Genomic DNA, 40,912 nt, shown 5'->3' on the forward strand with positions numbered 1-40,912 from the left:
AGCGCGCTCGGTCTCACGGCCGGGTTCGCGGTCGCTGTGGTGGTCGCTCATGGCGGTGCCCCCCTCTCACTTCCGGTAGAGGGCGTCGATCCGGTCCGCGCAGGCGGCGGCCACGGCATGCCGCTTGATCTTCAGCGACGGGGTCAGCAGGCCGTTGTCCTCGGTGAACTCCCCCTCGACCAGGGTGAAGCGGCGGATCGACTCCGCCCGGGAGACCGCCTCGTTGGCGTAGTCCACGGCGCCCTGGACGTCGGCGAGGAGTCCGGGGTCCTTCTCCAGTTCGGCGAAGGGGGTGTCGAGGGGGCGCTTGCGCACCGACAGCCAGTGCTCCAGGGCGTCGGGGTCGAGGGTGATCAGCGCCGCCACGTAGGGCCGGTTGTCTCCGACGACCATGCACTGACCGATCGGCGGCCGGCTGCGCAGCCGGTCCTCCAGCACGGCCGGGGAGACGTTCTTGCCGCCGGAGGTGACGATGATGTCCTTCTTGCGGCCGGTGATGGTGAGGTAGCCCTCCTCGTCCAGGAAGCCGACGTCTCCGGTGGCGAACCAGCCGTCCCGCAGGGACCGGGCGGTGGCCTGCGGGTTGTTCCAGTAGGAGGCGAAGACGACACTGCCCCTGATCAGCACCTCGCCGTCGTCGGCGATGCGTACGGCGGTGCCGGGGACGGGCTGCCCGACCTTTCCCGGGCGCGGGTCCAGGGGCGGGACGAGGGTGGCGGCGGCGGTGGTCTCGGTGAGGCCGTAGCCCTCGTAGACGATGATGCCGCAGGCGGCGAAGAAGAGGTTGAGGCGGCGGTCCAGGGGGGAGCCGCCGCTGATGGCGTAGTGGAGCCTGCCGCCGAGCTCCTTGCGGACGCGCCGGTAGACCAGCAGGTCGTACAGGCCCCGGGCGAGGGAGAGTTTGAGGCCGGGGCCGGTCCCGGCACCGCGGAAGGCGTCCATGAAGGCCTCGCCGTAGCGCACGGCGATGCGGTCGGCCCGCTCGAAGGAGGAGCCGCGGCCGATCCTCTCCGCCGTGGCGCGCCCGGTGTCGTGGATCTTCTCGAAGAGGTAGGGCACGCCGACGAGGAAGGTGGGTCGGAACCGCTTGAGTTCGGGCCGCAGTTCGTCGGGCTTGATGCTGGGCCAGTGGCCGATCTCGATGCGCGCCTGGAGGCAGGCGATCTGGATGGTGCGGCCCAGGATGTGCGCCAGGGGCAGGAAGAGCAGGGTGGAGGCCTCCTTGCCGGTGGCCGCCTCGAAGACCGGGTGCAGCAGTTGCACGGTGTTGTACGCCTCGGCCTGGAGGTTGCCGTGGGTCAGCACACAGCCCTTGGGGCGGCCGGTGGTGCCGGAGGTGTAGCAGATGGTGGCGACGGTGTCGGAGGTCAGGCCGGCACGGCGTTCGGTCACCTTCTCGTCGCCCACCTCCCTTCCCAGGCCGGACAGTTGGTCGACGGCCCCGGCCTCGATCCGCCAGGTGCGCGGCGGTTCGGGGACGGAGACGGCGGCGGCCGCGGCGGTGACGGCGTTCTCCTCGGTCTCCACGACCAGGAAGCGGGCGCCGGAGTCGCGCAGGATCCACTCGATCTGGTCGGCCGAGGAGGTGGGGTAGACCGGTACGGTCTGTCCGCCGGCCGCCCAGATCGCGAAGTCGAACAGCTCCCACTCGTAGCGGGTGCGGGACATCAGCGCGACCCGGTCGCCGGTCTGGAGTCCGGCGGCGATCAGCCCCTTGGCGACCGCGTTCACCTCGCGGGCGAAGGCCGCGGCGGTGACCGGGGTCCACCGGCCGGCCTCACGGCGGCGCAGCACCACCGCGTCGGGGTCCTGTTCGGCGCGGGTGAAGGGGATGTCGGCGGTGGTGCCCGGGCCGGCGGGCGGCGGGGTGCGCCAGGAGGAGCGCGCCTCGCGGACGGCGCCGTCCTCCAAGGTCAGCTCCACCTTCACGCGGTCGGCGAGTTCGCTGTGCTGCTTCGCCCTCTTCAGGTCCTTGCGTACGCCCATGGTCGGCTCCTGTTCGCGGCGTGGGGAGGACTGCACTGGCCGGTGGGGGGTGGGTGGGAGTGGTGTGGAACGGCTTCGGTCCGGGGACCGGGGGCGGGTCGGGAGCGGGGCCGGTCCGGCCCAGTGCCGTCGGGCTCGGCGCCGGGCCGGGGAGGGAGTGGGGAAAGGGGCGGGCCCGTACGGGCGCCGGCTCGTACGGGCGCCGGCTCGTACGGGCCCGGCGGTCAGCGTTCGAGGATCGCGGTCACGCCCTGTCCGCCCGCGGCGCAGATCGATATCAGGCCGCGTACGGTCGGCTCCCCTCCGTCCCCGGGCCCGCCGCGTTCGGCGGCCTTCTCGTGGAGCAGCTTGGCGAGGGTGCCCACGATCCGGCCGCCGGTGGCGGCGAAGGGGTGTCCGGCGGCGAGGGAGGAGCCGGCGACGTTGAGCCGGTCGCGGTCGACGGTGCCCAGCGGGCCGGGCAGGCCCAGGCGGCGGACGCAGAAGTCCTCGTCCTCCCAGGCGGCGAGGGTGGCCAGGACCTGGGAGGCGAACGCCTCGTGGATCTCGTACAGATCGAGGTCGCCCAGCTTCAGCCCGGCGCTCTGGAGCAGCTTCGGCACGGCGTACGCCGGAGCCATGAGCAGCCCGTCGGAGCCGCCTGCGAAGTCGACGGCGGCGGCGCGGGAGTGGGTGAGGTGGGCCAGCACCGGCAGGCCACGCTCGGCGGCCCACTCCTCGCTCGCCAGCAGCACGGTGGAGGCGCCGTCGGACAGCGGGGTGGAGTTGCCGGCGGTCATGGTGGCCCCCTCGCCCTCGCCGAACACCGGCTTGAGGCGGGCGAGTTTCTCCGGCGTGCTGTCCGGGCGCAGGTTCTGGTCCCGCTCCAGGCCCCGGAAGGGGGTGACCAGGTCGTCGAGGAAGCCGCGCTCGTAGGCGGCGGCCAGACGCCGGTGACTGGTGGCGGCCAGGGCGTCCTGGTCGGCGCGGGCTATGCCCCACTCGGCGGCGGTGCGGGCGGCGTGCTCGCCCATCGACAGGCCGGTGCGCGGCTCGGCGTTGCGGGGGACGTCGGGGACGGCGTGCCCGGGGCGCAGACCGGCCAGGGCGCCCAGGCGCTGGTGCAGGGAGCGGGCCCGGCGGGCCTTGAGTAGCAGTTTCCGCAGGTCGTCGTTGACGCCCAGCGGTGCGTCGCTGGCGGTGTCCACACCGCCGGCGACCCCGCACTCGATCTGCCCCAGGGCGATCTTGTTGGCCACGAGGATGACGGTCTCCAGGCCCGTTCCGCAGGCCTGCTGGACGTCGTAGGCGGGGGTGCGGTGGTCCAGCGTGCTGCCGAGGACGACCTCCCGGGCGAGGTTGAAGTCCCGGCTGTGCTTGAGGACCGCTCCCGCGGCGAACTCCCCCAGCACCTCGCCGCGCAGGCCGTGGCGCTCGATCAGGCCGGCCAGGGCGGCGGAGAGCATCTCCTGGTTGGAGGCGGTGGCGTAGGGCCCGTCCGCCCGGGCGAAGGGGATGCGGTTGCTGCCGACGATCGCGACGCGGCGGACGGCCGTTGCCATGGCCACCACTCCTTGTGGTAGGAAACCCCTCTACTTACTTCGGAGTAAACTTACTCATGCGTAAGGAGAAATCAATGGTGGATCGCTACCAGAAACTGACGGCCTCCGGGCCCGGGGCGCTCCTGGCCCGTCGACTGGGGCTGCCGCGCCCGGAGATCCTGGAGCGCCACCGTCCGGGCCGCCCCGTCCTGTCCGGCCCGGTGGTCGTGGACGGCGCCGGGGGCGGCAGGCTGACCGGGCCGCTGCGCGAGCTGGTGGCCGCGCTGCCGGGCGCTTCCGGCGGCTCCTCCGGTTCGCAGGACGCCCCCGCCGCACTGGTCTTCGACGCCACCGGCATCGACGGCAGCGGCGGGCTGCGCGCACTGCACGACTTCTTCCACCCGCGGATCCGCTCGCTGGCCCCCTGCGGCCGGGTGGTGGTCCTGGGCACCCCGCCCGAGGCGGCCGGCGGGGTGCGGCAGGCCGCCGCCCAGCGGGCGCTGGAGGGCTTCGTGCGCTCGGTCGGCAAGGAGCTGCGGCGCGGGGCGACCGCGCACCTGCTGCTCGTCGCGCCCGGGGCGGAGGACGCGGTGGAGTCCACGCTGCGCTTCGCGCTCTCGGCCCGTTCCGCCTACGTCTCCGGCCAGGTGCTGCGGATCGGGGAACCGGTCGCGGGAGGTGCCGCGCCCGCCGACTGGGAGCGCCCGCTGGACGGCAGGACGGCCGTGGTCACCGGAGCGGCGCGCGGCATCGGGGCGGTGGTGGCGAGGACCCTGGCCCGGGACGGGGCGACGGTGGTCTGCCTGGACGTGCCCGGCCAGGGCGGGGAGCTGCGCGAGCTGGCCGGGAGGATCGGCGGGGACGCGCTGGAGCTGGACATCACCGCCGACGGGGCCGCCGACGACCTGGCGGAGCACCTGGGCGAGAGCCGCGGCGGCGTGGACGTCGTGGTGCACAACGCTGGCATCACCCGCGACAAGACCCTGGGCCGGATGGACGCCGCGAAGTGGGACTCGGTGATCGCGGTCAACCTCACCGCGGTGGAGCACCTGACCGAACGCCTGCTGGAGCCCCGGGAATCCGGGGAGCCGGTGCTGCGCGAGGGCGGCCGGATCGTGTGCACCTCCTCCATCAGCGGCATCGCGGGCAACGTCGGGCAGACCAACTACGCGGCGAGCAAGGCCGGTCTGATCGGGCTGGTGCAGGCCCTCGCCCCGGCCGTGGCCGGACGCGGCGTCACCGTCAACGCGGTGGCCCCGGGCTTCATCGAGACGAGGATGACGGCGGCGGTGCCCCTGTTCGTGAGGGAGGCGGGCCGCCGCATGAACAGCATGAAGCAGGGCGGGCAGCCCGTCGACGTGGCCGAGGCCGTCGCCTATCTCGCCTCGCCCGGCAGCGGCGGGGTCAGTGGCCAGGTGCTGCGGGTGTGCGGCCAGTCCCTGCTGGGAGCGTGAGGGGGCGTGGAGGACGTGAAGGGCACGGAGGGTGCCGGAGGCGCGGGGGGCGCCGGTCACGGGGAGCCGGAGACGCTGGAGTTGCCGTCCGCCCCGGGCACGGCCGGGCTGTACGTCCGCGCGGTGCTGCCCAGGTCCGGCGGTACGCGGGGCCGTCCGCTGCCGGCGCGGCGGCTGGTGCTGCGCGATGTCGCGGCCGACCCGGAGCGGCTGCGCCGCTACGCCGAGGTCTGCGGCTTCGCCGGCGCCGCCCGGCTGCCCGTGACCTACCCGCACATCGTCGCCTTCCCGCTGGCGATGTCGCTGATGACCCGGCGGGACTTCCCGCTGCCGCTGCTCGGGCTGGTGCACATCGCCAACCGGATCGACCGGCACAGGCCGGTCGAGGCCGGGGAGCGGCTCACCTACCGGGTGTGGGCCGGGGATCTGCGGCCGCACCCGAAGGGGACCGCCTTCGACGTGACGGCCGAGGCCGACGACGGCGCCCGCACGGTGTGGCGGTCGGTCAGCACGTATCTGCGCCGGGGGCGCGCGGCGGCCGGTCCCCCGCCGGGCGCAGGGGCCCGCTCCGGCAAGGCCGCGTCCGGCGGTGCGGGCACTCCGGGCGGGCCGGGCGGGCCGCTGCTGGAGGAGCGCTGGGAGGTGCCCGGCCCGGCGGGACGCGCGTACGCCGCCGTCTCCGGCGACCGCAACCCGATCCATCTGCACCCGCTCACCGCGAGGCTGTTCGGCTTCCCGCGCGCCATCGCGCACGGCATGTGGACCAAGGCCCGCTGCCTGGCGGCACTGGAGGAGCATCTGCCCGGCGCCTGCCGGCTGGACGTCTCCTTCCGGGCCCCGGTCCCGCTGCCCTCGGCGGTGCGCTTCCGTGCCACGGGCCCGGCCGCGTCCGCCGGCACCGGTGTGCTGTGGGACTTCGGGCTGCGCGGTGACGGCGGCACGGGGCGCGAGCACCTGCGCGGCGAGGTCTCAGCCCTGGACTGAGCGATCCGGGTCCGCCGGCGCCCGCGGCGCCCCGGACGTTCCCGGTGTCCCGGCGGACGCGGCCGGGCCCGGGACGCCGGAATCCGCCGGGGGCGCCCAGACCTCCCCGGCCAGTACGTTGCGCATGCCCACCCACACCATGTTCATCAGGCGCCGGGTGACCCGCTCGGGGGACTCCCCGGGGTGGCGCTCCATCCAGTCGGTGAGCGAGTCCGCCGCCCCCACCAGCGCGTGGGCCACGAAGTCGGCCTCCTCGTCGGCGACCGGGACCGGCCCGGGTGCCTCGCCGATCCCGTCCCGGACCAGGCCCGCGACCTCGGCCATGACCGCGCGGCGGGCCTGCGCGACCTCGGCGGTGATGGCCTCGCTGAGCTGCGACGCCTGGCGGTGGAGGACGACCCAGCTGTCGCGGTGCTCGGCCACGAAGGCGAAGAACGCCGACAGCCCCGCCCACAGCCGCAGTTCCGGGGTGCGCACATCGCGCGCCGCGCCCTGGAAGGCCGCCACCAGCCGCTCGGCCTCGCGGCGCAGGCAGGCCAGGAACAGGCCCTCCTTGGAGTCGAGGTAGAGGTAGACCATCGGCTTGGAGATGCCCGCCAGTTCGGCGATCTCGTCCACCGAGGCGGGGTGGTATCCGCGCCTGGCGAAGACCTGGACCGCCACGTCGATGATCTGCTGTTCCCGGATTCTCCGGGGCACCCGTCGCCTGCGTTCGCCGCTCACCCTTGCCAGCCTACCTACCCCGCCGTAATCTTACTCACCAGTAAATTTACTCTTGAGTAAGAAGAGTGAAGGGGAACCCCATGACCAACGGCGTCAGCCGGGAGCCGGCCGACCTCGCCGCCCTCGACTTCACCACCGTCTCCCCCGAGGAGTTCGCGCGGATCGTCAAGGGCCTGTCCAACAAGGAGATCGACGGGATCATGCGCGGCGAACTGCGAATGCGCGTGCTGGGTGAGGTCTTCCGGCGCATGGAGCGGCAGTTCCGTCCCGAGCGGGCCGGATCACTGGACGCCGTGATCCGCTGGAAGGTCACCGGGGAGAGTGAGGTCGTCCGCGAGATCGCCATCGCCGGCGGCACCTGCACCGTCCGCGAGAGTCGCGGCGAGACCGACCCGCGCGTGACACTGACCATGGGCGACGCCGAGTTCCTCAGGCTCGTCTCCGGCAACGCCAGCCCCGTGACGATGTTCATGACGCGCAGGCTGAAGCTGGCCGGCGACATCGGCCTGGCCTCCGGCCTGACCCGCTACTTCGACATCCCCAAGGCCTGAGGAGCGGACGCGGACCATGAGCGGTTTCTGCCTCGACCTCACCGAGGAGCAGAGCGACCTGCGCGAGTGGGTGCACGGCTTCGCCGCAGACGTCGTGCGCCCGGCCGCCTCCGAGTGGGACGAGCGGGAGGAGACTCCCTGGCCCGTCATACGGGAGGCGGCGAGGATCGGCCTGTACGGCTTCGAGTCCCTGGCCGACATGTACGGCGACCCCTCGGGCCTGTCCCTCCAGATCGCCAACGAGGAGCTGTTCTGGGGCGACGCCGGCATCGGCATGGCCCTGTTCGGCACCTCGCTGGCGGTGGCGGGCATCTTCTCCGCAGGCACCCCCGACCAGCTCGCCGAATGGGTTCCGCAGTGCTTCGGCGACGAGGACGACCCCAAGGTGGCGGCCTTCTGCGTCTCCGAGCCCGAGGCCGGCTCCGACGTCTCGGCCATGCGCACCCGCGCCCGGTACGACGAGGCGAGGGACGAGTGGGTGATCAGCGGCCAGAAGGCCTGGATCACCAACGGCGGCATCGCCAACGTGCACGTGGTGGTGGCCTCGGTGGAGCCGGAGCTCGGCGCGCGCGGCCAGGCGGCGTTCATCGTCCCGCCCGGCACACCCGGCCTGGAGGGCGGCCGCAAGATCAGGAAGCTGGGCCTGCGGGCGTCGCACACCGCCGACGTCTTCCTGGACGAGGTGCGGGTGCCGGGCCACTGCCTGCTGGGCGGCGGGGAGAAGCTGGAGGCGCGCCTGGCCCGCGCCCGCGAGGGCGGACGGGCCAAGGGGCAGGCCGCCATGGCGACCTTCGAGGTGAGCCGGCCCACCGTGGGCGCGCAGGCGCTCGGCATCGCGCGCGCCGCCTACGAGTACGCCCTGGAGTACGCGGGCGGCCGCGTCGCCTTCGGCCGCCCCGTCGTCGAGAACCAGGCCGTCGCCTTCGCCCTGGCCGACCTGCGGACCGAGATCGAGGCCGTCCGCCTGCTGATCTGGCAGGCGGCCTGGATGGCCCGCAACAACCGCGCCTTCGACGCGGCCCAGGGCTCGATGTCCAAACTGCGCGCCGGTGAACTGGCCGTCGCCGCCTCCGAGAAGGCCGTACAGGTCCTCGGCGGCGCCGGGTACAGCCGGGAGCATCCGGTGGAGCGGATGTACCGGGACGCCAAGATCTACACCATCTTCGAGGGCACCAGCGAGATCCAGCGCCTGGTGATCGCCCGCGCGGTCTCCGGCCGCCACATCCGCTGACCCGGTCCCCCCGCCTCTCCACCGCATCGTCCGTCCGCATTCCCGTTCACCCGGGACGCGGATGGACGCGTTCCGTTCCGCGGCCCCAACTCGCCTTTCCCACAGGTCTCTTGTGACTCATGTCACTCCGCGGCTAGACTCCCGCCCGCTGCGATTCGCACACGTTTTCTTCGCATGTCGACCATCGGATCCAACCTTCACGGACACCACGTGGAGATCGAGTGGAGGGACTGCGCGTGGAAAGAGCACCGGCATCACGGAAGACGAGCGTTTTATCCACGTTGATCCGTTTGGGCGCACTGCTTTCCGTACTGCTCTCCGCACGGCTCTCCGCGTCGCTTCCCGCCCCGCTTCCCGCGCCGCGCCCCCGGTCCGGCCGGTGAGGCGGACCACGCCCGCCGGCCCGGAGGCCGGCGGCCACCGGGCTTCCGCCCCGCGCCGCGACGTACGGCTGCTGTGGTGGGCCAACAGCACCGACGCCCTGGGCACCCAGATCTCCGGCCTCGCCCTCCCCCTGCTCCTGCTGGGCCTGGGGTACTCCCCCGTACTCGTCGGAGCCGTCGCGGGGGCCTCCACCGCACTGGGGCTGCTGCTGGGCCCGTTCGCCGCCGTGCCCGCCGACCGGGGCGCCCGCCGCCGCGTGATGATCCTCTGCGCCGCGGTGTCCGCCGCCGCGCTGGGGTCGCTCGCCGCGGCCCTGGCCCTGGGCTCGCTCCATCCGGCGCACCTGTTCGCCGCGGTCCTCGTCGAGCGCGTCGCGACCGCCTGCCAGGAGGCGGCGGCCCGCGGCGCCGTGGCCCTGGTCTGCCCCGCGGACGACCATCCGAGGGTGGTCTCGCGGCTCCAGGCCGGCGAGCAGGGCGCCCTGGTGCTGGGACCGCTGCTGGGCGGACTGCTCTACCAGGCCGGCCGGTGGCTGCCGTTCCTGGCGGACGCCCTGTCCTACCTCGTCGCCGCGCTGTGTGTGCGCGGCATGCGCTCGGACCTCGCCCCGGCGGGGAGGGCCGGACGGGACGAGCGCCCTTCACGGGCCCGTTGGGCGGCCTTCGCCTCCGAGGCGGGTGCGGGTCTCGCCCTGGTCCTGCGCTCCCCCGTACTGCGCCTGGTGCTGGTGTGGACGGCCGCAGCCGGCGGACTGCTGGTCGCGCTCCACTACACGGTCGTCTTCGCCCTCCAGGACGGCGGGCGGGGCCCGGCCGCCGTGGGGCTGGTGTTCTCCGTCGCGGGCGCCGCGGGCCTCGCCGGGGCACTGGCCGCACCCGCCGTGGTCCGGCGGCTGACCGCGCCGCGGACGCTGGTGGCGGTCTCCTGGCTGGTGGTGGCGCCCGCCGCCGCACTGGCGGCCGTAAGCGGCCCATGGTCGTACGGGCCGCTGTTCGGCGTCGTCTCCCTGCTGGTCCCGGCCGCCGTGGTGGTACTCCAGACCCGGGCGCTGCGGGTGACTCCGCCCGAGTTGCAGGCCCGCACGGGGACGGCGCTGGCCACCGCGGCGGGCATCGCCGCGGCGGTGGCGCCGCCGGCCGCCGGGGCAGCCGTGGACCGGGCCGGGCCCGCGCCGACGATCGCGGGGTGCGCGGTACTGCTGGCCGTGCTCGCCGCGGGCACCACGCTGGCGGTGGCCCGCGGCGTCCTGTCCGCACCCCTGCCCGGGCCGGCCGCGACAGTGAAGGAGGCGCTGTGAACACGGCCTCCTCCGCGCCGGACGCGGACCGTCCCGCACCCGGCTACCGCGTCTACCGGCCGGTGCTGCCGGAGGTCTGCCCCCGTGACCCGGCGCTGATGGTGCTCACCGGCGACGCCGGCGGCCGCTGCGAGGTCTTCGCCCTCGACACCCGCACCGGCCGCACCCGGCAGGTCACCGACCGCCCTCGCGGCACCCTGCACTGCGCCATCGACGCCGACGCCGCCGTCTGGTGGTTCGACGAGGACGAGACCGGGCGCGGCCGCTGGCTCCACCAGGACTTCCACGGCGGTCCCGTACGGCCCGGCCTGACCGGTCTGCCCGCCGGGACCCCGCGCGGGCTGGCCGTCGGCGCCGGCGCAACGGTCGCCGTCGGACTCGGCGACGGAAACGGTCTGACCGTCCACCTCGGCCGGCGCGGCGGCCCGGGCCGGCCGGTTCTGCGGACGGAGGGGCACGCGGTCCTGTGCGGGCTCTCCCCGGACGGCCGGCTGCTGGCCGTCACCCGCTCGGCCTCCTCCGAGCGGGCCGTCAGTGTCCACACCGCATCCGGCGGGACGGTGGCGGAGCTGTCCGGCCGGGGCGGCGGACTGTGGGCACTGGGTTTCGCCCCCACCGCCCCCGCCTCCCCCGGCGGTGGTGAAGACGGCGGGGCGGAGCTGCTGCTGGTGCGGCAGGACGGCGACCGCTACCGGACCGCCACCTGGCGCACCGGAGACGGAGTGCGCCCGCACCCGTGGTGCGCCTTCGACACCGAGATCACCGCCCGCTGGCACCCCCGGGGGCGCCGGTTCCTGGTGCGCCAGGACCGCCACGGCCGCAGCCTGCTGTTCACCGCCGACCTGGACCGGCAGGCCCTGACCCCCGTGCCGGTGCCCCGCGGCAGTGTCCTGGACGCCGTGCCCCGGCCGGACGGGGACGTGCACTACCTGTGGACCGACACCGCCACCCCGCCGCACGCCCGTTCCGCCTCCGGCGCCCCGCCTCCGGCCGCGGAGGCACCCGCCGTCCGGGTGCCCGGACGGCACACCGAACTGTGGACGCCCGGGCCGGACGGGGAGGTCCACACCCTGCTCAGTCTCCCCGAGCGCCCCGCCGTCCGTCCGCCGCTGGTGATGCTCGTCCACGGCGGCCCCGCCGACCACGACCGGGACGCCTACGACCCGACCGTGCACTCGCTGGTCGCCTCCGGCTTCGCCGTGGCCCGGGTCAACTACCGCGGCTCCACCGGCTACGGGCCCCGCTGGCGCACGGCGTACGGCCAGGGGGTGGGCCTGACCCAGGTCGCCGACCTCGTCTCCGTCCGGGCCGACGTACTGGCGCGCGGGCTGGCAGACCCCGGCGCGGTGGGCCTGTGGGGCACCTCCTGGGGCGGCTATCTCGTCCTGCTGGCGCTGGGCACCCGGCCCGGCCTGTGGCACGCGGGGGTGGCCGTCAAACCGCTGGCCGACTGCGCCACCGCCCACCGCACCGGTACGCCGGCCCTGCGCGCCCTGGACGAGGCGCTGTTCGGGGGCACCCCCGAGCAGGTGCCCGGGCTCTACGCACGCAGCTCCCCCGTCCACTACGCGCACCGGGTGCGGGCGCCGCTGCTGATGGCCGCGGCCCTCCACGACGTCAAGTGCCCGCCGGAGCAGGTGCGCACGTATCTGGCGGCGCTGCGCGCCTCGGGGGTGCGTCACGAGGAGATGTGGCTGGACTCCGGCCACGACGGCTACCTCGGCGGCGACCACGTCGCCGTGCTGCGCGGGGCCCTGGGCTTTCTGGACCGGGAGCTGCGCGGCGCCGGCCGGGCGACCGGCCGCGATCACGACTCCCCGCCCCGGCCGGGGCGGGGGCAGGGCCGGCCGCCGGCACCGGCGGCCGGGGACCGAGTGGACCACGAGAGGAGGTAGCCATGCAGAAGGACGTCATCAACAACGACCCGCTCGCGGGCGACGAGGAGAACCGCAAGCCCTCCGTCGGCATCACCGTCACCATCCCGTTCCGCAACGCGGAGGACACCGAGGAGGAGTGACTCCTCACCGCCCGGCCCGGCCCTCGACGCCGGGCCGGGCGGCCACCTGCCCTCGCCGCCGCCCGCCCCCGGCCACATCTTCCGTACCGAGGAGTCCGCCATGCGCGTCCTGCTGGTCAACATGCCCTGGTCACCGATCGATCTGCCGTCCCTGGCGCTCGGCATCCTCAAGCGCAGCGTGGACGAGCGGGTTCCCGGCGGCCGGGCCGAGGTGCTGCACGCCAACCTGGAGTTCACCGACTGGATCACCCGCCGCATGGAGTTCACCGGGGACGACTACGAGTACTACGCCCTTTCCTCCTACTTCATGGGATGCGGCGACTGGGTGTTCTCCTCCGCGCTCTACGACGACCCCGAGTGGCGGACCGAGGAGTTCACCGCCGTGATGAGCGGAAAGCTGCGCCCCTCCCGTCTGCGGCTGACACGGGAGCTGCACCGGATCGCGCCGGAGTTCGTCCGGGAGACCGCCGAGCGGATCGTGGCGTACGAACCGGACGTGGTCGGCTTCACCTCCACCTTCCAGCAGAACACCGCCGCGCTGGCCGCCGCCCGGCAGGTCAAGCTGCTGGCCCCGCACATCGTGACCGTCATGGGCGGCGCCAACTGCGACGCCGAGCAGGGCGCCGCCGTCCACCGCAACTTCACCTTCGTGGACCACGTGGTGCGCGGCGAGGGCGAGGTGGCCTTCCCCCGGCTGCTGACGGCACTGGCCGAGGGCGCCGAGGGCGCCGGCCTGTCGGACATACCGGGGCTGTGCCACCGTGGGGCGGACAAGGCCGCCACCGTCAACCCGATGAGCACCTCCCCGATGCCCCCGTCCGCCATCCTGCCGCCCGACTACACCGGCTACTTCGAGCGGCTGGCCGCCTCCGTGGCCCGCAACTGGGTGGAGCCCAAGCTCGTCGTCGAGGGGGCCCGCGGCTGCTGGTGGGGCGAGAAGCACCACTGCACCTTCTGCGGGCTGAACGGCTCGTTCATGCAGTTCCGCAGCAAGAGCCCGGAGGTCTTCCACGACGAGATCATGGAACTGGCCCGCCGGCACCGGGTGCTGGACATGTACGTCGTCGACAACATCCTCGACATGGGCTACCTCAACACGGTGCTGCCCCGCATCATCGACAGCGGGTACGACCTGCGGCTGCACATCGAGATCAAGGCGAACATGCGCCGCTCCCAGCTGCGCACCCTCGCGGACGCGGGCCTGATCTACGTCCAGCCGGGCATCGAGAGCCTCAACAGCCGTGTGCTGGGGCTGATGGACAAGGGGGTCAGCGGCTGCCAGAACGTCCGGATGCTGCGGGACGGCGCCGAGACCGGCCTGTCGGTCTCCTGGAACTACCTCCACGGCTTCCCCGGCGAGACGGCCGCCGACTACGAGGGGGTCATCGCCCAGATACCGGCGCTGGAACATCTCAACCCACCGGTCGACCTGTCCGCCCGCATCGCCATCGAGCGTTTCAGCCCGTACTTCACCCGCCCCGAGCTCGGCTTCTCCGGCCTGCGCGCCGAGGAGCACTACCGCTTCACCTACGACCTGCCCGAGGAGGAGCTGTACGACCTGGCCTATGTGTTCGAGGCCCCGGCGCGCGGCATTGGGGAGGAGACCGTGAAGTCGCTCAACGAGGCGCTGGCCGCCTGGAAGAAGGCCCATGCCGACAGCAGGCTCACCCACGCCGACCTGGGGGACCGGATCGTGCTGGTCAGCCGCCGGAGGCTGTTCGACTGGGGTGCGCTGGAGCTGACCGATCCGCTGGAGATCGCGGCCTTCCGGCTGCTGGACCAGCCGCACGCCCCCGCGGCCCTCACCCGCAAGCTCACCGCCCGGCTGCGGTACGCCGTGGAGGGGGACACCGTGGCGGAGCTGCTGGAGCGCTGGGTGGAGCTGGGCCTGGTCTTCGCCGAGGGCGGCCAGTACGTCCATGTGGCCCCCGCGGCGGTCAACGAGGACCTGCTGAGGCTGGACTTCATGCGCCATCTGCACGCAGCCCCGCGGGAGGGCGGCCCCACACCGGCGGCGCGGCCGACGGCCGGTGTCTGAGGGTTCCGCGAGCCGCCGAGGACCGGATCACAGACCGCCGGCCACCGGCCGGGCGGGCGAACGAGAGAGAGGGCACGAGTGAGCACGACGATCACGGAACACCCCGGCGGCCCGGCGCCGCTGACCGTCACCGCCTGGCGCGACTACGACCCGCGGGCGTGCGCGCTGCCCGGCATGCGCCTGGGCGACGTACGGATCGAGGATTCGGTCGCGGCCGCGGTGGACCGGCTGTGGGAGTCGGGCGCCCGCAGGGTGCGGCTGCCTCGCACGGTGGACCTCGCAGCCACCGGTGATCCCGGTGCCGCGGCTCGCGCCGTCCGCGATCTGTGCCTGGTGCGCGACCTCACCGCACGCGCGGTGTTCGTCGAGTGGCGGCTGCGGCTGGCCCCGGAGCCCTCCGGCGGCTGGGAGCTCCTGGGGCACCTCCAGCCGCCCGCCGGGTTGGAGGGGCCGGAAGACTCGGCCGGTGCGCTGGCCCGATGGCGCGAGGGGCACTACCTGTGCAAGTGCCTGTGGCGGCAGGGCCCGGGTTTCGTGCAGATACGCGACCGCCGCTGGGGGGACCTGCGCCGCTTCACCGCCGACGGGCCCGAGTACCACGCGGCCATCACCGCGCTCGCCTACGGCGCCCGCCCCGGTGACGTGCCCGCGCCGGTCCTGGCGGAGTTCCGCGAGGAGCGCCTGGTGGCCGATGTGGGGCCCCTGGCGCTGTGGCTGCCCTACCGGGTGCGGCGGTGGATCCAGGAGGCCATGGCGATCTGACGTCACGTCGTTGAGGCCTTGAGTCCTTGAGGCCTTGAGGCAGGATGGCCCGGTGGTGGAACAGGAGGACGCGGAGCGTGAGTTCGGCGCGCTGGGCGCCCGGGTGCGGCTGCACGCGCGCTGTGTGGACTGCGGGCGGCACACGGGAATCGGGCCGGACGAGCCGGTGGTCCTGGCCTCGGTCGTCAAGGTGCTCCTGGTGCTGGAGTTCGCCCGGCAGGCGGCGTACGGCCAGCTGGATCCGGCCGAGCGGGTGCTGGTGGGGCAGGCGGACCGGCTGGGCGGCACGGGCACGGCCGGGTGCCGTGACGACGTGGAGACGAGCCTGCGCGATCTGGCGTTCCTCACCCTGTCGGTGAGTGACAACACCGCCGCCGACGTGCTGTTCCGCAGGGTGGGCGCCGACGCCGTGGCACTGCTGGCGAGGGAGCTGGGGCTGGAGGGCACGCGGATCGCCGGATCCCCCCGGGACCTGCTGGAGAGTGTGCTGGCGGAGGTCGGCGCCGCCGATCCTGCCGCGTTCGCCGCCGTCTACCCCACACTCTCCCCCGAGCGGATACGCTCCCTGCCCACGTCGGACCCGCGGCGCACCAACAGCGGCACCGCCCGGGACATGACCCGGCTGCTCGCCCTGGTCTGGACCGACCGCGCCGGACCGCCGCGGGCGTGCGCCGAGGTCAGGGACCTGATGGCGCGACAGGTGAGCTGGCACCGGCTGGCGGCGGCCTTCCCGGAGGAGGTGGCGGTCGCCGCGAAGTCGGGCACCCTGCCCGGCTTCCGCCACGAGATCGGCGTCATCGCCCCGCCCGGCGGCGGCCGTTACGCGGTCGCGGTGTTCACCGAGACCGTGAGCCCGGCCCAGCGCCGCCCGGACCTCGACGCGGCGATCGGCGCGGCGGGGCGCGCGGCGGTGGAGGAACTGTACGGCTGCTGTGGTCAGCCCCCCTCCGGCCGCCGCACCGCGTAGACCACGTCCCAGGGGCGCGGCGCGATGTGCGCTCCCGCCTCCTTCGGGTCTGGCCTCCCGGCCAGGCACCCGCCCGTCCCGCCCGCCTCGGCGCGCAGTACGGCCGTCGCGGTGGCCGCAAGGCGCCGGGCGGCCGGGTGGGGCGCCGCGGCGGGCCGTACGAAGGAGACCGGCCACCGCGGTGCGTCCGCGCCGAGAGGACGCCACAGGACACGGGGTTCCTTGCGGGCCACGGCCTCGTGGGCGAGTGCCACCCCGCGCCCGGCGATCACCAGGCCCGTCATCACCTCGGGGCTCCCCGCGTGGACGATCCGGGACGGGCGCCAGCCCTGTGCCCGGCAGGCGTCGAGGGTGGCGTCGTACAGGCCGGGCGCGGCCCGCCGGGGAAAGATCACCAGCGGGCTGCCGCCGAGCGAGGCCAGGGGCAGCGGGCCCGGCCCCGCCGGCGGGGAGCCCCGGGGCAGGACGACGCCCAGTGGCAGAGCGGTGGCCGGTTCGCCCACCAGTCCGTCCGGTTCCGGCTCCACCGGGTGCTGGAGAAGCCCGGCGTCCAGCTCCCTCTCGGCCAGCAGCCGCACCTGCTCGGCGGTGCTCAGCTCCCCGGGCTCCACCAGTACGCCCGGGATCTCGGCGGCGAAGGCGGTCAGCATCCGGGCCAGTACGCGCCCGGGCAGCTCCGGCGGCACCCCGATCCGCAGCGTTCCGTGTTCACCGCGGTGGGCGCGGGCGACCAGGGTCCGCATCCGCTCGGCCCGTGCCAGCAGATCCCCGGACTCGGCCAGCAGCGCCTCGCCCGCGGCGGTCAGCCGTACGCCGCGGGAGGTGCGGTCGAACAGCCGCGCGCCGAGCTCCTCCTCCAGCGCGCGGACGCTGCGGCTCAGCGGCGGCTGCGCCATGTGGAGCCGCTGAGCCGCCCGCCCGAAGTGCAGCTCCTCGGCGACCGCCCGGAAGTACCTCAGGTGCCGTAACAGGTCCACGCCGGGACGATACCGTTTCCGGTATCGCCGGGAACGGTTTTCGATCTTGGACGGTCGGCCGTGACGCGTGCTCTGATCACGGCATGCGACCGCTCTCCCGATCCTCACGTTCCTCCGCCGTGTCCCGGCGCGGCCTGCTCAGGCCCGCGGCGGCCGGTCTGGCCGCCGCGGGCCTGACCGCCTCCGTCCCGGCCGGCGCGGCGGCCCGTCCCTCCCGCTCCAAAGGCCCGGCTCGTCCCGAGCCGGGGAAGTCCGGCTTCCATCTGCGCTGGCTGGGCAACAACGGCTGGGAGATCCGCGTGGAGCGACCCGGCTCCGCGCCCGCCACCGTGCTCGTGGACCCCTGGCTGACCCGCTTCCGCACCGGTACCTACTCCGAGCGGGGAGCCGACCCGAGGACGCCGGTGACCGTCGACCGGGCCGCCGTCGACCGCCACCGGCTGCGCGCCGACCAGATCCTGGTCACCCACGGCCACTACGACCACATGCCCGACGTACCGCATCTGGCGGCCCGCACCGGTGCCACCGTGCTGGGTACCGAGAGCCACGCCAACATGATGCTGGCCCTCGCCGGGCCGCGGGAGCGGCGCGCCCTGGAGGAGCAGCTGTCGATGGTCCGCGGCGGCGAGCACATCCGCTTCGAGGGCTACTCCGTCCGGGTACTGCGCTCCCTGCACTCCATGCCCGGGCCGCGCGCCCGGGTTCCCTTCCCCGGTACCCGCCCCGGCGGCCCGCCGCCACGTCCCAGGACCATCGCCGACCTCGTCGAGGGCGAGACCCTGGCGTACGCGGTCACCAGCGAGGCCACCGGTTTCACCCTGGTCAACTTCGGCGGATCCAACTTCAGCGCCGCAGACCTGGCCGGACTCGCCCCGGACCTGGCGATGATCCAGCCCGGCGGCTCCACCGTGCACGACTACGTACCGCGCCTGCTGTCCTGCCTGGACCACCCGCCCTACGTCGTGCCCACCCACTGGGACGACTTCGACGAGCCGCTGGATGAACCGGCCGTGGACTGGGGCGGGCTGGAGGGCCTGCGTGAGGCGGTGGCCGGGGCGAGCCCGGGCGCGCGCTTCGTGGTCGTCGACCACCTGGAGACGTTCACGCCCTGACACTCCCGGCCGCCGGCCGGGCGGTCAGCGGTCCCAGGCGGCCGTCGCCGCCGCGGCGGCGACGGGGTCGTCCGCCACGATGACGAGCCGGTGGTCGTGGTCGGAGTACAGGACCTCCACGGTCACCCCGGCGTCGGCCAGGGCTCGGGTGATCGCGCCGAGCTGTCCCGGGCGCTCCTGGTCCAGGCGCCGGGTGAGCACCTTCCGGCAGCCGGTCACCGGTATCCCGGCGGCCCGCAGCGCCGAGCACGCCGCCTCGCCGTCCCGGAACAGGAAGTGGGCCACCGGCCGGCCGCCGACGGTGAACACACCGCCGCCCTCCACGCTGACGCCCGCCGCGCCCAGCGTCTCCCCCACCGACGCCAGGGCGCCCCGCCCGTCGCCCGGTTCCACGGTCACGTCGTACATCCGCGTCCCCCTCCTCTCGTGCGCCCGCCCGGGAGGCGTGGCGCCCACACGGCGATGCTGGGGCCGCGACCCTTCGGTGAGCGCCGAAGGGTCGCGGCCCGGTGGTGCGCGCGCCGCGGCGGCGGGCGTCCGTCAGCCGAACGGAACGACGGCGACGGGCGCCTTGGAGTGGTGCATGACCGCGTGGGCGACCGGCCCGATGTGGAAGCCGATCGGCGAACGGCGGATGCGGCGGCCGACGACGACCAGCGAGGCGTCCTCGGAGGCCTCCGTCAGATGACGGGCGGCCCGGCCCACCACGGCCTGCGCCTTCACCTCCACGTCCGGGTACTTCTCCCGCCAGTGGCGCAGCGCCTCGGTCAGGTTGCGGGAGCTCTCCTGGGCCAGGTCGGTGGCCAGGCGGGGGTCGACGGCGATGGGGTCGACGCCGTAGACCAGCGGCGGGTTCCAGCCGTGGATGACCCGCAGCGCGGCGCCGCGCCGGGCGGCGGCGTCGAAGCCGAACTCGATGAGCTCGTCGGCCGGCCGGTACAGCTCCAGCCCCATGACGACGTCGCGGGGCGTGGCGGAGGGCTCCGCGCCCTCCGGTCCGCCCTCCTTCGACGTCTCGGCCCGCACCAGCACCACCGGGCACTTCACACGGGCGACGGTGGCCAGGCCGACGGAGCCGACCAGGAACCCGGCCACGGGCCCCAGGCCGCGGGTGCCGACGACCAGCACCTCGGCCTGCTCGGCGACCGCGGTCAGCACCTCGGGGGGACGGCCGGTGAGCTGGTCGGTGGTGATCTCCAGCTCCGGGTGGCGGCGGGCGAGGTCGTTCGCCGCCTCGCGCGGGATCCGCTGGGCCCAGTGCTGCCGGGTCTCGGGGTCGGCGAAGGAGTCCGGAGGGGTGAAGGGGTCGGGCTCCCGCACGTGGACGAGGCGCAGCGGCACCCCGCGCCGCGCCGCCTCCCGGGCCGCCCAGTCGGCGGCGGCCAGGCTCTCGGCGGAGCCGTCCACTCCCACGGTGACCGTACGTACCATCACAACACCTCCGTTGACGGGCGGCTCCGCGCCGCTTTCGTTTCCATGATCGCTCCGGGTACCCGCGTTCGGCAGGGGTCACTGGTCCCTTTTCCGGGGCCCGACGTCCCGCGCGGCGGGGAAACGGCCGGCCCGCGGTGCCCCGGTGGGGCGCCGCGGGCCGGTGGTCCGCCGCGGGGAGGCGGGCTCACCGCAGCCAGGGGAGGCTGCGGACCAGGGGAAGCCGGGCCCACCACCGGCCCAGCCCCCAGGTGTCGCCCGCCGCCACGACCGCCAAGACGATCATGACGGCCGCGTACATCACGTGGTAGTTCACGACCGGGTTGGTCGACATGCTGGGGCTGCCGTCCGACAGGTGCCGGGCCGGGGGCCACTCCGCGGCCCACATCAGCGCCATCATCACGGTGCCGGCGACCGCCGTGAGCCGCAGTGCGACGCCGGCGGTCAGGGCGAGGCCGATGCCGAGCAGGCCGAGCATGAACAGCCAGTCCGCCCAGGCGGCCCCGGCGATGCCGTGGAAGAACGACTCCAGGGGGCCGGCGGCAACGCCGCTGAGGAAGCCCTTCGTGGGCGAGCCTCCCTCGGTCCAGGCCCGCTCGGCGGGGGTGGCGTAGCCCAGGCCGAAGGCCTTGTCCGCGAACGCCCACAGGAAGACGAACCCGGTCGCGAAGCGGACCCCGGCCAGGACGCGGGCCGCGGTCGACGCCGCCGGCACCACGGCCGTCGCGGCCGCCGTCCCACCGGACGCGGGTGCGGTCCGGGTGGTGCGCCGCACCGGGAGGTGGAACCCCCGGTGTCCGTGCGTGTGGCCGTGGACTGCCATGTCGCTCATCCCCTTCGCGGAAATCCGGCCCGCCGTTCGGGCACGTTCACACCGTCTCGCGACGGCGGCCCCGGCAGCAGGGGTCCGCGGGCCCGTGCGCGGGGGCCGAAAGTCCCCTTCGAGGTCCCCGTACGGCCCCTGCCCCGGCGGGCCGGGAAATCCGACGATGACGATGAGGCACCACTTCCCGGTCGCGGGAGTACAACGGAACTAGAGGCAGCGGCGGCGGACCGCCACGGCACCCGTACCGGGAGCGGACGCCCGCGCGTACACCGCCCGCTCGGCACCAGGGAGGTCCGCCATGATCGTCACAGCCAACAACCTGCTCGGGGCACTGCCCCCGGAGAACCGCGAACGACTGCTGGAACTCGCCCGCGAGGTCTCCTTCCCCGCCGGCGCCCGTATCTCCGAGGAAGGCCACCGGGCCGACCGGTTCTGGGTGATCCGCACCGGCTCGGTCACCCTCGACATGCGGGTGCCCGGCCGCCGCCCCGCGGCGGTGGAGACCCTCTCCCACGGCGACCTGCTGGGCTGGTCCTGGCTCTTCCCGCCCTACACCTGGCAGCTGGGCGCCGAGGCGCTCAGCCCGGTGCGGGCCCTGGAGTTCGACGCCGCCCGGGTGCGGGAGCTGTGCGAGGCCGATCCAGTGCTGGGGCGCGCGGTGGCCCTGCGGATGGCCGAGATCATCTCGCACCGGCTGCAGGCGGCCCGCACCCGGCTGCTGGACCTGTACGGGCCCTACGGCAGCGGCCCCATGCCGTGACACGCGCCCGGGCACGCCACGGCAACGATTCTTCGAGGAGGGTCTCATGGACGGTACGGACAGCACGGCCGGCGCGTTCGGCGCGTTCGGCGCGGACACCGGCGGCGGCGCGGACGGCGTGCCGCACGCCCCGCACACCGTCGGCGACGTGATGAGCCAGACCGTCGTCTCCATCGGGCGGGACGCCCCGTTCAAGCAGATCGTGATGACCATGGAGCAGTGGAAGGTCAGCGCTCTGCCGGTGCTGGAGGGCGAGGGCCGCGTCGTCGGCGTCGTCTCCGAGGCGGATCTGCTACCCAAGGAGGAGTTCCGGGACGGCGACCCCAGCCGCATGGAGCAGCTGCGGCGCCCCGAGGAGCTGGCCCGGGTGGGGGCGGTGACCGCGGGCGAGCTGATGACGGCGCCGGCGGTCACCGTCCACGCCCGCGCCACCCTGGCCGAGGCGGCGCGCGTCATGGCGCGCCGGCGCGTCAAGCGGCTGCCCGTGACCGACGCCGACGGTCTGCTGGTCGGCGTCGTCAGCCGCGGGGACCTGCTGAAGGTCTTCCTGCGCCCGGACGAGGACATTGCCCGGGAGGTGCGCCGGGATGTCGTCGAGCCCCTCTTCCCCGGCGGTGGCCGGGGCGTGGGGGTGCGGGTGGCGGACGGTGTCGTGACCTTCACCGGCGAGATCCGCAACACCGCCCTGGTTCCGGTGGCCGCCCGGATGGCGCGGTCGGTGGAGGGGGTGGTGGACGTCGGGTTCGACCTGGGGCGGTCCGCGTGAGGTGAGCGGCCGGCGGCACGGCGGGCGTACCGGGGCGGCCGCCGGGACCGGGCGGCCGCGAGCTCCCGCCGCTCGCGTGGGCGGCGGGACCGTTGGACCCTGGCGCCGGACGGGCGGGGCGGGGCAGGATCATGGAGTGGGGTGCGTGCCCCTGACCGACGGCGTGAAGGATCCCTATGACCCAGGCCCAGCAGTTCTCACCACAGGACCCGATCCGGGTGTTCCTCCTCGACGACCACGAGGTGGTGCGGCGCGGCGTGCACGACATGCTGGACGCCGAGCCCGACATCGAGGTGGTCGGCGAGGCCGGCACGGCCGAGCAGGCCCTCGCGCGCGGCCCGGCCCTGCGCCCGCACGTGGCCGTGCTGGACGTGCGCCTGCCCGACGGCAACGGCATCGCCGTCTGCCGCGAGCTGCGCTCGCGGATGCCGGAGCTGGCCTGTCTGATGCTGACCTCGTTCGACGACGACGACGCGCTGCTGGACGCGATCATGGCCGGCGCCTCTGGCTACGTCCTCAAGCAGATCAAGGGCTCGGACCTGATCGCGGCCGTGCGCACCGTCGCCTCCGGGCAGTCCATGCTGGACCCGGCGACCACGGCGCGGCTGATGAACAGCCTGCGGGTGCAGGACGCCGAGGAGCCCGCCGAGGAGCCGCAAGACGCCGCGCTGGCCTCGCTGACGCCCCGCGAGCGCGACATCCTGGCCCTGATCGGCGAGGGGATGACCAACCGGCAGATCGGTCGGCAGCTGTACCTGTCCGAGAAGACGGTCAAGAACAACATCTCCCGGCTGCTGGCCAAGCTGGGGGTGGAGCGGCGGGTCCAGGCCGCCGTCATCGCCACCCAGACCGCCCCGCAGGCCCCGCGGCAGCCGCACTGAGCGGGGTGCGCGCGAGCGGTGGGCGCGTGCGGGGGCGGGGCCGCCCTGCCGGGCGGCGGGGGCGCCCGGCAGGCGGGCCCCGCCCGATTTCGCCCCGGATGGGGCCGACCGGCCCTATCCCCGCCCGGGCGGCGCGCGCACCATGGACGCATGCACCGACACGACGGCTTCCGCGAACTCGACCGGCGGGAGTGCCTGGACCTGCTGGGACAGGTCCCTCTGGGACGCATCGTCTACACCGAGAACGCGCTGCCCGCCGTCCTCCCGGTCAACTTCTTCCTGGACCGCGACCAGGCCGTGGTCCTGCGCACCTCGGGTGCGTCCCGGATGGCCCGCGCGGTGGACGGCAGCGTGGTCGCCTTCGAGGTGGACCGGTTCGACGAGGCGACACGCTCGGGCCGGAGCGTGGTCGTCACCGGGCGTGCCTCGCTGGTGACCGATCCCGGTGAGGCCGAGCGGCTGGGCCGGTCCGGGCCGCTGTCCTGGGCCCCGGTCGAGGACGGGGTCCATGTGCGGATCGAGGCCGAGCTGGTGACCGGCCGGCTGCTGGAGGACGTCTCGCCCGCCGGGACCCTCTGAGCCTTTCGCCCCCGCGCGGGCGCCCTGGCCCTCCCGGCCGGGTCCTCATCCGGGCGCCCCGGCCGACCGACCCCGGGGCCAGGGCCGATCGGCCCTGTTCGGCCGCCGGGCCGGGGCTTTCCGGCCGGGCGGCGGGGGCTCTCCGGCCCCGGCCCGGCGGGCGGGGGGCCGCATAGCGTTCCGGCCATGGTGAACGACGAGAACGCGGGGGCCCGGACGGTCCGCGGTGAACGCGACTGGCCGCTGGCCGCGCGCCGGCTGCTCAGCCGCCGCGAGGTGTCGGCCGACGGCCGCGCGGTGTACGGAACGGGCGACGAGAAGTGGGAGGGCTTCTACCGGGACCGCTGGTCCCACGACAAGGTGGTGCGCTCCACCCACGGGGTGAACTGCACCGGGTCCTGCTCCTGGATGGTGTACGTCAAGGACGGGATCATCACCTGGGAGCACCAGGCCACCGACTACCCCTCGATCGGCTCGGACTGCCCCGAGTACGAGCCCCGCGGCTGCCCGCGCGGCGCCTCGTTCTCCTGGTACACCTACTCCCCCAGCCGGGTGCGCCACTCGTATGTGCGCGGCACGCTGCTGAGGATGTGGCGGGAGGCCCGCGGCCGGCTGGGCGATCCGGTGACGGCCTGGGCGGAGATCACCGGCGACCCGGAAAGGGCCCGCGCCTACAAGCGGGCGCGCGGCAAGGGCGGTTTCGTCCGCGCCGGCTGGGACGAGGTGGCCGAGCTGGTCGCCGCCGCGCAGGTGCACACCGTCAAGGAGTACGGCCCCGACCGGGTGGCGGGCTTCTCCCCGATCCCGGCGATGTCGATGGCGTCGTTCGCCGCCGGGGCCCGGTACCACTCCCTGATCGGCGGCACCCTGCTGTCGTTCTACGACTGGTACGCCGATCTGCCGGTCGCCTCGCCGCAGGTCTTCGGCGACCAGACGGACGTGCCGGAGGCGGCCGACTGGTGGAACGCCGGCTATCTGATCATGTGGGGCTCCAACATCCCCGTCACGCGTACGCCGGACGCGCACTTCCTGACCGAGACCCGCTACAACGGCACCAAGGTGGTGGCCGTCAGTCCCGACTACGCCGACAACGTCAAGCACGCCGGCGAGTGGCTGTCCCCGCATCCGGGCACCGACGGGGCGCTGGCGATGGCGATGGGCCATGTGATCCTGCGCGAGTTCCTGGTGGACCGCGAGGTGCCCTACTTCCGGGACTACCTGCGCGCGTTCACCGGCGCCCCGTTCCTGGTCACCCTGCGCGAGCGTGCGGACGGACTCGTGCCGGACGGGTTCCTGACCGCGGCCGACCTCGGCGGCGCCGAGGCCGGGGCGGAGAACGCCGGCTCCAAGACCGTCCTGCTGGACAGCCGCACCGGCGAGCCCGTCGTGCCGAACGGCTCGCTCGGCTTCCGCTGGGCCGGGACCGGTGAGGGGCGCTGGAACCTGGACCTGGGCGATGTCGTGCCCGAGCTGAGCCTGCTGGAGCCGACCGGGGAGACGGCCGCGGTCGCGCTGCCCCGGTTCGACGGGGGTGCGACCGAGGGCGGCGGCAGCATGGTGCGCGGCGTCCCCGTGCGCCGGGTCGGCGGGAAACTGGTCACCACCGTCTTCGATCTGATGCTCGCCCAGTACGGGGTGGAGCGCCCCGGTCTGCCGGGCGACTGGCCGACCGGCTACGAGGACGCGGAGCGGCCGTACACCCCGGCCTGGCAGGAGACGATCACCTCCGTCCCGGCGGTGCAGGCGGCCCGGATCGCCCGCGAGTTCGCCCGCAACGCCGAGCGCACCGGCGGCCGCTCCATGATCATCATGGGTGCGGGCACCAACCACTGGTTCCACTCCGACACCATCTACCGTGCCTTCCTGGCACTGACGACCATGACCGGCTGCCAGGGCGTCAACGGCGGCGGCTGGGCCCACTACGTCGGCCAGGAGAAGGTCCGCCCCGTCACCGGGCTGCAGCACCTGGCCTTCGCGTTCGACTGGCAGCGGCCGACCCGGCACATGGCCGGCACCTCGTACTGGTACCTGAACTCCGACCAGTGGCGCTACGAGGCGTTCGGGCCCGGCGAGCTGGCCTCTCCGCTGGGTGAGGGGCTGTTCAAGGGCAAGGCGTTCGCGGACTGCCCGGCGCAGGCGGTGCGGCTGGGCTGGACGCCGGGACACCCCGCGTTCAACCGCAACCCGCTGGATCTGGCGGACGAGGCGAAGGCCGCGGGCCGGCCCGTCCCCGAGCACATCGTGGACGAGCTGAGGTCCGGGCGGCTGCGGTTCGCCGCCGAGGACCCGGACGACCCGGCCAACTTCCCCCGCGTGCTGACGGTGTAGCGGGCGAACCTGCTGGGCTCCTCCGGCAAGGGCAACGAGTACTTCCTCAAGCACCTGCTGGGCACGGACGCGGCCGTGCGCTCCGGGCAGACGCCGCCCGAGGGGCGTCCGCGGGAGGTGGTCTGGCGCGAGGAGGCGCCCGAGGGCAAGCTCGACCTGCTGGTCACCATGGACTTCCGGATGACCTCCACCGGCCTGCTCTCCGACGTCGTGCTGCCGGCCGCCACCTGGTACGAGAAGGACGACCTGTCCAGCACGGACATGCACCTCTTCGTCCACGCCTTCACCCCGGCCATCGCCCCGCCCTGGCAGGCCCGCACCGACTACGACACCTTCCTGACCCTCGCCGACCGGTTCAGCGAACTGGCCGAGGAGCACCTGGGCACCCGCACCGACGTCCTGGCCGTGCCCCTGCTGCACGACACCCCCGACGAACTCGCCCAGCCCGGCGGGGTGGTGCGCGACTGGAAGGCCGGCGAGTGCGAGCCGGTGCCCGGCCGGACCATGCCCAAGCTGGTGACCGTCGAGCGGGACTACGCGGCGGTCGCGCAGAAGATGCGTGCCGTCGGGCCGCTGCTGGACACCCTGGGCACCACCACCAAGGGCATCACCGTCCACCCGGACCAGGAGATCGGCGAACTGCGCCGCCGCTGCGGGACCGTCCGCGACGGGGTGGCCGCCGGCCGGCCCTCCCTGGCCACCGCCTCCGACATGTGCGAGGCGATCCTGGCCCTGTCCGGCACCACCAACGGGCGCCTGGCCACCAAGGGCTTCCGCGAACTGGAGCGGCAGACCGGCAGTGAGGGCCTGGTGGAGCTGTCCGCCGAGCGCGAGGCCGAGCGGATCACCTTCGCCGACACCCGCGCCCAGCCGCGCTCCGTGATCACCTCGTACGAGTGGTCCGGGTCGGAGACCGGCGGCCGCCGCTACTCGCCCTTCGTCATCAACACCGAGCACCTCAAGCCCTGGCACACCCTCACCGGCCGCCAGCACTTCTTCGTCCAGCACGACTGGATGGCCGAACTCGGCGAGTAGCTGCCCGTCTACCGGCCCCCGCTGAACACGCCCCGGCACTACGGCGACGAGCACCTGCGCGAGGACGGCCGGGCCGAGGTCACGGTCCGCTACCTCACCCCGCACTCGAAGTGGTCCATCCACTCCAACTACCAGGACAACAAGTACATGCTCGACCTCTCCCGGGGCGGTCCCGTGATCTGGATGTCCCGGGAGGACGCCGAGAGGATCGGTGTGAGGGACAACGAGTGGATCGAGGCGTACAACCGCAACGGCGTCGTCGCCGCACGGGCGGTGGTGACCCACCGCATGCCCGAGGGCACAGTGCACATGTACCACGCCCAGGACCGCAACGTGAACGTGCCGAAGACCGAGGTCGGCGGCAGGCGCGGCGGCATCCACAACTCGCTGACCAGGCTGCTGCTCAAGCCGACCCATCTCGCCGGCGGCTACGCGCAGTTCACCTACGCCTTCAACTACTACGGACCGACCGGCAACCAGCGCGACGAGATCACCGTCATCCGCCGCCGCGACCAGCGAGTGGAGTACTGAGATGCGCGTGATGGCCCAGATCGCGATGGTGATGAACCTCGACAAATGCATCGGGTGCCACACCTGCTCGGTCACCTGCAAGCAGACGTGGACCAATCGCAGCGGCGTGGAGTACGCCTGGTTCAACAACGTCGAGACCAAGCCCGGCGTCGGCTATCCGCGCCGCTACGAGGACCAGGGGCAGTGGAAGGGCGGCTGGATGCTGGACCGGCGCGGGCGGCTCGTCCTGCGCTCCGGCGGCCGGGTCAGGCGGCTGCTGTCGCTGTTCTCCAACCCGGATCCGCCCTCCCTGGAGGACTACTACGAGCCGGTCACCTACGACTACGACAACCTCGTCAGCGCCCCCGCCGGGCCGGACATGCCCGTCGCCCGCCCCCGCTCGGTGCTCACCGCCACCGTCGGGGCGCTGCCGCCCTCCCCCGCCGCCGAGCGTCTGGCCGCGTTCACCGGGTGGTTCGCCGGGCAGGAGCCGGACGCGCTGGAGCGGCACTACGTCGAGACGTTCGACCTGCGGCGCCGCAGCGGCCTCTACCTCACCTACTACCTGCACGGCGACACCCGCCGCCGCGGCATGGCTCTGCTGACCCTCGCCCAGCGCTACCGCGCCACCGGCTGGGAGGCCGACGGCGGCGAGCTGCCCGACCACCTCCCGGTCGTCCTGGAGTACGCCTCGCTGGCCGGACCGCGCGCGGGCGAAGACCCGCTGCGCCTGCACCGGCGCGGGCTGGAGCTGATTCACCACGCGCTGGCCGACGGCGGCTCCCCCTGCCGGCACGTGCTCGCCGCGCTGCTGACCCTGCTGCCACCCGCCACCGAGGCCGATCTGAGGGCCGTCGCCGAGCTCGCCACCCAGGGCCCGCCCGCCGAGGACGTCGGACTCGACCCGTACGGGGCGGGCGAGTTCGCGCCGCCGGGCGCGTTCGTCCCGCCCCGGCAGGCCCCGCCCACCCTGATGCCGCCCCCGTCGACCCCGGAAGGCCCCCGATGAGCACCGCACCCGCATCCGCACCCATGGCCGCGGCGAGCGGCGCCGAACTCCTGCTGTGGGTGGCCGTCCCCTACATCTGCCTCGCCGTGTTCGCGGTGGGACACGTCTGGCGCTACCGGCACGACCAGTTCGGCTGGACCTCCCGCACCAGCCAGCTTCTGGAGCACCGGTGGCTGCGCTGGGGCAGCCCGCTGTTCCACCTGGGCGCCTTCATGGTGATCGCCGGACACGTCGTCGGCCTCGCCGTGCCGGCCTCGTGGACGGAGGCGGTCGGCGTCGACGAGCACACCTACCATCTGACGGCCGTGTGGGCGGGGTCGGTCGCCGGGGTGGCCATGGTGGCAGGGCTCGGCATGCTCTGCGCCCGCCGGCTGCTGACCCGCCGGATCCGGCTGGGCACCGACCGGAGCGACAAGGTCCTCTTCCCGCTGCTGTCCGCCACCGTCGTGCTGGGCATCGCGGCGACCGCCGCCCACAACGTGTTCGGCGCGGGGTACGACTACCGCTCCACCGTCTCCGTCTGGTTCCGCGGCCTGTTCGCCCTCCAGCCGCAGCCGGAGGCGATCGCCGGAGCGCCGCTGCTGTTCCAGCTCCACGCCCTGACCGCCTGCCTGCTCTTCGCCGCCTGGCCGTTCACCCGGCTGGTGCACGTCTGGTCCGCCCCGGTCGGCTATCTGGCCCGGCCCTATCTGGTCTACCGGAGCCGGAGCGGCGCCGCGGTCCCGGCCCCCGGTGCGGGGCGCCGAGGCCCCGCACCGGCGGGCACAGGTCCGGCGGCCGCACGGGGAGCCGGGCGTGACGGCCGCGCCGGCCCCGCGGGCACAGACCCCGCGGGAGGAGAGCACCGGGGAACCCGGGAGCGCCGCGCCCGCGCGGCGCTCCCCCTGGGGGCGGGCCGGGCGACGGCCCTGGTCATCACCCTCGCCGGACTGGTCGGCTGGCTGGCCTCCTTCCGGCTGACCGCCGACGGCTGGCGGGTGCTGGGCGACCCGGTCTACCGGCCGTCGTGCGACATCAGCCCCGTCGTCGGCTGCGGCAGCGTGCTGTCGAGCCCGCAGGGCAGTGTGCTGGGCTTCCCCAACATGCTGCTCGGTCTGGGCGCCTTCGCCGCCGTCGCGGCCCTCGGCGCCGCCCTGCTCCTCGGGGCGCGTCTGCACCGGGCTCTGTGGCTGGCCCTGAACGCCGGGGCGCTGGCCGGGGTCGTCCTCGTCCACTGGCTGATCCATCAGTCGCTCTACGAGCTGGACCGGATCTGCCCGTACTGCGCCGTGGTGTGGGCCGTCACCGTCCCGCTGTTCTGGTACGTGACCCTGCACAACCTCCGGCACGGCGTGCTGCCGGTACCGCGCCGCGCGCGGGGCACCCTGCACGCCGTGCCGGAGCTGCACGGCGTGGTCCTGGCGACCTGGTACGCCGTCGTCGTGCTGCTGGTCCTGACCCGCTTCTGGGACCACTGGGCCGGCCTGCTTTGAGACGGCCTGGCGGCCTGGCGCGGGCGCGGTGACGGGGCGGGCCCGCGCCGGGCCGCCCGGCGGGACCGGTCCGGCGGGGTCAGTCCAGCCGGACGGTGAGCAGCACCAGGGCGTCGGTGTCGGCGGTCAGCCGGTGGCGTTCCGCGGGGATGGCGATGAGGTCCTCCGGGCCCAGCTCCCACTCCCGCTCGACGGTGCTCAGCGTCACCCGGCCGGTCAGGCACAGCAGCGTCGCGGCCCCGGGCGTCTGGTGCTCGGCCAGTCCGTGGCCGGAGGCCAGCGCCATCAGTGTCACGCTGAGGCCGGGGACCTTGACGACGGTCTGAGCCTTCCGCCCGGAGTCGGCCGCTCCCGCCTCGGCCAGCAGCCACTCCCCCTGGGCCTTCAGCCCGGCCACCTCTCCGGCGGGGTGTTTCTCGCGGTCCGGCTCGGGGCCGCCCTGCGGAGTGATCATCGGACACGCTCCCATCCGCGCCGGGTGGCACGCGAGCCCAGCTGCGTGTCCCGGCTGCGGTAGACGATGTACGGACGGGTGAGGTACCCCAGCGGAGCGGTCAGCATGTGCACCAGCCGGGTGAAGGGCCAGACCGCGAACAGGGCCAGCGCGCTGATCACGTGGAGCTGGAACAGCAGCGGCACGCCGACCATCAGCGCGGGGTCGGGCTGAAGGTAGAAGATCGACCGGAACCAGGGGGAGATGGTGGTCCGGTAGTCGTAGCCGTCGTCGACGACGTTGGCGGCCACCGTGGCGGCCAGCCCCAGCACCAGTGCCGCGGCGAGCATCAGGTACATCAGCTTGTCGTTGCGGGTGGTGGCGCTGAAGACCGGGCCGACGGTGCGGCGCCGGTAGATCAGGATGGCCATCCCGTCCAGTGTGCTCACACCCGCGATCAGCCCCAGCACGACGGCGGTGACGTGGTAGGTGTGCTCGCTCACCCCCGCCGCCTCGGTCCAGCTGTTGGGGATGAGCAGGCCGATGACGTGGCCGATCAGCACCACCAGGATGCCGAAGTGGAACAGCGGGCTGCCGATGCGCAGCAGCCGGCTCTCGTGGAGCTGGGAGGATCGGGTGGTCCAGCCGAACTTGTCGTAGCGGTAGCGCCAGACGTGCCCGCCGGCGAACAGCACCAGCGCCACGTACGGCAGGACCACCCACAGCAGGATGTCGAGCGCGCCGGGGCCGGCGGCGTTCTGTGCCAGGTGCGTCATCGGCGGCCTCCCACCGGGTCGGGCATGTACTGGGGCGGTGCGAAGGGCGCCAGGCCCACCTCCTCCTCGGGCGGGCCCTCGGCGGCCAGGCGGGCGACGGCCTCGCGCTCGTCGCCGCCCAGCGGCGGCAGGGTGGCCGAGACGGAGTCCAGGACGTGCGCCCAGGGCGCGCCGGTGTCGTGCAGGGCCAGGCGCAGCAGCTCCAGGCCGGCGCGGTGCTCGGTCAGCAGTTTCCGGCCGGCCTCGGGCTCGCCGGCGGCGAACTCCAGGACGACGGCCAGGTGGTCGGGCAGCTCCTCCTCGGTCAGGCGCAGCCCGGCGGCGGCGTAGGTCCGCTTGATGCGCAGCAGCGCCACCCCGCGTTTGCGGGTGTCGCCGTGGGCGTAGTAGGCCAGGAACGGGCAGCAGCGTCTGCGGTGGTCGAAGACCTCGACGTACTCGGCGGCCAGGCGGGCGGTGCCGGTGCGCTCGGCGTGGTCCAGGAAGCGGTGCAGGGGGGCCGCGACCGGTCCGGGCAGCGCGGCCGCGACCCGGCGGGCCAGCCGTAGGCGGCCTTGTAGTCGGAGTGGATGGACCACTTGTTGTGCGGGGTCAGATACCGCACGGTGACGCCCAGTTCGCCGGTGCTGCCGACCTGGGGCTCGTCGAAGAGGGCGTGCATGTTCAGCGGCGGCCGGTAGACCGGCAGCCACTCGCCCAGCTCCGCCATCCAGTCGTGGTCGAGGAAGAAGTGCTGGCGGCCGGTGAGGGTGTGCCAGGGCTTGAGGTGCTCGGTGTTGATGGTGAAGGGCGAGTAGCGCCGCCCGCCGGACTCCGATTCGGACCACTCCGGGGAGGTGATGACGGGGACGGGGCGGGCCTGGGTGTCGGCGAAGGTGATCCGCTCGGCCTCGCGCTCGGCGGACAGCTCCACCAGGCCCTCACTGCCGGTCTGCCGCTCCAGTTCGCGGAAGCCCTTGGTGGCCAGGCGCCCGTTGGTGGTGCCGGACAGGGCGAGCATCGCCTCGCACGCCTGGACGTCGCGGGCGATGGAGGGGCGGCCGTCGGCCGCGCCGCCGTGGACGGTGCCGTTCTTGCCGCGCAGGTACTCCAGTTCCCGGTCGAGCTTGAAGGTGACGCCCTTGGTGGTGGCGCCCAGGTCGTCCAGCAGGGGGCCCAGGGCGGTCATCTTGTCCGCCACGGCCGCGTAGTCGCGTTCGACGGTCACAGGTTTCGGCATGGTGCGGCCCGGGACGGGCTCGCACTCGCCGGCCTTCCAGTCCCGTACGCGGCCGTGCGGGTTGGCCAGTTCGTCCGGGGTGTCGTGCAGGAGCGGGGCGGCGACCACGTCGCGGAGGGTGCCCAGGTGGTCGGCGGCCAGCCGACTGAAGGCCCTGGCGATGGTGTTGAAGGCGTCCCAGTCGGTGCGGGTCTGCCAGGGCGGGGAGATGGCCGGGTTGAACGAGTGCACGTAGGGGTGCATGTCGGTGGTATTGAGATCGTGCTTCTCGTACCAGGTGGCGGCCGGCAGCACGATGTCGGAGTAGACGGTGGTGGACGTCATCCGGAAGTCCAGCGACAGCAGCAGGTCGAGCTTGCCGGTGGGGGCCTGCTCGCGCCAGACCACGTCCCGCGGGCGGGCTCCCTCGGGCGCCTCCTCGGCGCGCACGGAGGAGTCGGTGCCCAGCAGGTGCTTGAGGAAGTACTCGTTGCCCTTGCCGGAGGAGCCCAGCAGGTTCGCCCGCCACACCGTCAGCACGCGGGGGAAGTTGGCCGGGTCGTCCGGGTCCTCGGCGGCGAACCGCAGCCGCCCGGACCTCAGCTCGTCCACGATGTGCTCGGGGACGGGCCGGCCCGCGGCCTTCGCCTCGTCCGCCAGATCCAGCGGGTTGCGGTCGAAGGTGGGGTAGGAGGGCATCCAGCCCATGCGGGCGGACTGGGCGATGACGTCGGCCGTGGTCTTCCCGGTGAACGTGCCGCCCGCGGAGGCCGCCGAGAGGGTGTCGGCGCTGAAGGGGTCGTAGCGGAACTGGTCGGTGTGCAGGTACCAGTACGCGGTCTGGATCATCTGCCGGGCGGGCCGGTTCCAGTCGGCGGCCGTGGCCAGCGCCGAGTAGCCGGTGATGGGGCGGACCTTCTCCTGGCCGACGTAGTGGGCCCAGCCGCCGCCGTTGACGCCCTGGCAGCCGGTCATGGTGGTCAGGGTGAGGAGGGCGCGGTAGATGGTGTCGGAGTGGAACCAGTGGTTGGTGCCCGCACCCATGATGATCATGGAGCGGCCGCCGGTGCGCTCGGCGTTGTCGGCGAACTCCCGCCCGATGCGGGCGGCCTTCTCCGCCGGTACTCCGGTGACGGCCTCCTACCAGGCGGGGGTGTAGGGCTGGGAGGCGTCCTCGTAGCCGGTGGGCCAGGTGCCGGGCAGCCCGTCGCGGGCGACGCCGTACTGGGCCAGCAGCAGGTCGAAGACGGTGGTGACCGTCTTCCCGCCGATCCGGCGCACGGGGACGCCGCGGCGCAGTGACGCGGCCCGGCCGTCGGGGGTGTCGAAGCGGGGCAGTTCGACCTCGGCCGCCGCCTCGCCGCCGCCGCCGGAGGCGGTGAGCAGCGGGTCGGTGTCGCCCAGTTCCAGGTTCCACTTACCGGCGCCGGACTCGCCCCAGCGGTGGCCGAGCGAGCCGTTCGGCACCACCGGCTCCCCGGTGGCCGAGTCCAGCAGGACCGTCTTGAACTCCGCGTTCTCCGCCTCCGCTTCGGCGCTCCCAGGTGATGATGCCGTCCTTGACGTACACCTTCCACGAGCACGAGCCGGTGCAGTTGACCCCGTGGGTGGAGCGCACCACCTTGTCGTGGGACCAGCGGTCGCGGTAGAAGGTGTCGGCCTGGCGTCCGCCGATGCGGTACAGGGCCCGCCGGTCCCCGGAGACCTCGGCGCGGGTGAAGAAGCGGCGGCTGCCCACCAAGGCTTCGGTCAAATCACCGTCCGGGCCGGGACGTTACTCCCTCTCCGCCCCGGTCTTCCTGTTCCTCGCTCTCACCAGCGCGTCCCTCCCGGGATCGGAAGTCGGTCCACGCACCGGGCCGCGGACGGCCGGGCGCTCACTTCCGAGTGGACGCGATCCCCGCCCCGCTCCGGTGCCGGCCCATTGACTACCCGGAAAGGTTTCCGATCACTCACCGGCGCGTTCACGCGGTCAGGCCGCGGCGGCGGGCATCCCCGCTTCAGCGCCGCCTGCCTGCTGGCCGGCTACGCCTGGCTGGGGCTGGCCGGGGCGCTGTGGCTGCAACGAGGGCGACGACGGCCACGACCTGGTGCTGGAGTCCGGCGCCCGCACCGGCCGGCTCGCCCCCGGCGAACGGGAGACGCTGGACGCCGGGGTCGTCGACCGCGATCTGGAGGGGTGGTGCTCGGTGGTGGGGCACCGGCGGATGGGCATGGTGTTCGGCGTACGGGTCACCGGTGGCAACGCGGCCGGCCCGCAGGATTCCCCGAAGCCCGCAGGCCCCGCGGAGCACGGGGAACAGGGCGGCGCCGACGGGGAGTCGGCCGCCTCCGCGTTCGACCCCATGGCCGAGCCCGCCCCCGGCTTCACCGCCCGTGACGCCGCGCTGCCGCCCGTCTCGGGCGATTCCGGACCGCGCGTCCACCGCCGGACCCTGACGGTGCGCGAGACCGTACGCGAGGTCGCCCCCGGAGTGCGGCAGACCCTGTGGACCTTCGGCGGTACCGCGCCGGGCCCGGTGCTGCGCGGACGGGTCGGCGACACCTTCGAGATCACCCTCGTCAACGACGGGTCGATCGGCCACAGCATCGACTTCCACGCCGGGGCGCTGGCCCCCGACCGGCCCATGCGCACCATCGAACCCGGCGAGTCGCTGACCTACCGGTTCACCGCCGAGCGCAGCGGGGTGTGGATGTACCACTGCTCCACGATGCCGATGTCGCTGCACATCGCCAACGGCATGTACGGGGCCGTCGTCGCCGACCCGCCGCAACTGCCCGAGGTCGACCGGGAGTTCCTGTTGATCCAGTCCGATCTGTACCTGGGCGGGCAGGGTGGCACGGCCGACGCGGACAAGGTGGCGGCCCTGCGGTCCGACGCCGTGGTCTTCAACGGCTACGCGAACCAGTACGCCTACGACCCACCGGCCGTCCGCACCGGCGAGCGGGTACGGATCTGGGTCCTGGCGGCCGGGCCGAACCGGCCGAGCGCCTTCCACGTCGTCGGGGGCCAGTTCGACACCGTCTACCACCCGGCGGGCCGCCCCTTCCACCGGCCGACCATGAAGTGGCCGGCGGGAGGGGCGAGATCGTCACTGGGCTCCTCGGCGAGCGCCGCGTCGACCTCCTCCCGGGCGGCGCGGCGGCCGCGGTAGCGGCCGACGATGTCTTCGTAGTACGCGCGCAGCAGGGCCGCGGAGTCGGGATGCCCGACGGGCAGGGGCGCGATGTCCCAGGAGGCTGATCGTCCGTCGTTCACACGCCTCATCCTCACAGGCCCGCCGCCCCCGCCGCCTCCCGGTTTCCCTCCCGTCCGGGTCCCGGTTCGGGCCGTGGTGCCGCAGGCCGTCGAGCGCGGCCTCCGGCAGCACGTCGGCGCGCTCCTCGGCGGGCCGTCCCCGGCCCTCACCGGGGTCGCCGCGATGCCCGCGTCGAGGGGAGCACCGCGCCTCACGCCGACAGCGCGCGCCCGTCCTCGTCGCCGCTCTCGGCACAGGCGGCGGCCAGGTCGTCCAGGGGGAGGCCCAGTACGGCCGCCAGGGCCGCCACCGTGAAGAACGCCGGGGTCGGCGCCCGTCCGGTCTCGATCTTCCGCAGCGTCTCCGCCGACACCCCGGCCGCCGCGGCGACCTCCACCATGCTGCGCCCGCCGCGCGCTTCGCGCAGCAGCGCACCGAGCCGTTCCCCGCGCTGCCGCTCCCACGGGGTCAGAGGAGTTCTCACCATGACCGTGATACTAATACCGGTATAAGAATTGGAGCGCGCCGACCCGACGCGTTGCGACAGCACGACACGCACAGGGAGAAGTGGCACAGCATGGTGGAGATCAAGACCGATGCGGCACTGGAGGCCATGCGGGAGGCCGGGCGCGTCGTTGCCCGGGCCCTCGCGGCCGCCCGGGACGCGGCGGGCGTCGGCGTGTCCCTGCGGGAGCTGGACGAGGCGGCGCGCGCCGTCCTGACCGAGGCGGGGGCGCGCTCCCCCTTCCTGGGCTACCGACCCTCCTTCGCGCCCACCCCGTTCCCGGCGGTGGCCTGCGTCTCCGTCAACGACGCGATCGTGCACGGCGTCCCGGACGGCTACCGGCTGCGCGACGGCGACCTGGTCAGCGTCGACTGCGGCGCGGAACTCGACGGCTGGACCGGCGACGCGGCCGTCAGCTTCATCGTCGGCACCCCCCGGCCCGCCGACCTGGAACTGGTCAAGGCCACCCGGGAGGCGCTCGACGCGGGTATCGCGGCGGCCACCGCCGGGAACCGGATCGGCGACATCTCGCACGCCATCGGCGCCGTCGCCGAGGCGGCCCGCTGCGGCATGCCACGGGACTTCGGCGGCCACGGCATCGGCCGCCGTATGCACGAGGACCCCCATGTGCCCAACCGCGGGCGCCCCGGGCGCGGGTTCCCCCTGCGGCACGGGCTGGTCCTCGCCATCGAGCCGATGCTGATGGCCGGCGGGAGCGACGCCTACCGCACCGACCCCGACGGCTGGACGCTGCGCACCGCCGACGGCAGCCGGGCCGCCCACATCGAGCACACCGTCGCGGTCACCGACGAGGGCCCGCGCGTGCTCACCCTGCCCTGACCGGGGACGGGGACCGGGGGGACGAAGACGGAGGCGAGGGCGGTGGCGGGCCCGGAGGCGTCAGGCTCCCGGCCGGGCCGGGGACGCGGGCACCGCGGGGCCCCGGCGGGCGATCAGCTGGAAGAGGCGGGCGGTGTGCCGGTAGGCGGGCCGGTCGGTGACCGCGAGTTCCAGCCGCTCCAGGTCGGCGTAGAAGGCCGGGTCGTACTTGCGCTCGTCGTCGGTGATGTAGTCGCTGACGCTGCGGATGCCGTGGTGCGCGGCCCCCGGACAGCCCAGGCCCTCCAGCCGGGAGGCGATCTCCTCGGCGGTGTACAGCGTCATGGCGGTGCCGAAGGTGCGGCCGTCGGCGCGGTCCCGGCCGAGGGCCGCCAGCGCGGCGGCCGGGTCCAGTTCGCGTACGGCCGCGACCAGCGGGGCGGAGTGGCGGTTGACGGCCATCACCGACAGTACGCCGCCCTCCCGCAGCGGCGCCACGGCCGCCGCCGGCATCTCCTCCGCCGCGGCTGGACTCTCCGCGTACTGCAGGACGTTGTGGCACAGCACGACGTCCCAGCCGCCCGAGGCGATCTCCCGCGGCAACTCCTCGACGCGGGCCCGGACGCGGGTGACGCGGTCGGCCACTCCGGCCGCCTCCGCGCGCTCCCCGGCGGCTGCCAGCATCCCGGGGGCGAGGTCCACCACGGTCACGCGGTGGCCGCGGACCGCGAGCCGGACGGCGTCGCCGCCGTCTCCCCCGGCCAGGTCCAGGATCCGCAGGGGACCGTCGCCGAGTCCGTCCAGGTGGCGCAGGAGGTTGGCCTCGGCGAGGGTGAAGCGCAGGCGCCCCCAGGGGGCCTGCTGCCACTGCCGCCAGGCGGCCATGGACGAGTCGAACCTCTGAGCTGTCCCGGACATGCGCAGACCCTAACCCGGGCGCCGACTCGGCGGCCGTGTACCGCAGTTGTGGTCCGTACCAATCCCCTGCCGATGTATTGCCCCCGCGTACCGGGCGGCCCAAGCTGTCGGGCATGGACCTGGAACTGCGGCACCTGAAGACGATCCGGGCGATCGCGGACGCGGGCAGCCTCACCCGGGCGGCCACGGCACTGGGCCTGGCCCAGCCAGCCCTCAGCGCACAGCTCAAGCGGATCGAACGCGCCCTGGGCGGGGCGCTGTTCACCCGCGGCCGGTTCGGGGTCCGGCCGACCGCGCTGGGCGAGCTGGTGCTGGACCGTGCCTGTGTGCTGCTGCCCGCGGTGCGTGATCTCCAGGAGGAGGCCGTACGGTTCGCGCGGGCGTGGGAGGGCATGCCGCGCTTCCGGCTCGGCGGTACGCACGGGCCGCTGCTGGGCGGCCTGGTGGACCGGCTGGCAGAGTCCCATCCACAGGTCGCGGTGACCACGCGCACCTCCTGGTCGGAACGGGAGATCGCCGCGCTGGTGGTCGAGGGGCGGGTGGACTTCGCCCTGGTCGGCGCCTGCGGGGAGAGCCCGCCGCCTGCGGCGGACCGGCTGGTGTGGCGGGAGATCGCCGTCGACCCGGTGTTCGTGATGCTGGGCCGGGACCATCCGCTGGCCGAACGGCGCGAGGTGGAACTGGCCGAGCTGGCCGGGGAGTCCTGGGCGGACGTGCCGGGGGACGGCTGCTTCGCGGACTGCTTCGCCGCCGTCTGCGCCCGCGCCGGGTTCACCCCCGTCCGCGTCTACGAGACCGACACCGCCTCGTGCGTCCATCTGGTGCAGGTGGGGCGGGCGGTGGGGCTGTGCCGGGCGACGTTCCCGCCGGCCCCGGGCATGGTGACCCGCCCGCTGGCCGGGTCTCCGCTGCGCTGGCGGCATCTGGTCGGCTGGCATCCGGGCTCGCCCGCTGCGGGCGTCGCGGGCCCGGTGGTCGCCCAGGCCCGCGCGGCGCACGCCGAGGCCGCCGCCCGCAGCGTCAGTTACACCCGGTGGCTTTCCGAACACCCGGGGTTCGGCGCGACTTCCCCGGCGGGGGTCGGATGAGCGCGGGATGACGATCGGATGAGATCGGACGATACGGCATCGCACGACACGCCGGGGCGCCCGACCGGCGCCACGGCGGCCCGTCCGGCCCCGCCGCCAAGGGTCCCGTAGCAGAACGGAGTTGTGCGGCGGCCGGCGGGCCGCTGGTCGGGGCGTACGCCCGGACGGATGCGGAGTGCCGGTACCACCCCCACGGTGACATCCCCCGGTCCGCTACAGTCCGTCGTCCTGGGAAGTGCCACAAGGGGGCTGAATGCGTCGCGATACATGCCCGGTCTGCGAGCAGCGGGCGCCGGTGACCGACGGGGTCATCGGCCACCACGAGAGCGAAGGCCGAAGCTGCCGAGGAGCGGGCCGGACCGCCGCGGAGGCGGAGGCCCCACGGGAGGACGCTCCGCGTCCCGCCGGGAAGAACCGTACGAGGACGGCCGCGCCTCTGTCCGCGGCCCTGGGGCTGGTCGGCCTGCTCCTCATCGCCCTCGGAGCCGTTCTCGGCTCCGTGCCGCTCCTGGCGGGCGGTGCCGTCCTCCTCGTCGCGGCGGGAGCCGGTGTCCTGCTGAGCCGCCGCGCCCCGGCGGCCGGTGAGCGGACCGCCTCGCAGGGCGGTGCCGGGAAGACGGCCGGGGAGACCGCAGAGGAGAAGGAGAAGACGACGGAGGAGGCGGCGGCCACTGTCCGCACCGAGCCGGAACCGCCGGCCGGGCCGGGGACCGAGCCGGGGCAGGAGACGGAGCGCCGCGAGGAGGAGGAAAAGAAGGAGAAGGAGAGCGCCTCCGGTTCCGTCCTGGTGGAGACGGTCTCCGTGGAGGAGACCGCTCCGGAACGGCTTTCGGTGGGCGGTCTGTTCTTCTCCGACCCCGCTGACTCCGCCTCTCGGCCGGAGCAGTCGGACCGGTCGGACCTGGAGGAGGACCGGTCTCCGGCCCCTCACACGCCGGAGCCCGAGCACAGCACACGGGAACCGGAGGTGCGGGACGACGACTCGCCGGAGCCGGCGACCGGGGTGTCCGGGACGCCGGAGCCGCGTGCCGACGAGCCCGCCTCCCCCACGGTGGAGGCGGTGAAGGCCGAGGCGCCCGCCCCGGAGACCGAAGCCCCCGCCGAAATCCCCGCCCCCCGGGCCGAGGAGACCGCCCCGGTCGTCTCGGACGCCCCGGTCACCGTCGACACCCCGGTCACCGACGAGGCCGCGGAGACCGACGACAGCAAGGCCGCAGCTCCGGAGCCCCCCTCCGGTGACAAGCAGTCCACGCCCGCCGACGCGTCCACGCGAGACGCCGGAGAACCCGCCCAGGCCCCCGCCGCCCCCGTGGCCGAGGCCACGGCGCCCCGCACAGCAGAGGCTGGGACGGAGCCGAAGCCGGCTGCCGAGGATGTCGACGAGGCCGCGCCGGCCGTGCCCGCCGCCACGGAGAACACCACGGGCCCCGCCACGGGGCCCGCCGGGGACGCCGGCGACACCGCCCCGGAGCCCGGACGGACCGAGGGCGAGAACGCCGACGCGCCCGCCGCACGCATCGTGAAGCAGGCGGCTGCGTCACCCGCGGAGGCCGAGGCCCCCCGGGCGCCTGCCGCGGCCGCCGAGCCGCCCGCCGGGCCCGGACCGGACGAATCCGGCGCCGAGCCCGCCGGCGGCCCGTTCGCCCGGCAGGCGGAGGCCGCCGGGATGGACGCCGGGACGCTCCGCGAGATCGCACAGGCCGTCGTCACCGAGCAGAACGCCAGCATGGTCTACGTGCAGCAGCGCTTCTCCCTCTCCCGTACGGCCGCCCGGCGCGCCCTGGACGCGCTCGAGCAGCTCGAGGTGGTCTCGGCTCCGGCCAAGAACGGGCGGCGCAAGGCCCTGGCCACGTCCCTGGACCACCTCGCCCCGGCGGGCAAGCACTGATCCGCGCACTGTTCCGCGCACTGCGGCACGACGGAATCCGCAGGCCACACGGGGCGCGGCGGCTTCCATAACGCGGTGGGGGGAGGGGAGTTGACAGCTCCTCCCCCCACCGCGTCCGCGTCTACGGTTTCGGTCACCCCGACGAAACCGAGGAGAACCACATGCTCCACAGACGCGTCGCAGGCGCGTGCGCGGCCGCCGTGGCGGCCGGCGCACTCGCCCTGACCGGACTGCTGCCGGGCACCGCGACGGCCGACCCCGCCGCCTCCACCCCGCGGAAGGCGGACGCCCACCCCGCCGCCTCCACCCTGTCCTCCGTGCCGCCCGGCCTGCTCAAGGCCATGCAGCGCGATCTCGGCCTCACCGCCGGCGAGGCGAAGGACCGGCTGGTGAACGAGAGCAGGGCCGGAGAGGCCGCCGGGAAACTGCGCCTGGCGCTCGGCGGCGA

33 protein-coding genes and 6 pseudogenes are annotated in these 40,912 nt (G+C 74.2%); 25 read left to right on the top strand and 14 right to left on the bottom strand.

Annotation, left to right across the window (positions count from 1 at the left end):
- Positions 1 to 66: 66 nt before the first annotated feature.
- On the bottom strand, positions 67 to 1,986 hold the full coding sequence (locus IQ279_RS25155) for an AMP-dependent synthetase/ligase (protein WP_206351611.1): 1,920 nt from the start codon (positions 1,984 to 1,986) through the stop codon (positions 67 to 69).
- A 224-nt stretch (positions 1,987 to 2,210) separates the two neighbouring features.
- Entirely contained in the window at positions 2,211 to 3,527 is a 1,317-nt protein-coding gene (locus IQ279_RS25160) for an acetyl-CoA C-acetyltransferase (RefSeq protein WP_206351612.1), read from the bottom strand.
- Positions 3,528 to 3,601: 74 nt separating this feature from the next.
- On the opposite strand from IQ279_RS25160, the gene IQ279_RS25165 reads away from it, so the two are divergent.
- Together IQ279_RS25165 and IQ279_RS25170 are read left to right on the top strand one after the other, a co-directional pair.
- The gene (locus IQ279_RS25165) at positions 3,602 to 4,960 is read left to right on the top strand and encodes a 3-oxoacyl-ACP reductase (RefSeq protein WP_206351613.1); all 1,359 of its coding nucleotides are present in this window, start codon (positions 3,602 to 3,604) and stop codon (positions 4,958 to 4,960) included.
- A 6-nt stretch (positions 4,961 to 4,966) separates the two neighbouring features.
- Positions 4,967 to 5,944 (top strand): MaoC family dehydratase, encoded by a 978-nt coding sequence (locus IQ279_RS25170; RefSeq protein ID WP_307792533.1) that lies wholly within the window; start codon positions 4,967 to 4,969, stop codon positions 5,942 to 5,944.
- Here IQ279_RS25170 and IQ279_RS25175 read toward each other — a convergent pair.
- Complete coding sequence (locus IQ279_RS25175; RefSeq protein WP_206351614.1) at positions 5,930 to 6,667, bottom strand: TetR/AcrR family transcriptional regulator; 738 nt, start codon at positions 6,665 to 6,667, stop codon at positions 5,930 to 5,932. The genes IQ279_RS25170 and IQ279_RS25175 overlap by 15 nt on opposite strands.
- An 80-nt stretch (positions 6,668 to 6,747) precedes the next feature.
- Here IQ279_RS25175 and IQ279_RS25180 point away from each other — a divergent pair, with 80 nt between their 5' ends.
- The 7 genes from IQ279_RS25180 (at position 6,748) to IQ279_RS25210 (ending at position 15,914) form a co-directional block, all read left to right on the top strand.
- Positions 6,748 to 7,218, top strand: a complete 471-nt coding sequence (locus IQ279_RS25180; RefSeq protein ID WP_206351615.1) for an SCP2 sterol-binding domain-containing protein — start codon at positions 6,748 to 6,750, stop codon at positions 7,216 to 7,218.
- 16 nt (positions 7,219 to 7,234) lie between these two features.
- Positions 7,235 to 8,449, top strand: a complete 1,215-nt coding sequence (locus IQ279_RS25185) for an acyl-CoA dehydrogenase family protein (protein WP_206351616.1) — start codon at positions 7,235 to 7,237, stop codon at positions 8,447 to 8,449.
- A gap of 379 nt (positions 8,450 to 8,828) precedes the next feature.
- On the top strand, positions 8,829 to 10,130 hold the full coding sequence (locus IQ279_RS25190) for an MFS transporter (protein ID WP_307792534.1): 1,302 nt from the start codon (positions 8,829 to 8,831) through the stop codon (positions 10,128 to 10,130).
- Complete coding sequence (locus IQ279_RS25195; RefSeq protein ID WP_307792535.1) at positions 10,127 to 12,025, top strand: S9 family peptidase; 1,899 nt, start codon at positions 10,127 to 10,129, stop codon at positions 12,023 to 12,025. Before IQ279_RS25190 ends, IQ279_RS25195 begins: the two co-directional genes overlap by 4 nt.
- Before the next feature lie 222 nt (positions 12,026 to 12,247).
- Positions 12,248 to 14,185: a RiPP maturation radical SAM C-methyltransferase gene (locus IQ279_RS25200; protein ID WP_206351618.1), complete on the top strand. Its 1,938-nt coding sequence runs from the start codon at positions 12,248 to 12,250 to the stop codon at positions 14,183 to 14,185.
- Positions 14,186 to 14,263: 78 nt separating this feature from the next.
- A complete protein-coding gene (locus IQ279_RS25205) occupies positions 14,264 to 14,947 on the top strand; it encodes a DUF5825 family protein (RefSeq protein WP_372445233.1) in 684 nt (227 codons plus the stop codon).
- 52 nt (positions 14,948 to 14,999) lie between these two features.
- The gene (locus IQ279_RS25210; protein WP_206351619.1) at positions 15,000 to 15,914 is read left to right on the top strand and encodes a serine hydrolase; all 915 of its coding nucleotides are present in this window, start codon (positions 15,000 to 15,002) and stop codon (positions 15,912 to 15,914) included.
- Here IQ279_RS25210 and IQ279_RS25215 read toward each other — a convergent pair.
- A complete protein-coding gene (locus IQ279_RS25215; RefSeq protein WP_206351620.1) occupies positions 15,884 to 16,891 on the bottom strand; it encodes a LysR family transcriptional regulator in 1,008 nt (335 codons plus the stop codon). The genes IQ279_RS25210 and IQ279_RS25215 overlap by 31 nt on opposite strands.
- A gap of 119 nt (positions 16,892 to 17,010) precedes the next feature.
- Between IQ279_RS25215 and IQ279_RS25220 the strand changes: the two genes are divergently transcribed.
- The gene (locus IQ279_RS25220; RefSeq protein ID WP_206351621.1) at positions 17,011 to 18,003 is read left to right on the top strand and encodes an MBL fold metallo-hydrolase; all 993 of its coding nucleotides are present in this window, start codon (positions 17,011 to 17,013) and stop codon (positions 18,001 to 18,003) included.
- A gap of 24 nt (positions 18,004 to 18,027) precedes the next feature.
- Here the strand turns inward: IQ279_RS25220 and IQ279_RS25225 are convergent, their stop codons facing one another.
- From IQ279_RS25225 to IQ279_RS25235, 3 genes are all read right to left on the bottom strand, one after another.
- Positions 18,028 to 18,411, bottom strand: a complete 384-nt coding sequence (locus tag IQ279_RS25225) for a hypothetical protein (protein ID WP_206351622.1) — start codon at positions 18,409 to 18,411, stop codon at positions 18,028 to 18,030.
- A 132-nt stretch (positions 18,412 to 18,543) separates the two neighbouring features.
- Positions 18,544 to 19,434, bottom strand: coding sequence for a universal stress protein (locus tag IQ279_RS25230; RefSeq protein ID WP_206351623.1), 891 nt, complete (start codon positions 19,432 to 19,434; stop codon positions 18,544 to 18,546).
- Positions 19,435 to 19,621: 187 nt separating this feature from the next.
- The gene (locus tag IQ279_RS25235) at positions 19,622 to 20,257 is read right to left on the bottom strand and encodes a hypothetical protein (protein WP_206351637.1); all 636 of its coding nucleotides are present in this window, start codon (positions 20,255 to 20,257) and stop codon (positions 19,622 to 19,624) included.
- 301 nt (positions 20,258 to 20,558) lie between these two features.
- On the opposite strand from IQ279_RS25235, the gene IQ279_RS25240 reads away from it, so the two are divergent.
- The 9 genes and pseudogenes from IQ279_RS25240 (at position 20,559) to IQ279_RS25275 (ending at position 29,600) form a co-directional block, all read left to right on the top strand.
- A complete protein-coding gene (locus IQ279_RS25240) occupies positions 20,559 to 21,020 on the top strand; it encodes a Crp/Fnr family transcriptional regulator (protein ID WP_206351624.1) in 462 nt (153 codons plus the stop codon).
- Positions 21,021 to 21,171: 151 nt separating this feature from the next.
- The gene (locus IQ279_RS25245; protein WP_241028732.1) at positions 21,172 to 21,786 is read left to right on the top strand and encodes a CBS domain-containing protein; all 615 of its coding nucleotides are present in this window, start codon (positions 21,172 to 21,174) and stop codon (positions 21,784 to 21,786) included.
- 176 nt (positions 21,787 to 21,962) lie between these two features.
- Positions 21,963 to 22,667, top strand: coding sequence for a response regulator (locus IQ279_RS25250; protein WP_206351625.1), 705 nt, complete (start codon positions 21,963 to 21,965; stop codon positions 22,665 to 22,667).
- Between the two features lie 150 nt (positions 22,668 to 22,817).
- Entirely contained in the window at positions 22,818 to 23,246 is a 429-nt protein-coding gene (locus IQ279_RS25255; RefSeq protein ID WP_206351626.1) for a pyridoxamine 5'-phosphate oxidase family protein, read from the top strand.
- Between the two features lie 186 nt (positions 23,247 to 23,432).
- Positions 23,433 to 27,140, top strand: a pseudogene (locus tag IQ279_RS25260) (nitrate reductase subunit alpha).
- Position 27,141: 1 nt separating this feature from the next.
- Positions 27,142 to 27,531: pseudogene (gene narY / locus IQ279_RS28880) on the top strand (nitrate reductase subunit beta); the annotation flags it as partial.
- Positions 27,523 to 28,128, top strand: a complete 606-nt coding sequence (gene narJ / locus IQ279_RS28885) for a nitrate reductase molybdenum cofactor assembly chaperone (protein WP_372445235.1) — start codon at positions 27,523 to 27,525, stop codon at positions 28,126 to 28,128. The pseudogene narY and the gene narJ (IQ279_RS28885), both read left to right, overlap by 9 nt.
- Positions 28,125 to 28,886, top strand: a pseudogene (gene narI, locus IQ279_RS25270) (respiratory nitrate reductase subunit gamma); the annotation flags it as partial. The gene narJ (IQ279_RS28885) and the pseudogene narI (IQ279_RS25270), both read left to right, overlap by 4 nt.
- Positions 28,887 to 29,042: 156 nt before the next feature.
- The gene (locus tag IQ279_RS25275) at positions 29,043 to 29,600 is read left to right on the top strand and encodes a vitamin K epoxide reductase family protein (protein ID WP_206351640.1); all 558 of its coding nucleotides are present in this window, start codon (positions 29,043 to 29,045) and stop codon (positions 29,598 to 29,600) included.
- Between the two features lie 79 nt (positions 29,601 to 29,679).
- Here IQ279_RS25275 and IQ279_RS25280 read toward each other — a convergent pair whose 3' ends face one another.
- The 5 genes and pseudogenes from IQ279_RS25280 to IQ279_RS28890 all read right to left on the bottom strand — a co-directional run bounded on the left by IQ279_RS25280 (position 29,680) and on the right by IQ279_RS28890 (position 33,748).
- Positions 29,680 to 30,054: a cupin domain-containing protein gene (locus IQ279_RS25280; RefSeq protein WP_241028724.1), complete on the bottom strand. Its 375-nt coding sequence runs from the start codon at positions 30,052 to 30,054 to the stop codon at positions 29,680 to 29,682.
- Entirely contained in the window at positions 30,051 to 30,809 is a 759-nt protein-coding gene (gene narI, locus IQ279_RS25285) for a respiratory nitrate reductase subunit gamma (protein WP_206351627.1), read from the bottom strand. Before narI (IQ279_RS25285) ends, IQ279_RS25280 begins: the two co-directional genes overlap by 4 nt.
- A complete protein-coding gene (gene narJ, locus IQ279_RS25290; protein WP_206351628.1) occupies positions 30,806 to 31,387 on the bottom strand; it encodes a nitrate reductase molybdenum cofactor assembly chaperone in 582 nt (193 codons plus the stop codon). The genes narI (IQ279_RS25285) and narJ (IQ279_RS25290) overlap by 4 nt, the downstream gene beginning before the upstream one ends.
- Positions 31,363 to 33,540, bottom strand: a pseudogene (locus IQ279_RS25295) (molybdopterin-dependent oxidoreductase); the annotation flags it as partial. The pseudogene IQ279_RS25295 and the gene narJ (IQ279_RS25290), both read right to left, overlap by 25 nt.
- Positions 33,425 to 33,748 carry a hypothetical protein gene (locus IQ279_RS28890; RefSeq protein WP_505011413.1) on the bottom strand — a complete coding sequence of 108 codons (324 nt, stop codon included), beginning with the start codon at positions 33,746 to 33,748 and terminating at the stop codon, positions 33,425 to 33,427. The gene IQ279_RS28890 and the pseudogene IQ279_RS25295, both read right to left, overlap by 116 nt.
- Between IQ279_RS28890 and IQ279_RS28965 the strand changes: the two are divergent.
- Positions 33,635 to 34,075, top strand: a pseudogene (locus tag IQ279_RS28965) (DUF8744 domain-containing protein); the annotation flags it as partial. The gene IQ279_RS28890 and the pseudogene IQ279_RS28965 overlap by 114 nt on opposite strands.
- A gap of 22 nt (positions 34,076 to 34,097) precedes the next feature.
- Positions 34,098 to 35,162 (top strand): multicopper oxidase domain-containing protein, encoded by a 1,065-nt coding sequence (locus IQ279_RS25300; RefSeq protein WP_206351629.1) that lies wholly within the window; start codon positions 34,098 to 34,100, stop codon positions 35,160 to 35,162.
- A gap of 295 nt (positions 35,163 to 35,457) precedes the next feature.
- On the opposite strand, the gene IQ279_RS25305 is transcribed toward IQ279_RS25300, so the two are convergent.
- On the bottom strand, positions 35,458 to 35,733 hold the full coding sequence (locus IQ279_RS25305; RefSeq protein WP_206351630.1) for a helix-turn-helix domain-containing protein: 276 nt from the start codon (positions 35,731 to 35,733) through the stop codon (positions 35,458 to 35,460).
- Positions 35,734 to 35,823: 90 nt separating this feature from the next.
- Here IQ279_RS25305 and map point away from each other — a divergent pair, with 90 nt between their 5' ends.
- Positions 35,824 to 36,591: a type I methionyl aminopeptidase gene (gene map, locus IQ279_RS25310; RefSeq protein ID WP_206351631.1), complete on the top strand. Its 768-nt coding sequence runs from the start codon at positions 35,824 to 35,826 to the stop codon at positions 36,589 to 36,591.
- 60 nt (positions 36,592 to 36,651) lie between these two features.
- On the opposite strand, the gene IQ279_RS25315 is transcribed toward map, so the two are convergent.
- Positions 36,652 to 37,488, bottom strand: a complete 837-nt coding sequence (locus tag IQ279_RS25315; protein ID WP_206351632.1) for a methyltransferase domain-containing protein — start codon at positions 37,486 to 37,488, stop codon at positions 36,652 to 36,654.
- A 113-nt stretch (positions 37,489 to 37,601) separates the two neighbouring features.
- Here IQ279_RS25315 and IQ279_RS25320 point away from each other — a divergent pair, with 113 nt between their 5' ends.
- The 3 genes and pseudogenes from IQ279_RS25320 to IQ279_RS25330 form a co-directional block, all read left to right on the top strand.
- Entirely contained in the window at positions 37,602 to 38,576 is a 975-nt protein-coding gene (locus IQ279_RS25320; RefSeq protein ID WP_206351633.1) for a LysR family transcriptional regulator, read from the top strand.
- 253 nt (positions 38,577 to 38,829) lie between these two features.
- Positions 38,830 to 40,464: a hypothetical protein gene (locus IQ279_RS25325; RefSeq protein WP_206351634.1), complete on the top strand. Its 1,635-nt coding sequence runs from the start codon at positions 38,830 to 38,832 to the stop codon at positions 40,462 to 40,464.
- Between the two features lie 161 nt (positions 40,465 to 40,625).
- A pseudogene (locus IQ279_RS25330) lies at positions 40,626 to 40,912 on the top strand (S1 family peptidase); the annotation flags it as partial.

The sequence above is a fragment of the Streptomyces verrucosisporus genome (assembly GCF_017114865.1).
GTDB lineage: Bacteria > Actinomycetota > Actinomycetes > Streptomycetales > Streptomycetaceae > Streptomyces > Streptomyces fenghuangensis.

What these genes read in the sequence shown, in the direction of transcription:
- IQ279_RS25180 (WP_206351615.1), top strand. Translation starts at nt 6,748, where the DNA reads ATGACCAACGGCGTCAGCCGGGAGCCGGCCGACCTCGCCGCCCTCGAC.
- IQ279_RS25185 (WP_206351616.1), top strand. Translation starts at nt 7,235, where the DNA reads ATGAGCGGTTTCTGCCTCGACCTCACCGAGGAGCAGAGCGACCTGCGC.
- IQ279_RS25225 (WP_206351622.1), bottom strand. Translation starts at nt 18,411, where the DNA reads ATGTACGACGTGACCGTGGAACCGGGCGACGGGCGGGGCGCCCTGGCG.
- IQ279_RS25305 (WP_206351630.1), bottom strand. Translation starts at nt 35,733, where the DNA reads ATGGTGAGAACTCCTCTGACCCCGTGGGAGCGGCAGCGCGGGGAACGG.
- narI (WP_206351627.1), bottom strand. Translation starts at nt 30,809, where the DNA reads ATGACGCACCTGGCACAGAACGCCGCCGGCCCCGGCGCGCTCGACATC.
- map (WP_206351631.1), top strand. Translation starts at nt 35,824, where the DNA reads ATGGTGGAGATCAAGACCGATGCGGCACTGGAGGCCATGCGGGAGGCC.
- IQ279_RS25255 (WP_206351626.1), top strand. Translation starts at nt 22,818, where the DNA reads ATGCACCGACACGACGGCTTCCGCGAACTCGACCGGCGGGAGTGCCTG.
- IQ279_RS25160 (WP_206351612.1), bottom strand. Translation starts at nt 3,527, where the DNA reads ATGGCAACGGCCGTCCGCCGCGTCGCGATCGTCGGCAGCAACCGCATC.
- IQ279_RS25250 (WP_206351625.1), top strand. Translation starts at nt 21,963, where the DNA reads ATGACCCAGGCCCAGCAGTTCTCACCACAGGACCCGATCCGGGTGTTC.
- IQ279_RS25245 (WP_241028732.1), top strand. Translation starts at nt 21,172, where the DNA reads ATGAGCCAGACCGTCGTCTCCATCGGGCGGGACGCCCCGTTCAAGCAG.
- IQ279_RS25230 (WP_206351623.1), bottom strand. Translation starts at nt 19,434, where the DNA reads ATGGTACGTACGGTCACCGTGGGAGTGGACGGCTCCGCCGAGAGCCTG.
- IQ279_RS25240 (WP_206351624.1), top strand. Translation starts at nt 20,559, where the DNA reads ATGATCGTCACAGCCAACAACCTGCTCGGGGCACTGCCCCCGGAGAAC.
- IQ279_RS25280 (WP_241028724.1), bottom strand. Translation starts at nt 30,054, where the DNA reads ATGATCACTCCGCAGGGCGGCCCCGAGCCGGACCGCGAGAAACACCCC.
- IQ279_RS25235 (WP_206351637.1), bottom strand. Translation starts at nt 20,257, where the DNA reads ATGGCAGTCCACGGCCACACGCACGGACACCGGGGGTTCCACCTCCCG.
- IQ279_RS25320 (WP_206351633.1), top strand. Translation starts at nt 37,602, where the DNA reads ATGGACCTGGAACTGCGGCACCTGAAGACGATCCGGGCGATCGCGGAC.
- IQ279_RS25165 (WP_206351613.1), top strand. Translation starts at nt 3,602, where the DNA reads ATGGTGGATCGCTACCAGAAACTGACGGCCTCCGGGCCCGGGGCGCTC.
- IQ279_RS25200 (WP_206351618.1), top strand. Translation starts at nt 12,248, where the DNA reads ATGCGCGTCCTGCTGGTCAACATGCCCTGGTCACCGATCGATCTGCCG.
- IQ279_RS25155 (WP_206351611.1), bottom strand. Translation starts at nt 1,986, where the DNA reads ATGGGCGTACGCAAGGACCTGAAGAGGGCGAAGCAGCACAGCGAACTC.
- IQ279_RS25325 (WP_206351634.1), top strand. Translation starts at nt 38,830, where the DNA reads ATGCGTCGCGATACATGCCCGGTCTGCGAGCAGCGGGCGCCGGTGACC.
- IQ279_RS25315 (WP_206351632.1), bottom strand. Translation starts at nt 37,488, where the DNA reads ATGTCCGGGACAGCTCAGAGGTTCGACTCGTCCATGGCCGCCTGGCGG.